Genomic DNA, 57,178 nt, shown 5'->3' with positions numbered 1-57,178 from the left:
TTCTTGCTGGACTCTATGACCCCGTAGACTTCGCTCTTGAGCGGCGGCACCCAGTTGGGGTCGTTGGCGTACAGGCGCCATGGCAAGTCCACGAACGCCTTGCGATCGGCCTTGGAAGTGACGGGGGTTATTACCAGATTCGAGTGAGCCACGGCAGAGCTTTCGCTAAAGGACCGGAGCAGTTCGGCGCTTGTTACGGGATTGTCAATCCGGTGTGCGCCTGATGACATAGCAAGGCGATACTGTCATGCCGCTGCCACGATTTCAGCGCATTTACCATTTAGGAGCGCCTGCATGACTGTGCATGATCCCATCATAGCGGGCGCGGCCGTCAAGCGCGCCTCGATCCCGGATGACGCCGCGATGCTGCGCGCCGCAGCGGAACTGTCGCGCGAATTTGCGGTGGCCAACCCGAGGATTTACTGGCCGGACCTGCTGGCGTCGGCGCTGATCGGCTATGCGGCGCTTGCCGGGGCGATTCTGGCCGACAATGTGGCGTTGGCCCTGTTGTGCGGACTGGTGGCGATGCTGGCGCTTTATCGGGCGGCGAGTTTCATCCATGAGCTGACGCATATCCGCAGGGACGCGCTTCCCGGTTTCCGGCTGGGCTGGAACCTGCTGGTAGGTATTCCGCTGCTGATCCCGTCCTTCATGTATGAGGATGTGCATACGCAGCATCATGCGCGCACCCGCTATGGGACGGCGAACGATCCGGAATATCTGCCGCTGGCGTTGATGAAGCCGTGGTCGCTGCCTTTGTTCATCCTGATCGCGTCGTTGGCGCCAGTGGGCCTGATCCTGCGCTATGGCGTGTTGGCGCCGATCAGCATCTTCGTGCCCCCGTTGCGGCGCAAGGTCGTTGCGGAGTTTTCGGCGCTGTCGATCAACCCCGCCTATCGCCGTCGCGCGCCGGAAGGGGAGTTTCGCCGCCGCTGGCTGTGGCAGGAGGCGGGCGCTTCGCTGTTCGCACTCGCCCTGATCGGCAGCGTGTTTGCCTTCGGATGGAAGCCTTTGCTCGTCTATATGGCCGTGCATTCGGGCATGACCGTCATCAACCAGTTGCGCACGCTGGTCGCGCACCTTTGGGAGAATGAGGGCGATGCGATGACGGTGACGGCGCAATATCTGGATTCGGTGAATGTGCCGCCGCCTTCACCGCTGGCCGCAATCTGGGCGCCGGTGGGCCTGCGCTATCATGCGCTGCACCACCTGTTGCCGAGCGTGCCTTATCATGCGCTGGGCAAGGCGCATGCGCGGTTGATCGCGGCCTTGGGCGAGGATTCGCCTTATCATCGCGGCAATTATGCGGGCATGTGGCCGCTGGTGGGGAAGATTGCGCGGAGTACGATGGTTCGGCGCTGAATTTTTTGGTTCACGCTGAGGCGCTGAGGCGCGGAGGAGTTGCGCTTCGCCGGAGGTTTCCAATTTTCACGACACGTCGGTGAAGCGGGGCGGTCGTCGGTCAGGAATCGCTCTGCGGCTCCGCGTCTTCGCGTGAATATTTTTCGCGCAGAGGCGCAGAGGTCGCAGAGAAGAATTGGAATATAGCCTTCGGCTGCTTCTTTAGTGCTGGCGTGTCCGTACCGAAAATTCTCTGCGACCTCTGCGCGAAACCAATAGCTATTCTTCTGTCCTGAACAGCACGGTCTCGCCTACGAGCAGGAACAGGAAGAAGGGCGCCCATGCCGCGAGGATGGGCGGGTAAGCGCCGAGATTGCCCATGGCGAGCGAGAAATTATCCGCGACGAAATAGGCGAAGCCAAGGGCCATCCCCATCACTGCGCGCACGAACAACTGGCCCGAGCGAGCAAGGCCGAAGGCGGCGACGGACCCCAGGATCGGCATCAGCAGGGCCGAAAGCGGACCGGACAGCTTGTGCCACAGGCTGCCTTCCAGTTCGGCGGTCGGACGTCCGGCATCGCGCAGATCACCAATGGCTGCGCGCAGTTCCGAGAAAGTCAAAGCGTCAGGATCGACCTTTGCCAAGGTAAACTGGTCGGGCCGGATCGCATGGCCAAAGCGGACGGAGCCAACCTGCCGTTCCGTGCCGCGCGCCACGTCGAACTGGCGGGCATCCTCCAGAAGCCAGCTCTTGCTCGCCACGTCATAATGGCCGCGAGGAGCCTGGACGATGGTCGTCAGGCTGTTGTTCACGCGGTTGAAAATTTCGACCTTGCGCAGCTGCACATTATTGCCCCGACCCGCGACGATCGCGGCGGTGACGAGGTTGTTGCCGTCACGGACCCAAGGGTTTGACTTTACGCCGCTGTCGGTGGGAATGGGGCCGTAATCGACCGCCTGCCAAGCGCTGAGCGAAGCGGTTGCGCGGGCTACCACGCGTTCGTTGAAAGCATAGCTGATGATGGCGACGCCGAGTGCGGAGGCGATCAGCGGCGCCAATATCTGGTGCGCGGACAGGCCCGCCGCCTTCATCGACACGATCTCGCTATTCTGGTTCATGCCCGCAAGCATGATGAGCGTGCCCAGAAGAACCGAGAAGGGCAGAAAGCGAGCGATGATCTGCGGTATGCGAAGGCCGACATAATGCCACAGCTGCGCGTCGCCGTTACCGGCATAGGCCAGGATATCGCCTGATTCGCCCAGCAGGTCGAGCGTTTGCAGCACGACGACCAGCAGCGCCAGCACGGCGAAGGTCCGCGTCAGGAACAGGCGCGCCATGTACCAGCTGATCTGGGGCGAGGGGAAGAAGTCGAACTGCATGGGTCAGGCTGCTCCCTGCGCGGTGGCCACCCGCTTTCGCCCGAAGCGAAGCAGTTTCGCGATCTGCTTGCCGAGCTTTGCAAAGGCATATTCGAGGGCACCGATCGGCTGGCCGCCGGGCCGGTGCGCAACGACATGATACATCCACAGGATCAGTCCGGCAGTCAGCAGGAATGGCGTCCAGAGCGCTATGATCGGATCAACCTTCCCCAATGCGCCGACGCCTTGGCCATATTCGTTGATCTTGTGATAGGTCACGATGAAGACGATCGAGAGGAAGACGCCCAGCGCCGACGTCGATCGCTTGGGCGGGATCGCGAAGGCAAGCGCGGCGAGCGGCAGCAGCATCATCATCGCCACCTCCACCAAGCGGAAATGGAAGTTGGAGCGGATTTCGTAGCGCAGCTTTTCGGGCGTTGCTGGATCATTACCCATGACGGCGAGTTCGGGAATGGTCTTTTCCCGGTCCACGCTGCGGCCACGGAAACGCTCTATCTGCGGCAGGTCGATCGGCAGGTCGTGGCTGGAGAAGGAAAGGATGCGCGGCGACTTATATTTGGGCGCGTCGTTGACCAGCACCCCATCGCGCAAACGGAAGATGATCGTGTCGGGATCGTCGGTCGCAAGGAAGCTGCCCTGCGCGGCGGTGACGGCGACGGTCTGGCCATCCTTTCCAATGGCGCGCACGAAGATGCCCTGAAGGTTGCGGCCTTCATCCAGGCTGCGTTCGATGCGCAGGGTCATGCGCTTGCCGAGGCTGGTGAACTCGCCCACCTTGATCGACGCGCCAAGCGCGCCCGAGCGTAGCTCGAAGCGCAGCGCTTCATAGGCATGCCGGGAGAGTGGCTGAACGAAGCCGACGATACCGAAATTGAGGAGCGCGAGCGCGATCGCGTACATATAGGGGACACGCAGCAGGCGGCCGTAGGACAGGCCGACGCCGCGCATGACGTCCAGTTCCGACGACAGGGCCAGTTTTCGGAACGCCAGCAATATGCCGAGCATCAGGCCGATCGGGATGCCAAGTGACAGATATTCCGGCATCATGTTGGCGAGCATGCGCCACACGACGCTGACGGGGCCGCCCTCCGCCGCGACGAAGTCGAACAGGCTGAGCATCTTGTCGAGCACCAGCAGCATCGCGGAAATGACCAGCGTGCCGAGCATCGGCAGCGCAATCAGACGGGCGAGATATCGGTCGGTGGCGGTCAGCATTCTCTATGTGGTCGTCCCATCACCATGATTTGGCCGCAAACCCCGCCCATAGCAGAGTCACGGAAATGAAGTTCGCGGGGGCGAACAGGGGCTCGCCGTCCGGTTTCATCGGGCGGCTATAGCTTCACGGAGTTGGATGGTCATGTTCAAAGTTGCGATGGGCCTTTTGTCGGCTGGGGCGGTGTTTGCCTCTATTCCGGCCTTGGCTCACGGGCAGGAAATCGGGAACGAGCTGGATCGTTGTGGTCCGTCCGCGAAGGGTCCGGCGCTGCTGATCGACGTTCGGGGTTTTGCCGCCGCGACGGGCAAGGTCCGCGTGCAATCCTATCCCGCGACCAAAAGTGCCTGGCTGGCGAAGGGCGCGTGGTTGAATCGGATCGACACGGCGGTTCGTCCCGGCAGCGACGGGATGCGATTCTGCATGCCGGTGCCCGAACCGGGCAGATATGCGATTGCAGTCCGGCACGACCGGGACGGTAATGGCAAGACGAGCATTTCGCGCGATGGCGGTGGTTTTTCCAACAATCCGTCGATCAGCATCTTTAACCTGGGCAAGCCGTCGGTCGAAAAGGCCGCGGTGAAGGTGGGTCCGGGTGTGACGCGGATCACCATTAAACTTCAATATATGTGAGTTCTGATGGTCCGGGTCGCGCTTCTGTCCAATCCCAAGTCGACGGGCAACCGGCAGACGCTTCCGCGCGTGCGCAGTTACTGCGCCAGCAATCCCGACATCTTCCATTATGAGGTGGAGCATGTCGATCAGATCGGCCGCGCGTTGCAGACCATCGCGCGCGTCGATCCGGTGGTCATCGTCATCAATGGTGGCGACGGGACGGTGCAGGCGGCGCTGACGGAACTGTATCAGGGCGAGCATTTCAAGGGCCGCGTGCCGCCGATCGCGGTGCTGCCCAATGGCAAGACCAATTTGATCGCGCTCGACCTTGGCATTCATGGCGATCCGATCAAGGCGCTGGAGCGCATCGTCCAGATCGCCAAGGCGGGCGTGGACGATCATGTCGTGGCGCGTGAGCTGATCGCCCTGTCCGACGGCGGGGCGGAATCGCGGCCGGTGCTGGGCATGTTCCTGGGCGGCGCGGGGCTTGCCGATTACATGCTTTACTGCCGTAACCAGATTTATCCGCTTGGCCTGTCCAATGGGCTTAGCCACTTCCTGACGGTGATAGCGGTGCTGCTGTCGCTGGTCTTCGGGATTCGCGCGCGGTTCCTGCCGCAATCCAGCCATCCCGTGCGCATCTCGCTGATCCGGGAAGGGCAGCTGGCGGGGCGCTTTGCCGTGCTGATCGTCACGACACTCGACCGGCTGCTGCTGGGCGTGCAGGCGGGGGACAGCCGTCGCGGGAACATGAAGCTGATGGCGGTGGACCAGAGCCTGGCCGCGCTTTTGCGGCTGGCCTGGGCGAGCATCACCCGGCGGGTCGGCAAGTCACAGGTGCAGGGCGTGCATCTGGAACAGGGCGATATCATCCGGATCGAGGGCGACCGTAGCAGCGTGATCCTGGATGGTGAGCTGTTCGAGGCTTCGGAAGGCAAGCCGATTGTGCTGCGATCGACGGAGCCGGTGCCTTTCCTGCGGTTGGCTGCTTGAGGGACAAGATCCTGGGGTTGGCTGGGTGTTAGATCCTTGTCCCCCGTTCGCCCTGAGCTTGTCGAAGGGCTTCACTTCTCTTCAAGGAAGTAGAGGGCTTCGACAGGCTCAGCCCGAACGGAATTGAGGGGCCTAAAAGAGGTTGGCGAGAGGTTATCCCTTCCGCTTGAGCGCTTCTGCCAGCGACACGGTCGCGCTGCCTCGCCGGGCTGGCTTGGCCTGGCTGGGGTCTGGTTTCCAGCCGCTTAGATACAGGATTACCATTTCTTCGGCAGTGCGGCCGTCGGGATCGGCGGCGGCGGCGAAATGCTGGCTTGCTTCGATCAGGGCGTCGCGGCGTAGCGCTGGTGGATGGGACGCCAGAACATTGCCCGCGCCCATGCCGCGCAGGTCATGCATCAAACGCAATATGTCGCCATAGCGCACGGTCAGCGTCTCGCTGTCCGCCACTGGCATGGCAAAGCCCGCGCGGCTCAGCAGGTCGCCCGCCGCGCGCACATCGACTTGCGGATGGATATGCTGGGCGGGACGGTCGCCTTCCCCGGCCATCAGTGCCGCGCGCAGGCGGGGCAGGGTCCCCGCGCCGGTGAAGGCCGCGAGCAGCAGGCCATCGGGCCGCAGAATGCGCCGCATGAGGATGAGCGCGCCGGGCAGGTCGTTCACGCTGTCCAGTGTGCCGCACGCGATGATGAGGTCGAAACTGTCGTCGGCGAAGGGGAGTGCATCCTCTTCCGCCTGCACGCCGCCTTGCGCGCTCGCGGCTGCGAAGCCGGGGTCGGTGCATATTACCGTCTTCCCCATCGCCTCGAGCGCGGCGCGGGCGCTGCCGTCCGGGCAGCCGATGACGAGAACTTCCGGCAAGTCCCGCTGCACATCGGCGAGGCGGTCGAGCAGTTCGTCCAGCATCGCGCGGTATAGAAAGTCGTGATCGGCAAAGCGCGGCATCATCCGGTCCCGCCGCCTGGCGCGCAATGTGCGGTTGAAGATGTCGGGCTGGGTCATGGCGGGCCTTGTGCATCGGTGCCGGAGCGGGAACAAGGGCGATCATGCATCTCGCCTCACTTCTCAAGGGCGCTGTTCGCCCGGCGCTCGACTATGCGCTGCCGCCGCGTTGTCCCGGATGTGGCGTCATCGTTGATGCCGACGATGCCTTTTGCCTCACATGCTGGAGCGGGATGCGCTTTCTGGGCGAGCCTTGCTGCGCGCGGTGCGGCGTGCCGTTCGAACATGATCGCGGCGGGGACGCGGCATGCGGTGCCTGCCTTGCCGAGCCGCCGCCATTCGACAGCGCGCGGGCGGTGCTGGCCTATGGCGATGTCGCGCGGACGGTGGCGTTGCGGCTGAAATATGGGCGGCGTATCGGCTTGGCGCGGCTGATCGCGCGGCATATGGCGCGGCGCTTGCCTGCGTTTGATGCGCCGCCGTTGATCGTGCCGGTGCCTTTGCATCGCTGGCGGCTGTGGTGGCGTGGGTTCAATCAGGCGGCGCTGATCGCGGATCATCTTGGTAGAGCTTCGGGGCTGGCCGTGGACAAGCATGCGCTGCTCCGAGTGCGTGCGACGCAGCCGCTGCGGAGCATGCATGCGCGGCAGCGGACCAAGGCTGTCGCGGGCGCCTTTGGTTTGGCGAAAGATCATGGCGTCAAAGGCAGGGCGGTGCTGCTGATCGACGATGTCCATACCAGCGGTGCGACTGCGGCGGCCTGCGCGCGGGTGCTGAAACGCGGCGGGGCGTCCAGCGTTCATCTGTTGTGCTGGGCGCGGGCTTTGCCGGAAGGCGCGGAAGGCACTGATTGACAAAGGCCCGTTCAGCCACAATTTCAGCGCGCAAGGAGTATCGAATGGCGAAGGTCGAAATCTACACGAAGGCATGGTGCGGATATTGCGCGCGGGCAAAGGCGCTGCTGGAGGGAAAAGGCGTGGCCTTTGACGAATATGACATCACCATGGGCGGGCCGAAGCGCAGTGAGATGCTGGATCGCGCCAATGGCGGGACCACGGTGCCGCAGATATTTATCGACGGCAGGCATATTGGCGGCAGCGACGACATGGCGGCGCTGGATCGTCAGGGCAAGCTGAACCCGTTGCTAGGGCTGTAAGCGCCATGCGGGCCGCGATCTTCCAGATGACGAGCGGGATCGACCCCACCGCGAACGCGGCCGCCATCGTCGAGATGGCGAGACGCGCGGCCGAACAGGGCGCGGATATGCTGCTCACCCCGGAAATGGCGGGTTATCTGGATCGGAACCGGGCGCGGGCTGCGGATACCCTGCGCAGCGAGGCGGACGATCCGGTGCTGGATGCGGTTCGCGAAGCGGCGGCTCGGCATGGCCTGTGGGTGCATCTTGGTTCTTTGCCGCTCAAGGAAGAAGGTGGCGATGGCCGTTGGGTCAACCGCAGCTTCATGATCGATGACAAGGGCGGCATTCGGGCGCGCTACGACAAAATCCATCTGTTCGATGTCGATCTCGCGACCGGGGAAAGCTGGCGGGAATCGTCGGTATATCGGCCTGGAGAAGAGGTGGTGGCGGTCGATACGCCCTGGGCAAGGATCGGATTGTCGGTGTGTTACGACATGCGCTTTCCCGACCTTTATCGCGCTCTTACCAATGCGGGCGCCACGATGTTGCTGATGCCTGCCGCCTTTACTGTGCCTACCGGGCAGGCGCACTGGCATGTCCTGCTGCGCGCCCGTGCGATCGAAGCTGGGTGCTTCGTGGTAGCGGCTGCGCAGACCGGCCGCCATGCGGATGGGCGGGAAACCTATGGCCATAGTCTGGTGATCGATCCATGGGGCGAGGCTTTGCTCGACATGGGAGACGAGCCGGGACTAGCCCTTGCCGAGATTGACCTGTCGCGCGTAGAGGAGGTGCGCGGGCGTGTGCCAGCGATTGCCAACCGGCGTAACCTTCCAGCGGACGTGACCATTTCGTGATTGTTTTCGACCTCAAATGCGGCGCCCACGGCCATGTGTTCGAAGCCTGGTTCGGATCGAGCGCGGACTATGAGGATCAATTGGCGCGCGGTCTGCTGGCCTGCCCCATGTGCGGCGACGCGGAGGTGTCGAAGGCGTTGATGGCGCCCGCTGTCGCCGCCAAAGGGAACAGCCGCAGGGCGGAAGCGCCGGCTGCCACCTCGACCGCGCCAGTGGCCATGGCAGGCGACGAAGTTCGAATGCATGAAATGATGCAGGCGCTGGCGCAGGCCCAGTCAAAGGTTCTGGAAGATTCGACCTGGGTCGGCAGGGGTTTTGCCGAACATGCCCGCGCCATGCATTATGGTGAGAAGGAACGGGCCAGCATCCACGGCGAAGTGGCGCCTGATGAAGCCCGCGCCCTGATATCGGAAGGCGTGGAGGTTGCTCCGTTGCTGTTTCCGGTCGTGCCGCCCGAAGCGAAGAATTGACCGCGCCTGCGACGCAGCATAGAGCCGTCACCGGGCACCCGTAGCTCAGCAGGATAGAGCATCAGATTCCTAATCTGAGGGCCATGGGTTCGAATCCCGTCGGGTGCACCACCTTTTGTTTGCGCGATGTCGCCCACCAACCCATCGCGCGGGTTCGAATTTGCTCCGCTCAGCTGCATCACCTTTTTCAAGGCCTTGGGTCACACGTAGCAGCCAGGCAAAAGCCTCAAGCGATCGTCACCACCCGCGCCGAGCCTGTCCGGTCGAGCGGCTTTACCACGACCTTGTCACCCATCCGGTCAAAGGCGATGTCGATCGATGCTTTGCCAATGCGCAGGCCATAAAGTCGTAGTTCGTCCAGGAATCGCGGCAGGGCTGGTTCGCGCAGGGAGATTTCAGGGCCTGCCACATCGAAGCCGATCCCAAGACTTGACTGGATTAGTGACAAAGGAGCGGCGGCTGACCATGCCTGCGGACTGCAGGCGACGGGATAGAAGGTCGGCCCTTGCGCACGTCGGCGGGGAAATCCGCAAAAGAGTTCCGGTAGGCGCATGAGATCCACATAGGTGGCGGCCGCGAAGAGCCCTTCGAATATCTGCGCTGCTTCACGCTTGTAGCCGTAGCGGGAGAAGCCCGCTGCGATGAGGGCATTGTCATGCGGCCAGATTGAGCCGTTATGATAGCTCATCGGATTGTAGCGCGCTTCCGTCGATGCGATGGTGCGAATGCCCCATCCGGAAAAGGAAGCTGGCGCCATCAGCGTGCGCACTACCGATTCCACGCGCTCTTCCCGCGCGAGGCCGGTAAACAGCACATGCCCGGCATTGGAGGAGCGAACGCGGCAAGGCTTTTTTTCTCCATCCAGCGCCAGCACATAGGTGCCAAGTTGCGGGTCAAAGAAGGCCGCATCGAAATGGTCGCGCAAATGGTCGGCGCGTAATCCGTAATCCGCCCCGCGCTGAGCATCGCCGATCGCCCTGTGGATGGCTTCGGCGGCTCTCCAGGCGCCGTAGACATAGGCCTGAACCTCCGCCAGCGCGATGGGACCGCGCGCGATGGAACCATCTTCGTGAAAGATGGAGTCATGGCTGTCCTTCCAGCCCTGATTGGTCAGGCCCTGATCGGTGAGCCGCCCATATTCCACGAAGCCGTCCCCATCACGGTCGCCATGCTGATCAATCCATTCGAGGGCTGCATCCAGATGGGGCAGCAGGCTGGTGATGAAGGCCTGGTCGCCTGTTCTTTCCAGATAGGCCCCAGCCAGCATGATGAACAGCGGCGTTGAATCGATGCTGCCATAGTAATGGCGGAACGGCACTTCGCCCAATTCCGCCATTTCGCCATGGCGGACTTCGTGCAGGATCTTCCCCGGCTCTGCGTCGGCTGCCGGGTCGAACGCGGTAGCCTGATGCTTCGCCAGATAGCCGAGCACACCGCGACTGAGCGCTGGATCATACCAAAGCGTTTCCAGCGCGGTGATGATGGCGTCGCGGCCGAACACGGTGCTGAACCAGGGAATGCCCGCATAGGGATAGGGACCAAATTCAGTGTCCGTGGACAACATGGTGATATCGGCCACGGACCTGCGCGTAACCTCATCGAACAGAGCATTTGATGAACGGACGGTCGCGCCGCGTGCCCTTGCCTGTTTCAGCGACTTCATGGATTCGCGAAGGGCCTTGAGGAACTGGCGGGAGGAGGGTTCCTGCGTCAATTCCACCCGCTCGCATGCAATGCGCATGTACAAGGTGCGCCGTTCGCCGGGCGGAACCATGACCTCGAACATGGCATGGCTTTCGGTGAGTTCTTGAGGCGCCGGATCAAAACAGAGGTGGGTTTCGCGCGTCTTGGCGTCGCGGCCTTCATAGACGAGGAGAACGTCGGCGCTTCCCACGACAGGGGGCTTCATCACCCCCTTGCGCAAGCGCGTCATGCCGCGAATTTCGAACAGATCGGCAAAATCGGCAGCGAAGCTCATCTCCACCTTCACCGTTCGGGCTTCGGTATCGAAATTGCGGATCGTGATCCGTTCGTGGACGGCGGAGTCCCACAGGAACCTTGTGCGGCGCAGGTGGATAAGGTCATGTTCCACCGCAACCCTGCCATCGCCGCCCGAAAAATCGGGATTTGTGAGGTCGCAGGTCAGCATGGCGTTGTCGTCACGAAGCGCGGAACTCAGCAATATGGGCCGGAGTTCATTGATCGTCATATAGAGGTGCGACAGGTGCCGGGTGTCGCGGTGGTAAAGCCCTTCGGGACTCCCCGGTCCGGCAATCGCATCGCCGCTATGGTCGAAGACCGCGAAGCTGTCCCCATGCTTCAACGTTCGCGGACGTCGTTCGTGGAGCGAAGCAGTGGCCGGGATGAAGAACTGGGTCTGCTGCTGGGACAGGGACTTTGCCGGTTCCGTGGCAAAGGCTTCTGGCTGCAACTGGCTCGCCGTCATGCAATTCTCCTTATCCGACGACCTGAAGGTGAAGCTCTGCTTCATCGCCGCGCTCGCGACGAAGCCGTGCGGCATCGGTGCGCGCGCCGGGCAGGCCGTGATAAAGCGAGACATAGTCGGCCGCCATCCGGTCTGCCGTGAAACGTGCGTCAAAGGCGGCGCGTACCCCGCGACGGTCGAGTTCGCCCAGCCGGGAAACGGCTTCGACGGCCTGATCCTCCGTATCGACTATGAAGCCCGACACGCCATGGTCGATAATTTCGGGGACCGATCCGCAGCGGAAGGCGATAACGGGCGTGGCGCATGCCATTGCCTCGATCATCACCAGGCCAAATGGTTCCGGCCAGTCGATCGGGAACAGAAGGGCACTGGCACCGCCGAGAAAGTCGGCCTTCTGCGCTTCGTTGATTTCTCCGACGAAATGAATGTTGGGATGAAGGTTTATGAGCGGCGCGATCTCCGCCTCCCAATATGCTTTATCCACATTGTCGATCTTGGCGGCGATCTTGAGCGGCTTTCCGGAACGGGCGGCTATGCGGATGGCGCGGTCGGGCCGCTTTTCCGGTGATATCCGTCCAAGGAAGGCGAGATAGCCGTCATCGCTATCGATTTTCGGCGGCAGCAGGTCGGCGGGAAGGCCGTGATAGACGGTGCCCGCCCAGTTCACGGGCGGCATAGGCAGCCGTTGGTGGTCGGAAATGGAAACCAGGCTGTGATCAGGGAAGGTTTGATAGAAAGGGCGCAGGTCCGGCAGGTCCAGACGGCCGTGCAACGTCGTGACGCATCGGCCGACAATGTCCTGCACCAGCGGCATGTGAACAAGGTCGATATGGAAATGCAGGGCATCGAACTCATCGGCGCGCTGGCGCACCGCTTCCAGCAGCATCATGTGGTAGGGAATGGCGTCGCGAACATGGGGATTGAGGCGAAGCGCCATGTCGGTGACGGGCACCAGTTCCGCGCGCGTGACGGAATCGCCGCTGGCGAACAATGTCACGTCATGCCCTTGGTCGACCAACGCTTCGGTGAGGTAAGAAACGATGCGCTCGGTCCCGCCGTACAGCTTTGGCGGCACGCTTTCGGCCAAGGGAGCGATTTGAGCGATTTTCATTCAGCAATCCTCATCATTGGCCGACGGGGCGCCGGGGTCGTTGACGAGGGTTAAAAGCCTGAGCGCCGGACGGGTTGCATGCGCTGTTCAAAGCATGAAGGATTTTGGCGCGTAAAAATGCCTTGCCGCGCCGAAGCGTTTCCGCGCGCCCAGCAACAATTTGTCACATTCGGAAAATTTCGGAGACATTTGCCCCGCCTATGCCTTGGAAAGCACTTCCTGCGCCAAGGGGTTTCTTCGCATGCTTTCCATTTTCGCTTCCGCTGCCGTCATGGCCGTCGTCGCTCCGGTCCACAGTGCGGACGTCAATCATGCGTCCACAGCCTATCGTGCGAGCTACGAAACGGTGTCGACGGTTCATGTCCGGCAGGTCGAACCGCGTTTCGCCAATCGTCCGGCTACGCCCGTTTGTCGCTGGCAGGCCGAACTGGGCGTGAACCGGTCGGTGACGGCAGAGGGCAATGCGATTGCCGCAATGGGGAAGGCCATCCATCGCTTCGCCCCGCTATCGGGTAGCTATGCCGGGAACTGTGCAAACGCGCGCGGACAGATTGACGCGGAAATCGGGCGCTACGCACAGGCCCGCGCTGGCGAGGCGCTGGCGGCGGCGCAAGGTGACAGCGCGGTTATCCAGGGTGAGCTCGATGGCCTTCGCAGCCTGTCAGTGAAGGGCGGATGAGTTCACCACTAATCCTGATTGCCGAGGAAAAGCCCGAACAGCGCCAGCAGGTGCGCGAATATCTGGAGCAGAGCGGCTTTCGCGCGCTGCCCGCGGCGTCGGCATCCGACATCTGGAACGCGATCAAGACCGCGCCTGTGGGCGTGCTGGTGCTGGATGCGGCGCTGCGCGGTCCCGATGGCATGGACCTGTGCCGTGACGTGCGGGAACGGAGCGACGTGCCGATCATCCTGGTCGGTGCTGGCGGCAGCGAGGTCGACCGGGTGGTGGGGTTGGAACTGGGCGCCGACGATTATATGTCCAAGCCTTATTCGACCCGTGAACTGGCGGCGCGGCTACGCGCGGTACTGCGCCGCAGCAAAAAGGAGCGGCTGATCGGCCTGCGCGCCAGCACGCTGGCCCGGTTCGACGGGTGGCAGGTCGATTTCGCACGGCGTGAAGTGAAGGACGAGGGCGACCAGCCGATCGACCTTACCGCCGCCGAATTCGCACTGCTCCAGGTCATGCTGGAAAATCCGCAGACGGTCATTCCGCGCGCCAGGCTCATGGAATTGGCCGGGGTTCGCGACGCGCCATCATCCGATCGCAGCATTGACGTGCTGGTTAGCCGGGTCCGGCGGAAGCTGAGCGTTGGTGGCAGAGCCGCGCCGATCGTCACCGTTCGGGGGGCGGGATATATGCTGAGCGCTGCTGTCGAGAGGCAGTGACGACAGAAAATCCAATCAGACACATTATTTAACAAAGCCGCTGCGACGCAGCAAAGGCACGTACCTATCCTTCAAATAGCGCCGATCCGCCCCCTGATCGGCAACCAAAAAGAAGGATAGAAGCCATGAACGAGCTTATCGGTCGCGTCTTCAGTTTCGAAAGCAAGGTCTTTCCGGACAAGAGCACGCTTTACAACCAGCTTGCGAATCACGGGCAGAGCCCCAAGGCGCTGATGATTTCCTGCGCGGATTCCCGCATCGTGCCGGAACATATCATGCAGGCTGATCCAGGCGATCTGTTCGTATGCCGCAACGCGGGCAACATCGTGCCCCCGCATGCCAGCCAGCTGGGCGGCGTCACCGCGACGGTGGAATATGCCGTCATGGTTCTGGGCGTGCGCGACATCATTGTGTGCGGGCACAGCGATTGCGGCGCGATGAAGGCGCTGGCAACGGATGCCGACCTGACGTCGATGCCCAATGTTGCCGCATGGCTGCGTCACTCGCATGCCGCGCAGAAGGTGTGCCGTGAAAATTACCCGTCCGACCTGAGCGACGCGGAAAAGCTGCGCAACATGGCGCTGGAAAATGTCGTGGTGCAGTTGAACCACCTGCGCACCCATCCGTCGGTGGCGGCGGGCGTGGCGCGTGGGGAAATCGCGCTCCACGGCTGGTATGTCGATATTCATGCGGGGCAGGTTCTGGGACTCGATGGGGAAACCGGTCGGTTCGTGCCCATGCGCGAAGGCGATCCGCTTCCTGTCGCACAGGCGCAGGCGCGGCGCCTTGCTGGTGAAACCAGCATCGCCATGGCTGCGGAGTAAGCCTCATGCTGAAGGCTCTTTCCGGCGGCACATTCAGCCGCGACTTCACCGCTTCCATCGTCGTGTTTCTGGTCGCGATGCCCCTCTGCATGGGCATCGCGGTCGCGTCCGGCGTGCCGCCGGAGAAGGGGCTGATCACAGGTATCATCGGCGGCATCGTCGTCGGCCTGCTGGCCGGTTCTCCCTTGCAGGTCAGCGGCCCGGCGGCGGGCCTTGCCGTCATCGTCTTTGAAATCGTGCGCGAGCAGGGCCTGTCCGCATTGGGACCGATCCTGATCCTTGCCGGTGCGATCCAGGTCATTGCCGGATTGATGAGGGTCGGGGGCTGGTTTCGCGCCATTTCGCCCGCCGTCGTTCACGGCATGCTCGCGGGCATCGGCGTGCTGATCGTCGTAGGTCAGTTCCACGTCCTGTTCGACGACAAGCCGCTTTCCAGCGGGCTTGCGAATCTGGTCGCGATGCCGGGCCAGCTTTTCGGGTTGAGCAATCAGGACGCAGCGACCGCCTTTGCCGTGGGTCTTGTCACCATCGGCGGCATGCTGGGTTGGGAAAAGATCCGTCCCGCGTCGATGAAGCTGCTGCCGGGTGCCCTTGTCGGCGTGGTTCTGGCCACGCTGGTGGCATTTCTATTCAGCCTGCCGGTGGCGCGCGTCGTAGTGCCGGAATCGATCGTCGCAGCGGTGACATTGCCGGGCGAGAGTATGTTGCAGCAGCTCATGAACCCGACGATCATCACCACGGCGATCGCGATCGCCTTCATTGCCAGCGCTGAAACATTGCTGTCGGCCGCTGCGGTGGACCGGATGCATGATGGCGTACGAACCAACTATAATCGCGAATTGAGTGCGCAGGGCGTAGGCAATCTGCTGTGCGGCGTTGCGGGCGCACTGCCGATGACCGGCGTTATCGTCCGCAGTTCCGCCAACGTCCAGGCGGGCGCCAAGACCCGCATGTCCGCTGTCCTGCACGGCATCTGGATACTCGGCTTCGTCGCGCTGCTGCCCTGGTTGCTGCGTGAGATTCCGATGGCGGCGCTGGCAGGCATCCTTGTCGTGACCGGCGTTCGATTGGTCAGCCTGGACCATGTGAAGCACCTGCTTCACCGTTATGGCCCGCTGCCCGCCGTGGTGTGGGCGGTTACGCTGATCATGGTGGTCACGACGGACCTGCTAACGGGCGTGCTGGTGGGTATTGGCCTGTCGCTCCTTGAACTTCTGCCCCATGCGCGCCGTCTGCGCCTGGGCCTGGACGAAGACCAGCGGGATGACGCGCATGAATTGACACTGCATGGCACAGCCACATTCCTGACGCTGCCCAAATTGTCGGCAAAGCTGGAGTCGGTTCCCGCCGAACGTCCAGTCATCCTGAACGTCGAGCGGCTGCTCCATATCGACCATACCTGCGCCGAGATGGTGCGGGAATGGATGGATCGCCGCCGTGGCACCGGAGCCAGCGTCGAACTGGCGGGCGCAACCGGACGCCTGCGTAACCTCGCCGCCTGAACCTCACCCCCATCAGGCGTCGTTAGCCGCCGCACCACTTCCAGAGTGCGGCGGCTTTTTCATGTTCGGATGCGATTAGGAAATCAAATAGACATATTTGGAACGCCATCAGCAAATAACCGTGCCTTTGATGGCACGGCCTGAATGTCACCTTCGCACTTGCGGTAAAAGTCCATTCCCCTTCATCCGCGCGCGCCTTAGCCTGCTGTCAATCCGCCGGGATCCGGGGCATTCAGACCTTTGGGCCAGAGCGGACGCAGGATGGAACATTCTTACCGAAAAAGGGGAATGTTCATGAAAATCGCTAAATTGCAGATGGCCAAGTTGCAGATGACATGTGCGGCTCTTGCCCTGTTGTCGAGCGCTCCGGCCTTCGCTCAGGAAGAAGCCGAAGGTCCTGTCACCGTTTCGGGCAGCGTCGCGCTGGTTTCCGACTATCGTTTCCGTGGCGTGTCGCAGAGCGACAAGGGCATGGCCATTCAGGGCGGCATCACTGCCACTCACGAAAGCGGCGCCTATGTCGGCACCTGGGCTTCGAACCTTTCCGGATGGGGTCAGTTCGGCGGCGCCAACATGGAACTGGACCTGTTCGCAGGCTACGCCATCCCGCTGGGCGGCGCGACGCTGGACGTCGGCCTGACCTGGTACATGTACCCGTCGGGCGCGGACAAGACCGACTTCGCTGAGCCTTATGTGAAGCTTTCGAGCCAGCTTGGCCCGGTCAAGGGTCTGCTCGGCGTCGCCTACGCGCCCAAGCAGCAGGCGCTGGGCAACTGGTACAGCACCGCTGCCAGCAACGCGACCGGCATCCCTGATAATCCGGGCGACAAGGAAGACAATCTGTACATCTGGGGTGACGTGAGCGGCGCAGTGCCGGGCACGCCGGTTACGCTGAAGGCGCATCTGGGCTATTCGGACGGCAACCCCGGCCTTGGCCCCAACGGCACCTCGATCGCGCCCACGGGCAAGTATCTCGACTGGCTGGTCGGCGCGGACGTCGCGATCCCCGGCACGCCGCTGACGCTGGGCGTCGCCTATGTCGATACCGACATCAAACGTTCGGAAGAAAATTACATCCGCCCGAACTTCATGGTTCAGGACGGTGACAATTTCGGCAAGTCGATCGCTCGCAGCCAGGTGGTCTTCTCGGTTTCGGCCGCGTTCTGATGGAAATCATGCCGGGCCTTTCACGAGGCCCGGCATGGCATTCTTGCTCGTCATGGGAGCGAAATTGTCTCTGTCATGACAAATTGTTGCTGGACCTGTTGCCAAGGGTTTCTGCGGTAACGTCCGGTTGACCCTGTCGGTGGTCGCCCCTACTTCAGGCGCTATGAGCCGTTTTAGTTGCGCAACATTTCCGGCATGACCGCCCCCACGATCATACTTGTCGAGGACGATCCGCCGCTGCGCACGCTGACCGCGCGCGCTCTTCAGGAACATGGCTATCAGGTGCGGCCTGCCTCTTCGGGGCCTGAGATGTGGGTCGCCTTCGACGCCGGGCCGGTCGATCTGGTCGTGTTGGACGTCATGCTACCGGGCACCAACGGCATAGACTTGTGCCGCCAGATCCGCCGCAAGAGCGACGTGCCGATCATCTTCATCAGCGCGAAGGGCAGCGAGACGGATCGGATCGTGGGCCTGGAGCTGGGCGCGGACGATTATCTGCCCAAGCCGTTTGGCACACGCGAACTGATCGCGCGGATACGGGCTATTCTGCGCCGCGTGGGCGTGGAGCGGGGGCCTGACGAACATCGCGAGAATGAGGCGCGGTTCGACGGCTGGGTGGTCAACTTCCCGCGCCGGGAACTGCGTTCGCCCACTGGCGCGATCGTGGACCTGACGGGGGCGGAGTTCGACCTGCTCGGTTCTTTCCTCAGCCATCCGCAGCGGGTCATTGCGCGGGAGCGGCTGATCGAATTGTCGCGCACGCGCATGGGTGACAGCTCCGACCGCAGCATCGATGTGCTCGTCAGCCGGTTGCGGCGCAAGCTGTCGACGCAAGGCGCGGCGGCGCCGATCACAACGGTGCGCGGCGTGGGTTACATGTTTAACGCGGAAGTCAGCCGGGCTTGAGCTTGCATATGAGCCGGTCGCTGGGTCTGGTCGGACGGTTGCTGGCGATACTGCTGCTGGCGCTCACGCTGGAATTTGCGGTCGGCACGCTGATCTACGAGCGGGCGGGCCATCTTTCCTTACAGGATGACGAGGCGCGGCGGCTGGCCGAGCATCTGGTGATCGCGCGCAAGCTGGTGACGGAGCAGCCGCCGAACGACCGGCATGCGATGGCGATCCAGCTTACCACCGATCGCTATGACATTCACTGGACGCCCGCATCCCCACCGCCGCCGACGTTGGCGCCGGAATTGCAGCGGATGCGGCGCCAGATCATCGCCTGGGAACCAAGCCTGGAACAGTCGAGACTGTGGCTGCGGCTCGCATCGCCCGGGGGGCGGGTGTCGCAGATCAATGGCGGCTTGCAGTTGCCTGATCGCAGCTGGCTCTATTTCGGCATGCGCCATAGTGGGGGGCAGTGGACCTTTACCATCGGACGGATGGGGTTGGCGCTTATCCCGCTGGTGGCGTTGATGTTGGCCGGCGGCATGCTGATCCGGCGGACGCTGGCGCCGCTCAAGGACCTGACCAGGGCGACCGAGCATATTGGCCTCAGCGACGAGGTCGTCGTCGCGGAAAGCGGGACCAGCGATGTGCGGGACCTGATCCGCGCGTTCAATGCGATGCAGACGCGAATCCACCGCCTGATCACTGAGCGTACTGAAACATTGGCTGCGGTTGGACATGATCTGCGTACGCCTCTGGCGCGCTTGCAGCTTCGGCTGGAGGGAATACGCGATGCGGAAGCGCGCGATGCGATGGCCGGTGACCTTGAGGAAATGGGTGCGATGATCGACTCGCTGCTCGCCTTCCTTGGCGGGGAGAAGACTGGTGAGCCGCCTGTGCGGGCGGACGTGGCTGTTACGGCGGCGACGGTGGTCGATAGCTTTCAGGATCAGGGCGCCGAAGTCAGCTATGAGGGGCCGGATCATCTGGAAATGGATGTGCGGCCGCTTCTGCTGCGCCGGGCGGTCATCAATCTGGTCGAGAATGCGCTTCATTATGGCCAGCGCGCCTATGTCAGCGTCGAGCGCCGCGACGGCGATGTGGTGATCCGGGTGGAGGATGATGGTCCGGGCATCCCCGAGGACAAGCTGGAGGAGGTGTTGAAGCCCTTTGCCAGACTGGATGAGGCGCGCAGGCGCAATACGCGGGGTTTGGGTCTGGGCCTCGCGATCGTGGCGAAGGCGGTCGAACAAGAAGGCGGGAGCCTGGTTCTGAAAAACCGGCCCGAAGGCGGGCTGAGCGTGGAAATCCGCCTGCATCTGGCGGCGTGAGCCCGATCCGTTGAAACGGGCTGACGCTTCCGGTTAAAAAGAAGCATTGTGGGGACAAGCAAAACTCGTTTACCGGATCGACTGGTGGCGGTCTATGCCAGCGTCCGTTGAACAAGAGGCGCACATGACCGCAGACGGCGAAAGCGAAGATCAGCTTCTGGAAGGCTATTGGGACCTGGATCGGCTGGTGAGCGATCTTGGGAAGGTTCGCACGGGCTGGCGCGCGGCGCAGCAGCATCATGCCGAATATGGCGCGGAGGGTTTCCCGTCACGGGCCAATCTTGCCAAGATCATGACGTCGCTATGTGGCGCGCTTTTTCCGTTGCGCCTTGGCCCGAGCTTCATTCGCGTTCATAATGAAGACGCCTTTGTCGCGCAGACATTGCAGACGGCGCTCAGCCGACTCTACGGCCAAATCCGCCTTGAGCTTCTCTACATCATGCATGGCAGGCCGCCTGCCGACATTGATGGTGAAGCCGCCCGGATTATCGGCAATTTCGCCCAAAGCCTGCCGGGCTTGCGGGAGTTGCTCGATTCCGATGTGGAAGCAGCGTTCCTGGGCGATCCCGCCGCGCGCAGCGTCGATGAGGTGCTTATCTGCTATCCATCGATGCTGGCGATCATCCATCATCGGCTTGCCCATCGGCTCTATGATCTGGGCGCGCCGCTGGTTGCCCGCATCATCTCCGAGATTGCCCATTCGCGCACGGGTATCGACATTCATCCGGGGGCGGTCATCGGGCGCAGTTTCTTCGTCGATCATGGCACGGGTGTTGTCATCGGCGAGACGGCCATAGTGGGTGACAGGGTGCGGCTGTATCAGGGCGTGACGCTGGGCGCGCGCAGCTTTCCTGCCGATGAGAGGGGCGCCTTGGCCAAGGCGATCCCCCGGCACCCGATCATCGAGGATGATGTGGTGATTTACGCGGGCGCCACCATTTTGGGCCGCATCATCATCGGCAGCCGGTCAGTGATCGGCGGCAATGTCTGGCTGACCGACAGTGTACCGGCGAACAGCAATGTGCGTCAGGCGAAGGCGCAATATGAGGTGACCAGCCGGGTCGAAGTGTCCGCGCCGCACCGCGTTCACTCCCTGATGGATGCGGAACGGGACGGATTCGCGGAGAATATCTAACCTCAGTTTGCCGCGCAGCTGTCGGGCGCGCCCGCGAGCAGGTCGAGGCACCTGCCGTCTATCTCATCATGGGGCACGGGCAGATGGATGAGGGCGGCCAGCGTCGGCATGATGTCCACCGTTTCGACACCGAGCGGCTGTTCGAAATGCCGTATGCCCTTGCGCCAGAAGAGGATCGGGACGCGACGGCCTGTATCCCACGGTGAACCATGGGTAGCCACAATGCCATGTGAAGGATCAGCGATAGGCGTCACGCGTGGTTTCAGCAGCAGGACTAGGTCGCCCGAGCGTTCGGGATCGAAGCTGGCGCGGACTAACTGAAGCAGGCTCCAACTTTCCGGCGGACCTGAAGGAGACGGCGCGGCGGCGATCTGCGCCTTGGTAAAGACGGTTTCCACCTGTGGGTGGGCGCGTAACAGGGCGAGTGTGGTGGCTTCCACCTTGGCCCGCTGGGGGCGGGTAAGATTGCGGTCGAAATAAAGGTCGCCTGACGGGCCGTCGCCTTGGATCAGCCCCTTGCCACCTATGCCGGTGCGGGCGGCCACGGCTTTTGAAAGCGCGCTGGGCATGAGCGCCGGATCGACGCGCTGTTCCATCGGCATCGCATTTTGTTGATGGCGCTCCGGCAGATCGTGGCCGCCATGATCTGCGGTGAGCATCACGACATAATCGATGCCCTGCTTGTCGAGCCGGTCGAAGAAGGCGCCGAGTTCGCGATCCAGCCGATCGATCTGAATGCAGCTTTCGGTGCCTTCTGTTCCATCGGCGTGGCCGATAACGTCGGTCGCCGAAAGGCCGATGGAAATGAGGTCGGTTTGAGCCTGTTTGCCAAGGTCCATGCTTTCGATGGCGGCAGCAGCGAACGCCAGGGTCATGGCATCCTGCTCAGGCGACGCACGGAATGCGCCGAATTGACCGGGGGGCCTTGCGAAGTGGCCGGTGCCGACAACCCGCGAGCCAGCACTTACGGGAAAATCCTTTGCGGTGCATTGCGGGGGCAGGTCAAAACCGGGATTGGGCTGGGCGAGCCGTTGTGCGAAAACCTCGTTCACCCGTGCGACCAGCGGGGGCGTCGGCGTGCCGGGATAGCTGACATAGCCCTTTGGGCTGAGCCACCAGACTTGATCCGTCTTTGCGCCGCCCATCATGATGGCCGCGCGATCCTTTCCGGCGATGGCGACATTGCGAACGGCGGGATTGATTGCCTTCATGCGTTCGCCGAGTGTGGGCACGCGCAGATGGACATGGGAGGGGACATATTTGGAACTGCTGCTATTCGGCTGTTTCTCATCCTCTGCACAGTAGATCGTCTTATCGGGCCGGGCAGCGTTCTGGTCGATCCAGCTATTGGCGATGATACCGGTGCGTGACGGGCGGCTGCCGGTCAGGATGGTGCTGTGGCCGGGGCAGGTTTCGGTTGCGGCGTGGCTTTGATATCCGCGCGGGAACACGGCGCCTTCGCTGAGGCGCTTGAGGCCGCCGCTATAATAGGGGCGATATTCGCTGAACAGATCGGCCGAAAATTGATCGACCGAGATGGCAACGATCAGCCGTGGCGGGGCATCAGGGGCAGCGGTAGTGGCTGCGGGCTGGGCCAGCGCGGGCAGGGGCACCAGCAACAGCAGGGTATGAAGCGTCTTTCTGAACATCTTTTCCGATCCCTTCTGTGCCTTGACGGCGCAACCCTGCCGACCTAGCCCGCTGTGATCCACGCGAACAGAGGCCCGATGCGGATTTTCCATGTCCTCCTGATGACGCTGGCGCTGTTTATCGCGCCTGTTGCCAGCGCCCAGGGCGCATTCGGATCGGGTGCGCCGCATATCGCCGCGCAGTTGGTCGCCGAAAGCGACGCGCCTGCTCCGGGCCGGACCAGCAGCATCGCCTTCGCGATGACGCCAGAGGCTGGCTGGCATGGCTATTGGCAGAATCCGGGTGATGCGGGGCTGGGCATGACCGTGAAATGGGTACTGCCCAAGGGCGTGAGCATTGGGGCTTTGCGCTATCCGGTGCCCGAGACGTTGCTCATCTCTGGCCTGATGAACCATGTTTATGAGGGGCCTTACGCGATCCTCGCGCCTGTGAATATTGCGCCTGAGGTGGCGAAGGGCACGCGTCTGCCGATCCGTGGGAAAGCGGAATGGCTTGCCTGCACGGACAAGATTTGCGTGCCTGAGAGCGCTGATATCGCGCTCGACCTGGTCGCGGGCGACGGCGCGGTGGCGCCCGCGATGCAGGCCCGGTTCGATGGTTGGCGGGCGCATCTGCCCCGGCCGCTCGGGAGTGAGGCGCGTTACGCCCTTGCCGATGGCAAGCTGCGGATGTCGATCCCTTTTCCGGGGGAAGCTGCGGCGTCTGACGTGCATCTTTTTCCGCTGGATGAGGGCGTCGTTCGCTATGCCGCGCCTCAGTCGGTCCATCGTCAGGGGGACCGGCTGCTGATCGAAACCGAGGCCGGGCAGGGGTTCAAGGGAGATGCGGTGCAGGCGGTGCTGCGCACCGGGGATCATGTTGGCTTTCTGGTGAAGGCTCGCCCGGGCGTGGTTGCGGGGGTAAATTCAGACCTGCTGCGCACGGCGTTGATCGCGCTTGGCGGGGCGATATTGGGCGGGTTGTTGCTCAACATCATGCCGTGCGTGTTTCCGATCCTGGGGCTGAAGGCGCTCAAGCTGGCGCGCGCTGGGGGTGATGAGGCAACGGTGCGGCGGGAGTCGCTTGCCTATGGCGCGGGCGTGATCCTCACCTGTCTGGCGCTGGGCGGGCTGTTGCTGGCGATCCGGGCAGCGGGCGTGGCCGTGGGCTGGGCGTTTCAGTTGCAGGACCCGCACGTCATCTTGCTGCTGCTGCTGCTGGTGACGGCGGTCGCCTTCAACCTTGCGGGCTTGTTTGAACTGAGCGCCTTTGGTGGTGGGGAGAAGCTTGCGGGGAAGGGGGGCGTTGCGGGATCATTCTGGACCGGCGCTTTGGTTGCTTTCGTAGCCACGCCTTGCACCGGGCCGTTCATGGGGGTGGCGATGGGGGCGGCGCTGGTACTGCCGGTTGCGGCTGCGCTCGCGGTTTTTGCGGGGCTGGGCCTGGGTCTTGCGCTGCCTTTCCTGTTGCTCGCCTATATACCGGCGCTTCGGGAGCGTTTGCCACGGCCGGGGGCGTGGATGGAGACTTTCCAGCGAATATTGTCGATCCCGATGTTCCTGACGGCGCTAGGGCTGGGCTGGCTGCTCGGGCAGCAGCGCGGCGTGCCGGGGATGACGATTGGTCTGGGTGCGGCGTTACTGCTGGCGCTGCTGCTGTGGTGGCTGGGGGAGCGTCAGCATCGTGGCAAGCGGGGCGGGCTGATCGTCATGCTGAGTGCTGCGCTGCTGCTCGGCGCCGGGATGGTGATGCTGCCTGCGCGTATGGCTGGTGCTGCGCAGGTTCAGGATGGAGTTGTGGCCTTTGACGAGGGGCGGCTTGCCGGGCTGCGTGCCGCCGGAAAGCCGGTATTCCTTTATTTCACCGCCGACTGGTGCCTGACCTGCAAGGCCAATGAGGCTGCGGCGATCGACCGGGCCGAAACGCAAGAGGCCTTTGCCAAGGCTGGCGTGACGGTGATGGTCGGTGACTGGACGAGTGCGGACCCGGCGATCACACGCTTTCTCGAAGCGCAGGGGCGATCGGGCGTGCCGCTCTACCTGTGGTATGCTCCGGGGAAGTCCGCCGAGGTGCTGCCGCAGTTGCTGACGGTGTCCACGCTGACGGCGCTGGTGCGCTGATGGCGAAGCTGCGCGCGGATCAGTTGCTCGTCGATCGCGGTTTGGCCGAGAGCAGGGCGCGCGCGCAGGCGCTCATCCTCGCGGGCCTTGTCTTCCTGGGCGACAGGAAGATCGAGAAGGCGGGTCAGCAGGTTACGGAGGATGCCGCGCTGGAGGTGAAGGGCCGCGATCATCCCTGGGTGTCGCGTGGCGGCATAAAGCTGGCCCACGGCATTGATCATTTCGCGCTGGATGTGACTGGCATGGTCGCGATCGACGTTGGAAGCTCGACCGGCGGATTTACCGATGTGCTGCTGACCAACGGCGCGGCGCGGGTTTATGCGGTGGACAGCGGGACGAACCAGCTTGCCTGGAAGCTGCGATCCGACCCGCGCGTGGTCGTGCACGAGCAAACAAGCGCGCGCATATTGACCGCCGAACATGTGCCGGAGCCGGTCGATATCATCGTGTGCGACGCGAGCTTCATATCGCTGGCGAAGGTGCTGGACCGGCCGCTAAGCTTTGCCCGGCCGGGCGCGCATCTCATCGCCCTTATCAAGCCGCAGTTCGAGGCTGGTCGGGAAGAGGTCGGAAAGGGCGGCGTCGTGCGCGATCCCGCCATTCATGCTCGCGTCTGCGAGGAAGTCAGTCAGTGGCTGACGGCGAAGGGATGGACGCTGCTGGGCGTGACGCCAAGCCCCATCACCGGCCCCCAGGGGAATGTCGAGTTTCTGATCGGCGCGCGGCTGGAGGGCAAGGCGCGGCTTGCTCATAGTCCGACAGGCGTTTGATTTTGTGACAGATGCCGGTCTTCAGCCTCTATTCGCGGTTGCGGGATGAAGTGTTTCACCGCAAACCGTTCACTGGCGGCTTGACAAGGCCCGGAAGGATTCGCCCGAAACCGCCGAGTGAGGATTAGTGGAGCTGCGCCGACGATGAATGAAATCGCGTCCCCCGGTCAGTTGCGTTTGGCCTATTTGCGCTGGGCGCTGGTCACCGTTCCGGCGATCCTGTTCTTGGGCTTCCTGTCGGGCAAGCTGGCCAATAGCGGCTATGGCAACCGCTGGTTCGACGCGCTGGTGAAGCCGGACTTCATGCCGCCCGGCTGGGCTTTTGGCGTTGCGTGGACGATCCTTTACATCCTGATGGGTCTTGCTCTTGCCATCGTCATTCATGCGCGGGGCGCGCGGGGCAGGGGGGTGGCCATCATCCTGTTCCTGATCCAGCTGGCGCTCAACCTGGTCTGGTCGCCGCTTTTCTTCCGGGCGCATCAGGTCGATAATGCGCTTGCGCTGATCATCGTCCTTTTCGTCGCCGTGGCTGTGACGGCATGGCTGTTCTGGCGCATCAGGCGGGTCGCTGGACTGCTGCTGCTGCCTTATCTGGCATGGCTGGGCTTTGCATCGGCGCTGAATTATGAGATCGGGCGCCTTAACCCGGATGCTGAGACCCTTGTCGCGCCCGCGCTCAAGACCCAGATATGACATCATCGTGGCGCACATTCGCGCCAGCAAACTAGGACATTCAGACCATGCAGAGCGAAAACCGCTTTTTCGACGATCTTGCCAAGCTGGTGAACGGCGCTGCGGGAACAGTCGCTGGCATGAGCCGGGAGTTTGAAACCAACGCCCGGGAAAAGGCCAAGCAGTGGATCGGCGGCATGGATTTCGTCAGCCGCGACGAATTCGATGCCCTGAAGGCGCTGGCGGCGGCGGCCCGTGAAGAAGTCGAATTGCTCAAGGCCCGGATCGACGCGCTGGAAGGCCGGTCGGGTGAGCCGGTGACAAAGACTGTCCGCTCGCCAAAGTCCAAGGCAGACGACGCGGAATAAGCAGCCTTTGCCGCCTGTCCGTTGGTTTTCTGCAACGATCGGCTATTTTGATGCGTTTCCCTCAGTCGGTGGTTTCCTTGCCGCCGGGAAATGCTCTATGGCCAGCCAATGATGGACAGCGACGAATTTGAAAATGGTGGCCAGGAGGCCGCGCCGATCGATATGCTGGCCGCCTATTTCGAAGCGAATGGGTGGAGTTTCGATCAGGTCGGCGAGGATGAGATCGTCGCCAGCACGCAGGGTAGCTGGGCGCAATATGAGCTGCGCGGCATCTGGCGCGACGAAGATCAGGTGCTGCAACTGCTCGCCTTGCCCGACATTCGCGTGACGGAAGAGAAACGGGCAACGATTTACGAAACGCTGGGCCTGATTAACGAGCAGCTTTGGCTCGGCCATTTCGAGCTTTGGTCTTCCAGTGGCATCGTGTTGTTCCGGCACGGCGCTTTGCTGGGCGCGGGAGGTGTGTTGACGCTGGATCAGGCGCAGATACTGGTCGAAACCGCGATCGACGAATGCGAGCGCTTCTACCCGGTGTTCCAGTTCGTCCTATGGGGCGGCAAGAGCCCCACGGAAGCCATTTCCGCCAGCCTGATCGAGACGCGCGGCGAAGCCTGAGGATTGTTCATGACACAAGCTTGGCCCGCGCACCTGTTCATGGTCGGCTGCGGCAATATGGCTGGGCAAATGCTCGCCCGATGGTTGGCATGCGGTCTTGATCCGGCGAGCGTCACCGTGTTGCGCCCGAGCGGCCGTGCCGTCGTGGACGGGGTGCGGGTGGTGACAGACTATCCGGCATCGCTGCCCGCGAACGCGACGGTGCTGTTGGGCATGAAGCCCTATCAGCTTGACGATGTAGCAGCGTCGCTTGCGCCACTTTGCGTGGCTGATACGCGCATCGTCTCGATATTGGCCGGGACGCCGGTTGTGGACCTGCGACAGCGTTTACCGCTGGTCCAGGACATAATCCGGGCGATGCCTAACCTGCCTGTCGCCTTGGGGCTGGGCGTCACCGGACTGTACGCCGACGACAAGGTGTCCCACTCAGCCCGCAGCGAAGTGGGCGCGCTCATTACGCCATTAGGTACGGCCGAGTGGATCGACGACGAAGGCCAGTTCAACGCGCTGACCGCCCTGTCGGGCTGTGGACCCGCTTTTTTGTTCCGCTTCATCGATGCGTTCGCGCGTGCCGGGGAGACGATCGGACTTTCGGCCGATCAGGCCGCGCGGATGGCGCTTGCTACTGTCCAGGGGTCCGCCAGTCTCGCCGCGCAGGCAAATGAAAGTCCGGCGATATTGGCCGACCGCGTGGCTAGCCCCGGCGGGATGACGCGCGAAGGGTTGAACGTCCTCGACGCGGACGACCGGCTGCTGAAGCTCCTTACCGACACCTTGGTTGCCGCCCGCGACCGTGGCGAGGAAATCGCCCGCGCGCGCTGATCGGCGGTTCCGATCCGATGGCGGCGCGTTTAGACTGAATATACGTGCCTAAGTTGGGAGTTTGCCATGCTGGCTGTGAATATGCCGATCCTGGTTCTCACCACGGGCGGGACGATCGACAAAATCTATTTCGATGCCTTGTCGGATTATAAGGTCGGCGAAAGCGTCGTCGCGAAACTGTTGCAAATAGGCGGGGTGAAGCGCCCCTTTCGCATAGAAGAGGTGACGCGCAAGGATAGTCTGGAGCTGGACGACACCGACCGGGCGCTGATCCGCGAGCGGGTTCTCTCAGCGGCGGAAAGCCATATTGTCATCACCCATGGCACGGATACCATGACGGACACGGCCAAGGCGCTTGAGGATGTAACGGGCAAGACGATCGTCCTGGTCGGCGCTCTAGCCCCGGCGCGCTTCGGCGAGAGCGACGCCAGCTTCAACCTCGGCATGGCATTCGCGACGGCCCAGATTGCCGATCCTGGTATCTACATCAGCATGAGCGGATCGGTGTTTCGGGCGGATCAGGTCGTCAAGGATCGCGCGAAAGGCGCGTTCGTTCCGCGATAGGCGTCGGCATCCGCATCGCTTTGCGATGTCTTCTGCCAGTCCGGTGTTGGTTCCGTGGTTCGAGCAGCGGCGGCAGAGCCTTTGGTTTTTAACGCGGAGGATTGCTGCGGACGCTTGCCGCATCAGGCGTGACTGGCGCTGTAATGAAGCCGTTGTTTTGCCTTTATATTTAACATCATCTCCGCGTGAATATCATTCGCGCAGAGCCCGCAGAGCCCGCAGAGCCCGCAGAGCCCGCAGAGCCCGCAAAGGCTCAGAGCGCGCGCGGGAATGCACATTTTCTCTGCGCCTTCTGCGGCCTCTGCGCGAGAAATAGACGTCGTCGCGCCGACTGAGGGTGATGCAGGAACCGCCTCCGCCATTGCGCATTATTCGTGCGGGTGGCGTAACGGTGAGGAGGACATTCATGGCCGATTATCAGGAGCGTCCAGCGACAACGACTACGATAGTTGAACGGCGCGGCGGTGGCGGCACGGCAATAGCGGTGCTGCTGCTGGTAGTGGTGGTGGCGATTGCCGCCTTTTTCCTGATTAGCAGCCAGACGCGCAAGGACAGCGCGGTCGAGAGCGCTGCCACGCAGGTCGGCCAAGCCGCGAGCGATGTGGGAAGTGCCGCCAAGGATGCAGCCGACAGCGCGAAGGGTGAATAAGCAGGAACGGCTTTCGCAAAAGCCGTCGCCCGGACGTGACAGGCATAAAAAAGGGCGCTCCCGATCGGAGCGCCCTTTCTAAATCCATTCACCTGCCGTTGTCGGCTCGGTTGAATTCAGATCAGCCTTCCACCTTGGCATATTTCGGTGCGGCTTCATTCAGAATGCGCAGGATTTTCTTGAGAGCGCTGGGCTCATCCGTTTCTTCCATTGCGGCGAGTTCGCGAGCGAGACGGCTGGACGCGGCTTCGAAAATCTGCCGTTCGGAATAGCTCTGCTCAGGCTGATCGTCGGCGCGGAACAGGTCGCGGGTCACTTCTGCGATCGACACCAGGTCGCCCGAATTGATCTTCGCTTCATATTCCTGCGCGCGGCGCGACCACATGGTGCGCTTGACCTTCGGCTTGCCCTTCAGCGTTTCGATGGCCTCTTCCAGGGTTTTGTTCGACGACAGCTTGCGCATGCCGACGCCTTCGGCCTTGTTGGTCGGGACGCGGAGCGTCATGCGCTCCTTTTCGAACCGGAGCACGTAAAGCTCCAATTCCATGCCCGCGATCTGCTCCTTTTGCAGCTCGACCACCCGGCCAACACCGTGCTTGGGGTAAACAACATAATCACCAACGTCAAAGGACAGCGCCTTGGCAGCCATTTGAAACCTTTCTAATTCTACCGGAGACGGATATCGCCGCGTCACAGATGCGCAGAGTAGCACAAGCCGAGGATTAAACGGCGCCACCGTCAGGACATGAGCAAATACTCCAGGACGGAATGCGACCGTTTCCGCCTCTTGACCCTTATTTAGCAGATTCGTAACAAAATTGCCACCCCCAGACGCAAAATCCGGGAGTGAGCCTCATGCCGAAACGCTAGGGGTAGTTCGTCAGAGACGATCTGGCATCAATATGATGATTGGAAACGATGGACCTTCAGCGTCTGGACACGCCGTCCCGCTCGCCGAAGCGTCCGATCAGCTGCCAGAGCCGGGCTCGGGCGAGAAGAACTTCTCCAGCTTGTTCTCGACGCCCTTCATTTCATCAGCGTCGGCAGGGGCGTCGCCCTTAACGGTGATGTTGGGCCATTCAGCCGAGAATTTGGTGTTGAGTTCCAGCCACTTTTCCAAACCATTTTCCGTATCGGGCAGAATGGCTTCGGCAGGGCATTCAGGTTCGCACACGCCGCAATCGATGCATTCGTTGGGATTGATGACCAGCATGTTCTCGCCCTCGTAGAAACAATCGACGGGGCAGACCTCGACGCAATCCATATATTTGCAGCGGATGCAGTTGTCGGTCACGACATAGGTCATGGATCAGCACTCTATAGGGGTTCGACAGCGGCGGCCCTGCTATGCCCGGCGCGCGCGAAGGTCAATGAGGATATTTTTGTCTCCCTAATCGCCCAGCTTCAGTTCCTCATAACAGGTCTGAGCTTCTGGCGCCGGTCCCCTGCGTCCCGGAAGCTCCACGACACGGACCACGCGCACCCCGCTGGGGTGGGGAAATGTGATGAGATCGCCCGCGCGCACGGGCGAATGGGCGCGCTCGATGCGGCGGCCATTCAGGCGGATATGACCCTCTTCGGCCAATTTCTGCGCCACCGACCGGCTTTTGGCTAGCCGGGCGAACCACAGGAATTTGTCGATGCGCAGGCTCGGTCCATGATTGCCGAGGGGCGCGGCTTCAGCCATTGCGGCCAAGAAGCTCCGCCAGGCCCGCAAAGGCATTGTTGCTCGCTGGCGCCGCCGCGCCAGTCGAAGCGGGGCGGGAAGGCGCGCCACGCGCAGGTGCGCTACGCCGGTTAGGGCCACGGCCGTGCTGCTGATCCGGCCGCGCCTTCTGTCGGCCACGAAATGTCCAGTTGGCGCCGCCTTCGGCAGCTGCCTCGACGGGGCGGAACCCAGCCAGGCGCATCAATTGCAGGAAAGCGGGTTCGTTAAGGCCTAGCGAGACGATCTGCGGGCTTTGGGCGGTGAAGGCCTCGCCCTTCGCGATCGCTTCATGGGCGGCGCGGGCCATGCGTTCCGCCATGTCGATTCGCAGCATCTGATCGTCGAAGCCGCGGAAGCCAGCGATGCGGGCACCCATCTGGTCCGCCTTTTCACCCGTCGGGATAAGCGTCAGGCCGGGCAGGGGCAAAGGAAGGCATGGTTTGGCGATGCGTGCCGCCAGCAGCGCCGCGCGCCATCGCGCCGCTCCGGGTTTCAGAAGGCCCGGATGATAGATGTCGAGCACCCCGATATCGATGCCCGCACGACGCAGAAGGTGACGCTGGTCCTTGTCGAGGTGGTTAAGCGCCGAATCGAGATCGATCCTTGTCATCACGCCGCCAGCATCGGCCAGTTGGGCGAACACCGCCCGCACCACCGCAGGAACCGCCGGATCGGCCGCGCTGGCCGCCATCTTCACGAGGGGCAGGAGATGCTTTTCCTTTTGCGCCTCCACCCAGCTTGTGAGGCGCGCGAGCACCTGCTTCTGCACATCCTGGCCAAGCGCCAGAAGGCCGCGATCAAGCCGGATTTCCGGCGCCAGCAGCGACGGGCCGACAAGCAGAGCCGCCACGGCATTGCCCTGCCAACCGATACCCGGCGCCTGTCCCGGCTCGTCCATCAGCACGAAATCAGTGTCGGGCGCGCCCAGCAATTCGTCAGCCTTCACTCGTAATATCCTTCCAAGACGGCGTTCCGCCGCCGCCAGCAGCATCTTTCTGTCCTGATGCCGCGTAGCCGGATCGACCGAGAAACGAAATCCGTCAAGTCGCCCGATCGTCTCACCATCGACGCAGACCGTCCCGTCCTGCTCCACATCGACAGGCAGATTGCTGGCGTCCTGCCCCATGTCGCGCAACAGTACAGCGGTGCGGCGATCGACAAAACGCTGCGTCAGCGCGCTATGCAGGGCGTCGGAAAGCCTTTCCTCCAGAGCGCGCGTCCGCTCTGCCATCTCCGCCGGATGCGCCAGCCAGTCAGGGCGGTGGGCGATATAGGACCAGGTGCGCGCGGCCGCGATCCGCCCCGACAGCGTATCGATGTCGCCCTGCAACGAATCGAGCCGCGCGAGTTGCTGGGCGAACCAGTCGCGCGGAATGTGGCCCTGATCCTCGGACAGGAACCGCCAGATACGGCCCACGGTGCGCGCATGATGTTCCGCGCCCAGCTTCTGAAAATCGGGAAGGCCACATGCGGCCCACAACCTTTCGACGGCCTTCTTCCCCTTAACCCGGTCGATGACCAGCGGGTCGTCGGACAGCCGCCGCAGCACCGCCAGGTCCACCGCTTCGGGCGCCGCGCGCAATTCGTCACGGTCGGGCCGCGTCTCCAGCTCCATGATGAGTCGGCCGATGCTGTCCATGCGTGGCTGCCCTTCGCGCCAGAAGAGCTGCTCGACGGGAGGGAAGCGATGCGCTTCGATCGCCTCTATCTCTTCGGGCGTGAAGGCCGCGTCACCTTCTTCATGGCCAAGGCTGCCGAAGGTCCCGTCCTTATGATGCCGCCCGGCTCGACCCGCGATCTGGGCCATTTCCGATACGGTCAGCCGCCGCGTCCGCCGCCCGTCGAACTTGCGCAACGAAGCGAAGGCGACATGCGCCACGTCGAGATTAAGTCCCATGCCGATCGCATCGGTCGCGACCAGATAATCGACCTCGCCGTTCAGGAACATCTGCACCTGAGCATTGCGGGTGCGGGGCGACAGCGCCCCCATCACGACGGCAGCGCCGCCACGAAAACGCCGCAGCATTTCCGCCACGGCATAGACTTCCTCGGCCGAGAAAGCGACGACGGCCGATCGCTTCGGCAGCCGCGACAGCTTCTTCGCCCCGCCATAGGACAGCGTGGAAAAGCGCGGGCGGCTGACAATCTCCACATCCGGCACCAGTGCTCTCACCACCCGGCCGATGCTGGCGGACCCCAGGATCATCGTTTCTTCCCGGCCACGCGCCCGCAGCAGTCGGTCGGTAAAGATGTGCCCACGCTCAGGATCGGAGCCCAGTTGCGCCTCGTCCAATGCAACAAAGGCGTAGTCGCCCTCCAAGGGCATCGATTCGGCCGTGCAGAGATAGTAAAGCGCACCCGGAGGGACGATCTTCTCTTCCCCCGTGATCAGCGCGACCTGACCCGGACCTTTGATGGCGACAACCCGATCGTACACTTCGCGCGCCAGCAATCGGAGCGGAAAGCCCATCATCCCGCTGGAATGACCGCACATGCGCTCGACAGCCAAATGCGTCTTGCCGGTATTGGTAGGACCCAGCACGGCTGTGACGGGCGATCGGGCGAATGGAGCCATGATCCTCTCTATGTCGGGGATGAGGGCGGCGAGAGCAAGGGGAAGGGCGCGATTCTCCTTTGAGCTATGCAGCTTGCGTTGTTCAACGGCTGAAGGGCACGTTTCGTCGCGTGAACAAGGTTAAAAAATCCGTCTTTATTTGACTTTAACCCTATGCGTTCACAACAATGCCCATGAACGCGCGGCGGGGGTCGGGCGAAATTTCAGCCCTTGGGGGGGCTTTTTCAAGTGTTTCACGGTAGCCAGTTCAGTCCTCAGCAGGGGGGCGCATCCGCTTCTCTTTGGGTGACTGACGCCATCGGCAAGGGGCCGTTTACGACCGCCGATGCGCGTGACTGGCGCACCCGCCTGCGGGACTGGGCTGATGAGGTCGAACTGGTCCCCGATCTTGGCCAGCGAGTGGGCAGCCGTACATGGTTTCGCGGGCTTGCTACCTGCTTTGGGCTTTGCGCATCGGCGCTTTACCTCTCTCCTGGTTTTCAACCTCTGCCCGGCGAACCGGAGCCGCTGCTCGCTCAGCCGCAGTTCGAGGAAGTGCGCAGCCAGATGATCACGCCGCTCGCCATGGGCGCGGACAGCGGACGGCGCATGGGGCCGACCGATGCCGTCCAGCCTCTGCGCGAAACGCCCGAACGTCCGCAGATCGAATTGCGCGCGCAGATAGGTGGAAGTGATTCGCTTGGCCGGGCCTTGGCGAGGGCAGGGGTCAGCAATGCGGACGCCGCTCAGGTCATGGCGCTCGCCAGCGGTGACATAGCCAAGGGCCTGAAGCCGGGCACGCCGCTCGGCATCGTGCTTGGCCGCCGGGCCAGCCGCGACATGCCCCGGCCGCTCGACCATCTCGCCTTCCGCGCCCGGCTCGACCTCGCGCTGGAGATCAATCGCGTGGGCGGGCAGCTGCAAGTGAAGCGCACGCCTATCCATGTCGATGACACGCCATTGCGCATTCAGGGCGTGATCGGCGACAGCATCTATCAATCCGCGCGCGCGGCTGGCGCACCGCCCAAGGCGATCCAGAGCTTCCTGCGTGTCATTGCGCAGCAAGTCGATCTGGGGTCGATCCACAGCGGAGATCGTTACGACATCATCACCGAATATCGCCGGGCGGCAACCGGGGATGTCGAAGTAGGCGACCTGTTGTTCGCTGGCCTGCACCGCGCCAGCGGCCGGGGCATCGACATGCTCAAATGGACTACCGATGGCCGCAGCCAATGGTTCGAGGCATCCGGCGTCGGGGAACGGCGCGGCGTGCTGTCCGCGCCGGTGCAGGGCCGCATGTCCTCTGGCTTTGGCATGCGCCGCCATCCAATTCTCGGTTACACCCGCATGCATGCGGGGATCGACTTTGCCGCCGCCTATGGCTCGCCCATCTATGCGGCGACCGATGGCGTGGTGTCCTATTCGGGACGGCATGGCGGTCATGGCAATTATGTCCGGCTAGAGCATGGCAACGGCCTTGCCACGGGCTATGCCCATATGAGCCGCATCGCCGCACGCTATGGACAGCGCGTCCGTCAGGGGCAGGTGATCGGCTATGTCGGTTCAAGCGGCCTTTCGACTGGCCCGCATCTCCATTACGAACTGTACCGCAGCGGCCGAACGGTGAACCCGCTTTCTGTCAAATTCACCACGACGGCTCAGCTTGCCGGGGGAGAATTGGCGGCTTTCCGGAACCGGCTGAGGCAGTTGAAGAGCTTGCGCGTCGGCGTGCCGGTGACCATCGCGCAGAACAAGCCACAGGCTGCGGCGCCCACCCTGTAGAGCATTTAGCCGCTTCCCGTAATTGGGCCGCTTCGCTAACCCGCCTCCATGACCAAAATCACCGCCCTGCTGCTTGCCGGATCGCGCCCCGGTTCCGATCCTCTGGCGCAGGCAGCCGGGGTCGCGGTCAAGCCTCTCGCGCCGGTAGGGGGCGAGCCGATGATCAATTACCCCGCGCGGGCGCTGCTTGCGCATCCATCGGTCGGACAAGTCGTCATTCTCACCCAGACGCCGGAGCTATATCGCGCCGATCCCGCCACAGCCTGGCTCGGCGAAGACCCGCGCGTCCGCTTCGAACAGAGCGGAAGTGGCATAGCGTCCACATTGCTGGGCCTCCTGGAACGGCCAGACCTCCCTTTTCCGTTGCTCGTCACCACGGCGGATCATGTTCTGCTCGACGCCGCCATGCTCGACCAATTTGTGGCCGAGGCAGAAGGGGCCGACATTGCGGTGGCGATGGTCGAACGATCGACCTTGCTTGCCCGCTATCCCTCGTCGCGGCGGACCTGGCTAAAATTCAGGGACGGCTGGTGGTCCGGCGCCAACCTCTTCTGGTTCGGCAGTGTGAAGGCGCGCGCCGTCATCGCCCTCTGGAAAGAGGTGGAGCAGGACCGCAAAAAGGGTTGGAAGATATTGGCCGCATTCGGGCCGATCGCCTTGCTCGGTGCCGTACTGCGCCTCTCAACACTGCGCGGCGGCATAGCGCGCATCGGCCGCCGCTTTGGCCTCGTCGCCCGACTGGTGCCCATGCGCAAGGCGGAAGCCTGCATCGACGCGGATAAGGTTGAGGATGTCGTGCTGATCGAACAGATATTGAACGGCGACGCGTAAAGCTTCGCTCTGCAAATCTGCACCACATCGAACACCGTTCGCCCTGAGCCTGTCGAAGGGCTCTACTTTTTCAGAGAGGAAGGACAAGGCTTCGACGAGCTCAGCCCGAACGGGTCGAGCGATCCAGATGAACCACTGTCTGCTCTAACCACTAAAACTCGCTTCATGCTTTTGCTGCTTTGATGGGTAGCAAATGGCGGAACGAGGCGCTAAGGGCCTCTGGCGCGCGCTCCCATATAATTATCGGCGCGGACGGAGGACATCTTAAACCATGGCCGAATTCACCCTGCCCAAGAACAGCAAGATTTCCGGTAAGGGCGTGACCCACAAGGCTCCCGACGGCGCAAGCAACGTCAAGAGCTTCAAGGTCTATCGCTACGATCCCGACTCGGGTCAGAATCCGCGCTATGACACGTTCGAGATTGACCTCGACAATTGCGGTCCGATGGTTCTCGACGCGCTGCTGAAGATCAAGAATGAATATGATCCGACGCTGACCTTCCGCCGTTCGTGCCGCGAAGGCATTTGCGGTTCCTGTTCGATGAACATGAACGGCACGAACGGCCTCGCCTGCACCACCTCGATCGAGGAGTGCGCGGGCAAGGAAGTGCGCATCACGCCGCTGCCGCACATGGATGTGATCAAGGATCTCGTCCCCGATTTCACGCATTTCTATGCGCAGTACAATTCGATCAAGCCGTGGCTGCAAACCGTCAGTCCCGCGCCCAGCGGCAAGGAGCGGCTCCAGTCGCCCGCAGACCGTGAAAAGCTGGATGGGCTCTATGAGTGCATCCTGTGCGCCTGCTGCTCGACCAGCTGCCCAAGCTACTGGTGGAACTCCGACAAGTTCCTTGGTCCCGCCATCCTGCTTCAGGCCTATCGCTGGCTGGCTGACAGCCGTGACGAATATACTGGCGAGCGTCTCGATGAGCTGGAAGATCCCTTCCGCCTCTATCGCTGCCACACCATCATGAACTGCGCGAATGTCTGCCCCAAGGGTCTCAGCCCTGCCAAGGCCATCGCGGAGACCAAGAAAATGATGGTCGAACGGCAGCTTTAATCCAGTGAGCAATGATGCTGGCCCTGTAAGCCTGGTGCTGGAAGGCCCTTGGGCTGACTGGCTGCGCTGGAATGATCCGGTTCCGGAGACATTCCTCGGCACATCGGTCGGCCCCAGCTATTCGCAAGGTGACGGTGATCGCCGTGCCACTGTGATGCTGGAAACTCGCCAGTCGCACGCCAATCGGAATGGCGCGCTGCATGGCGGCTTTCTCGCGGCCTTTGCCGACCATGCCTATTTTGCGGCGCTGGCCGCCATGGGGCGTCCAGAGCAGGCGGCTGCCGTCACTGTTGATCTTTCCATGCAATATTGTGGCTCCGGTAAAGTCGGCCAGCCGCTGCGCGCCGATGTTGAGGTGTTGCAGGAAACCGGGCGCTTATTCTTCATGCGGCTGACCCTGCATCAGGATGACGGGCTGGTCGCTTCCTCGACAGCCACCGTGCGTAAGGTGCCGGTCCCCAAATGAGCAGCGTTATCGAGCGTTATCGCGCGCTCGTCGCGGCCGGGGAATTGCGTCCTGATCCGGATCAGCAGGCCGCCGCAACACGGCTGAACGCGCTTCAGCAGGAATTGGAAGCGGCTCCCCCTCGCGGATCGACCTTGTGGAAATTGCTGCGAAAGGCGCCTGAGCCGCCACGCGGTCTCTACATGTGGGGTGGCGTCGGCCGGGGCAAGTCGATGCTGATGGACCTGTTCTTTGACACCGTGCAGGTCAAGCGCAAGAAGCGCGCCCATTTCCACGAATTCATGCTCGACGTGCATGCACGGCTTGCCGAGGTTCGCAAGGCGGAAAAGGGCGATCCCATCCCTCCGGTCGTGGACTCGCTCGCCGAAGAGGCGCGGCTGCTCTGCTTTGACGAGATGGTCGTGAATAATATGGCGGACGCGGCGATCATGTCGCGCTTGTTCACTGGTCTACTGGACAAGCGCGTAACAGTCGTCACGACCTCCAACAGAGCGCCGGATGAACTTTATAAGGACGGCCTCAATCGTCAGCTTTTCCTGCCGTTCATCGACCTCATCAAGGATCGGCTGGACGTCCTGACCCTCGATGGACCGATCGACTACCGGCTGGACCGTTTGGGCGACGCGCAGCTTTGGCATTCGCCCAACGGGCCAGCGGCGACCAAGGCGCTTTCCGAGGCGTTCTTCCGCCTTACCGACTATCCGGTGGAGGATCGGGCAAAGGTTCCTGTGGAGGACTTAAAGGTGCAGGGTGGGCGCACCTTGCATGTGCCAAAGAGCCTGAAGGGCGTGGCGGTTTTTTCCTTCAAGCGCCTGTGCGCTGAGGCGCGCGGCGCGCCGGATTATTTGGCGATTGCGCGGCACTTTCATACTGTCATCCTCGTCGGCATCCCGGTGCTGGGGCCTGAGAACCGCAACGAAGCCGCCCGCTTTGTGACGCTGATCGACGCCTTGTACGAATATAAGGTCAAGCTGCTCGCATCGGCCGATGCGGAGCCCGCCCAGCTTTATCCTCGCGGCGATGGCGCGTTCGAATTCGAACGCACGGTTTCGCGCCTGATGGAAATGCAGTCGGACGACTATCTCGCCCTCGGGCACGGCCCCAAATAGCGTTTCGGCGCGGCGGCGCCCTCATTCAACACATTGTAAATGGCCCGGAGGCCTCCTTGTGAAAGGAAGCGTCCGGCAGGTGGCCGCTGCGGGACAAGTCAGCGCCAGGGTAGAAGCGCGTAACGAACAGGGGCGAAAAGGCTATTAATGCAACTGCGAATGAATTGCAAAGATAAATCTCCCGAACCCCGTTTAGTTGGTTGAATCATTAATGAGATCGGCTTAAGCGGGCGGGCAATCCCAATTTCCGTGCTTGGAGGATGATTGCATATGGCCCGTAAGAAGATCGCGCTGATCGGCGCTGGCAATATCGGTGGTACGCTTGCGCATCTCGCCGCTCTCAAGGGCCTGGGCGACATCGTCCTCTTCGACGTGGTCGAAGGCGTTCCTCAGGGCAAGGCGCTTGACCTGTCGCAGTGCGGCCCGGTCGAAGGTTTCGACTCGAAGATCATCGGCACGAACGACTATGCCGACATCAAGGACGCCGACGTCATCATCGTTACCGCCGGTGTCGCCCGCAAGCCGGGCATGAGCCGCGACGATCTTCTGGGCATCAACCTCAAGGTCATGAAGTCGGTGGGCGAGGGCATCAAGAACAACGCCCCCAACGCATTCGTCATCTGCATCACCAACCCGCTCGACGCGATGGTGTGGGCGCTGCGCGAATTCTCCGGCCTGCCGCACAACAAGGTCGTCGGCATGGCGGGCGTTCTCGACTCCGCACGCTTCAGCCACTTCCTGGCCGAAGAATTCCAGGTGTCGGTGAAGGACGTGACCAGCTTCGTTCTCGGCGGCCATGGCGACACGATGGTTCCGGTCGTCGAATATTCGACCGTCGCCGGCATCCCCATCCCCGACCTCATCAAGCAGGGTCGTTCCACCAAGGAGCGCATCGACGCCATCGTTCAGCGCACCCGCTCGGGCGGTGGTGAGATCGTCGGCCTGCTCAAGACTGGTTCCGCTTTCTACGCGCCCGCCACCAGCGGCATCGCCATGGCTGAAGCCTATCTGTTCGATCAGAAGCGCCTGCTGCCCTGCGCGGCGAACCTGACCGGCCAGTATGGCGTCGACAACCTCTATGTCGGCGTGCCCGTGATCATCGGCAAGGATGGTGTCGAGCAGGTGATCGAGATCGAGTTGGACGACGAGGCCAAGGCGAACCTTCAGGTGTCGGTGGACGCGGTCAAGGAACTGCTGGAAGCCTGCAAGGGCATCGACCCTTCGCTCGCCTGAACTGACAAGCTGCACCGACATGCCCCAGGTGAGTGAGCAGCCTGGGGTGTGCCGCCTTCACCTGAAGTGCCACCTCCACAGAATGTAAAGGGACTGACATGTCCATTCTGGTGAACAAGAACACCAAGGTCATTACGCAGGGTATGACCGGCGCTACCGGCACCTTCCACACCGAGCAGGCGCTGGCCTATGGCACGCAAATGGTCGGCGGCGTTACGCCGGGCAAGGGTGGCACGACCCATATCGGCCTTCCCATGTTCGACACGGTTGCCGAAGCCAAGTCGAAGACTGGCGCCGATGCTTCGGTCATTTATGTGCCGCCGCCGTTCGCAGCCGATTCGATCCTGGAAGCGATCGATGCGGAAATCCCGCTGATCGTCTGCATCACGGAAGGTATTCCGGTGCTGGACATGGTCCGCGTGAAGCGTGCCCTGTCGGGTTCGAAGTCGCGTCTGATCGGTCCGAACTGCCCCGGCGTCCTGACCCCCAATGAATGCAAGATCGGCATCATGCCCGGTTCGATCTTCTCCAAGGGTTCGGTCGGCGTCGTATCGCGTTCCGGCACGCTGACCTATGAAGCCGTGTTCCAGACCACCAATGCGGGCTTGGGCCAGACCACGGCAGTCGGCATCGGTGGCGATCCGGTCAACGGCACCAACTTCATCGATGTGCTGGAGCTGTTCCTGGCCGACGACGCGACCGAATCGATCATCATGATCGGCGAAATCGGCGGCGACGCGGAAGAGCAAGCCGCTCAGTTCCTGATCGACGAAGCCAAGAAGGGGCGCAAGAAGCCGATGGCTGGCTTCATCGCGGGCCGTACGGCACCTCCGGGCCGCCGCATGGGCCATGCCGGTGCGATCGTGTCGGGCGGCAAGGGCGACGCGGAAAGCAAGATCGCGGCGATGGAAGCGGCTGGCATCAAGGTCGCGGCCAGCCCGTCCGAGCTGGGCTCGACGCTCGTCGAAGTGCTCAAGCGCTAAATCAAAGCAGGCAAGGCGGCCGGGCTGCACCCCGGCCGCTTGTTACCCCGCTCCGCGACTGCACGCGGTCGGCATGGGACGCATGAGATGGGTTACGAAAACCAGGATTTTGAGACTGAGCGCGGACCTAGCTGGGTCCGTTCCAACTGGCCGCTGACGGACACCGATGATCTGACGGGCGCTCTCGACCCGACGCAGATGCAGGTGGCGGTGAAGGCTGCCGCCAAGGCTTCTGGCAAGGCGGTTTCGGATGCTGACGCGGCTGGCGCTGCCGATGACGCCATCCGGGCGCAGCTGCTGATCCGTACCTATCGCGTGCGCGGGCATCTGGCGGCCAATCTCGATCCTCTGGGGCTTACCCAGCGTGACCTCCCGGCTGACCTGACGCCGGAATATCATGGCCTGACCGATCTTGATAAGAAGATCTATCTGGGCGGCACGCTCGGCCTGCAATATGCGACCGTCAGCGAGATCGTGGCGATCCTGCGCGCGAATTATTGCGGCAATGTCGGCCTGGAATATATGCACATCGCCGACGTGGAAGAGCGTCGCTTCCTTCAGGACCGGCTGGAAGGCAAGGACAAGGAAATCCACTTCACGCCCGAGGGCAAGAAGGCGATCCTGTCCAAGGTGATCCAGGGCGAGCAGTACGAAAAATTCCTCGGCCGCAAATATGTCGGCACCAAGCGCTTCGGTCTGGATGGTGGCGAGTCCATGATCCCCGCGCTCGAAGCCATCATCAAACATGGCGGTGCGCTGGGCGTGCGCGAGATCGTTTACGGCATGGCCCATCGCGGCCGCCTGAACGTCCTCGCCAATGTGATGGCCAAGGGCTTTCGCGTCATCTTCCACGAATTTTCGGGCGGCACCGCCAACCCCGAGGATGTCGGCGGTTCGGGTGACGTGAAATATCATCTCGGCACCTCCACCGACCGCGAATTTGACGGCATCAAGGTGCATATGTCGCTGGTGCCCAACCCTTCGCACCTCGAAACCGTAGATCCAGTGGTTCTGGGGAAGGTCCGCGCGCAGCAGACCTTCCGCGATGACCTGGAAAAGCATGAGCAGGTGCTGCCTGTGCTGATCCACGGCGACGCGGCCTTCGCTGGGCAGGGCATTGTCTGGGAATGTCTCGGCTTTTCCGGCGTGTCGGGCTATAATACTGGCGGCTGCATCCATTTCATCGTTAACAACCAGATCGGCTTCACGACGAGCCCGCAATTCTCGCGCGGTTCGCCCTATCCGAGCGACGTGGCAAAGGGCGTTCAGGCGCCGATCCTGCACGTCAATGGCGACGATCCTGAGGCGGTGACCTTTGCGTGCAAGCTGGCGATCGAATATCGTCAGACCTTCCATCGCGACATCGTGATCGACATGTGGTGCTATCGCCGCTTCGGCCACAATGAGGGTGATGAACCTAGCTTTACGCAGCCGCAGATGTACGCGAAGATTCGCCAGCATCCTCCGGTCAGCGATGTGTATTCGGCGCGGCTGAAGGCGGAAGGCGTGGTTGACGATGATTTCGTCAACAAGGTGACGGGCGACTTCGTCAATCATCTGGAAGAAGAGTTTGAGGCGGCCAAGAGCTACAAGGCCAATAAGGCCGACTGGTTCGCCGGTCGCTGGTCGGGCTTGCACAAGCCTGCCGACGCGGAAACGTCGCGTCAGAATGTCGAAAGCGCGATCAGTCAGAAGCTGTTCGACAGCCTGGGCAAGACGCTAAGCACGGTTCCGGAAGGTCTGAACGTCCACAAGACGCTCAAACGCGTGATCGACGCCAAGGCGGAAATGTTCAAGTCGGGCCAGAATTTCGACTGGGCCACTGGTGAGGCGCTCGCTTTCGGATCGCTCCTATCGGAAGGCTATGGCGTCCGCTTGTCGGGTCAGGATTCAGGACGCGGCACGTTTAGTCAGCGTCACGCGGTCTGGGTCGATCAGGATAGCGAGCGGAAATATATCCCGCTTTCGACCGTGCCGCATGGCCGGTTCGAGGTGCTGGATTCGCCGCTTTCCGAATATGGCGTGCTTGGCTTTGAATATGGCTTTGCGCTGGCGGATCCGAAGAGCCTCGTGCTGTGGGAAGCGCAGTTCGGCGACTTTGCCAACGGCGCTCAGATCGTGTTCGACCAGTATATCGCCTCGTCCGAGACGAAGTGGCTGCGTTCGAACGGTCTCGTTTGCCTGCTGCCTCACGGCTATGAGGGGCAGGGGCCAGAGCATAGCTCGGCGCGTCTGGAACGCTTCCTTCAGCTATGTGCGGAAGGAAATATTCAGGTCGCCAACATCACGACGCCGGCCAATTATTTCCATGTCCTGCGTCGTCAGATGCTGCGCTCCTTCCGTAAGCCGCTTATCGTCATGGCGCCCAAGTCGCTGCTGCGACACAAGCTGGCGGTGAGCAAGGCCGAGGACTTCCTGGGCGAGACGCACTTCAAGCGCATCTTGTCCGATCCCAATGGCGCGGCAGATGCCGACACCCGGCGTCTGGTCCTGTGTTCCGGCAAGGTCTTCTACGACCTGCTCGAGGCGCGCGACGCGGCGGGTGACAAGGATGTTCAGATCGTTCGTATCGAGCAGATCTATCCTTTCGCCACCGAAGCGTTGGCCACGCGCATCAAGCGCATGACCAACCTGGAAGAGGTGGTCTGGTGCCAGGAAGAGCCGCGCAACAATGGCGCATGGTTCTTCGTCGAACCTTATGTCGAGGAAGCGCTGGGCCTTGCTGGCAAAGCGCCGATGCGTGCGCGATACGCGGGCCGCAAGGCTGCTGCTTCGCCTGCGACGGGCCTCGCCAAGCGCCATGTCGCCGAACAAGGCGCCCTTGTAGCCGATGCGCTGGGTCACAGCGTTCGTGAAGAAATCCGCCGCCAGAAGAAAGGCTGACACAGCTCATGGCAACTGAAGTCAAAGTCCCTACGCTGGGCGAATCCGTTACCGAAGCGACCGTTGGCCAGTGGCTGAAGAAGCCCGGCGAGGCGGTGAAGGCCGATGAGCCGATCGTCAGCCTGGAAACCGACAAGGTGGCGGTGGACGTGCCCGCACCGGTCGCGGGAACCCTGGGCGACATCATCGCCAAGGAAGGCGACACGGTGAATGTCGGCGCACTGCTGGCGATGATCAACGAGGGCGCCGCTGCTGCTGCTGCGCCTGCGTCCACACCGGCTCCCGCCCCGGCTGCAAAAGCAGAGGCTGCAACGCCAGCTCCGGTAGCTTCGTCACCGGCTGATGAGGAGGAGGGCGGCAACCTGACGCTGTCTCCTGCCGTTCGCCGCCTTGTTCTGGAGCATGGGCTGGACCCGAGCAAGATCAAGGGCACCGGCAAGGATGGCCGCCTGACGAAGGATGATGTGATGGCTGCCGTGGCTGCGGGCACGGCCAAGGCAACGGCGTCGGCACCGGCTGTTGCGCCTGTTGCCGAGGCGCCTGCTGCTGGCCCGAGCCGACGTCAGGAGCGCGTCAAGATGACGCGTCTCCGCCAGACGGTCGCCAAACGCCTGAAGGAAGCGCAGAATAACGCGGCGCTGCTCACTACCTATAATGACGTCGACATGACAAATGTCATCGAAGCGCGCGCGAAATATAAGGACCTGTTCGAGAAGAAGCATGGCGTCCGCCTGGGCTTCATGGGCTTCTTCACCAAGGCCGTCTGTATGGCGCTGCGCGACATTCCGGGCGTCAACGCGCAGATCGAAGGCGATGAGATCGTCTATAACGACTTTGCCGATATTTCGGTGGCCGTGTCGGCCCCGAACGGTCTGGTCGTGCCGGTGATCCGCAACGCTGAAAGCCTTAGCGTCGCCGAAATCGAAAAGACGATTGGCGGCTTTGGCAAGAAGGCCAAGGAAGGCACGCTGACCATGGAAGATATGAAGGGCGGAACCTTCACCATCTCCAATGGCGGCGTCTTTGGTTCGCTCCTGTCGAGCCCCATCATCAATCCGCCGCAGTCGGCTGTTCTGGGCCTGCACCGCATCGAGGACCGTCCGGTCGTCCGGGACGGCCAGATCGTCATCCGTCCGATGATGTATCTGGCGCTCAGCTACGACCATCGCCTGATCGATGGCCGTGAAGCGGTGACCTTCTTGGTCGCTGTCAAAAACGCGATCGAGGATCCGACCCGTCTGCTGATCGACCTCTAAAGATCAGCCTTTCATTCCGTTCGGGCTGAGCCTGTCGAAGCCCTGTCCTTTCTAGGGGACGAAAGAAAAAGTAATGCCCTTTGACAGGTTGGGACGAGACAAGCGGCTCGGAACAAGGGCGAACGGAGATTGAGATGGCTGACTTCGATTATGACGTCCTGGTGATCGGCGCGGGTCCGGGGGGCTATGTCGCGGCCATCCGCGCGGCTCAATTGGGTCTCAAGACTGCGTGCGCCGAGAGCCGTGAGACACTGGGCGGCACCTGTTTGAATGTCGGCTGCATTCCATCGAAGGCGCTGCTGCACGCGTCGGAGCTTTATGAGGAGGCCGCAGGCGGCGCGCTCGCAAAGCTGGGCGTTAAGATCGACAAGATGAGCCTTGATCTGGATACCATGCAAGGCCAGCGCAAGGATGCCGTGAAGGGCCTGACGGGCGGCATCGAATTCCTGTTCAAAAAGAACAAGGTCGACTGGTTGAAGGGGCGCGCGAGCTTTACCGGCGCGAATACGGTCGATGTCGCGGGCAAGGCCGTGACCGCGAAGAACATCATCATCGCGACAGGTTCCTCCGTGACGCCGCTGCCGGGCGTCGAAGTGGACAACGACAAGGGCCTGATCGTCGATTCAACCGGCGCTCTGGAACTGGACAAGGTTCCGGATCACCTCGTCGTCATCGGCGGGGGCGTCATCGGGTTGGAACTGGGTTCGGTCTGGCGCCGTCTGGGCTCGAAGGTGACGGTGGTCGAATTTCTTGACCAGATCCTGCCGGGCATGGATGGCGAGGTTCGCAAGGAAGCGAACAAGATGTTCAAGAAGCAGGGCTTTGAATATAAGCTCGGCACCAAGGTCACGGGCGCCAAGGCGCATAAGAAGGGTGTCAGCCTGACGGTTGAGCCTGCCGCAGGCGGGGCTTCGGAGACGATCGAGGCCGATGTTGTGCTGGTGTCGATCGGCCGCCGTCCCAATACCGACGGGCTGGGTCTGGACAAGATCGGCCTTGAGCTGAATGCGCGCGGGCAGATCGAAACCGATCATGACTTTGCGACCAAGGTCCCCGGTGTTTGGGCCATCGGCGATGTGATCCCCGGCCCGATGCTGGCGCACAAGGCTGAGGACGAGGGCATCGCCGTTGCGGAGAATATCGCCGGGCTGACCGGGATCGTGAACCATGCGGTGATCCCGTCGGTGGTCTATACCAAGCCTGAGATTGCAGGCGTCGGCCTTACCGAGGAAGCCGCCAAGGAGCGCGGCGCGGTCAAGGTCGGCAAGTTCCCGATGATGGCGAACAGCCGCGCCAAGACCAATCACGAGCCTGATGGCTTTGTGAAGGTGATCGCCGATGCGGAAACCGACCGGGTTCTGGGCGTGTGGATCATCGCGACTGTGGCCGGCACGATGATCGCGCAGGCGGCACAGGCGATGGAATTCGGCGCATCGAGCGAGGATATCGCCTATACCTGCCACGCGCACCCGACGCATAGCGAAGCGATCAAGGAAGCCGCAATGGCTGTCATGGGCAAGCCGATCCATATGTGATCGGCGCCTTTGGCGAAGTTGAAAGGGCCGCCGCTGTGCGGCCCTTCTGCTTTTCAGGCGCGGGCGATGCGTGGCGTGGACGCCGCCGCTATGGTTGGCGAGGATAGCGCGCGCCGGATGCAGACGCGGTTCCGGCCACGCGCCTTTGCGTCATAGAGCGCCTCGTCCGCGCGAGCGATGGTGTCGTGGATTGACGTGTCGCTACGTTGAGTGGTCGATAGGCCAAAGCTGGCTGTCAGTGGACGGTTGAGCCGCAGTTGTGTTGCCATCGTTGCGGTGAAGCCTTCGCGCAGCTTGTTCGCGATCTCCGCCGCATGTGCTGCATTGATGCCCGGTAGGAACAGGACGAATTCCTCTCCACCGAAGCGGGCCACAACCGCGCACTCCGGAGCGATTTTGGTCAAAAGGCGAGACAGCATCTTGATCACCTGGTCGCCGGATGCGTGACCATATTCGTCGTTGATGGTCTTGAAATGGTCGATGTCACAGACAATGAGACTTCCTGCGGGCAGCCCATCCGATTGCCTACGCTGTATGGCATCATCGAATCCTCGACGATTGAAGAGGCCGGATAGCGGATCGACCATGGCCTCCCGCTGATAGCGACTCAGTATGTCGATCACCTGCGTCGCAAGAGCAGCGAACGCGAGAAACAAGCCGAATATGCATGCAAGCGCTTGCATCAAAAAGGCATAGTCGCTGGTGAGGAAGTCGCCATTCTCCGACAGCGTGAGCGGGACAGTGGTGCCGCGAACGAAATTATCCAATGCGACGAGCGATGCAGCGGCGAACAACGTCCGATCGGCCCCCGTACGCAAGTGGTTCTTCGCCGCGACAAGCGGAAGTCCGATCAGGAGAAAGCAGCCAAAGTCGGAGGCGACCAGCTCGAGCGGCAGATTGTCCATCGCATAGGCGAGGATGCACAGCAGGATCGAGCCGCCCCAGATCATCAGCCGTGCCGTCAGAAGCCAGGATGGTCGCCAACGTTGCAACAGGGCCTGACCGAAAAGCAGGAACCCGGTGGCAAACAGCAGATCGGCAATAATGCTCCAGACAGGGTCTGGCATCGCGGCAAAACCGACGGGTGCCGCAAATCCCGCGGCGACGCAGAAGAAGGCCGCGCTCCACCAAGCAGCGGCCCGCACATGCCAATTACAGATGATCAGGAACGCGATGCCAAAGCTGGCCATCATGATCGGCAGGAAGAAAGCGAAATTTTCTCCCATGCTGACTGCCTTTACCTGTTGTTACCCGGAGGATCGGCAGGCACGAAGCCGCCGTTGGGGCGGCGGTATAAGCCTTTGTTTAAAAAATACTTCCAAAATCGACGAGATGTTCATCCGCTATGGATCAAAGGACCGACGATCAGCCTGGCCAACCTTCGAGAAGCGGCGTCAGTTCATCGAAATGATCTATGACCGCGTCTGCTTCCAATTGTTCGACGGGGCCGTCGAGGAAGCCGAAGCTGACCGCTACGCTTGGTATACCCGCGTTGCGAGCGCCCGCGATGTCGTTGATCGTGTCGCCCAGGAATATCGTGCGGCCGCCGCCAGCGCGCGCGATCATCTCGTGGATCGGCGCTGGGTCCGGCTTTGCTACGCCAAGCGTGTCGCCGCCGATGACGCTGACGAAACGTTCGGAAAGGCCGATCTGATGGAGCAGGGGAATGGTGAATCGTTCAGCCTTGTTCGTGCAGATCGCGAGTTTCACGCCTGCCCTGTCCAATGCCTCCATGGCGCCCATGAGGCCGGGATAGGGAACCGAATGGATGGCGAGATTCTGCTCATAATAATCGAGCAATGTCGGCAGCATCCGAGCCAGCAGGGCGTCATCATAGCCGCCCGATGCGGTTAGCGCCCGTTCCAGCATGACTTTCGCGCCCTTGCCCACGAACGGGCGGATGGCATCGACGGGAAAAGGCGGGCGGCCATCCGTCGCGATCGCATAATTGACTGCCGCAGCGAGGTCGCCGCTCGTGTCGAGCAAGGTGCCGTCGAGGTCGAAACCCACTATATCGAAGGGAATGCTGGTCATGCGCGGCTCATGCGGCCTCTCCGGTGGCAAAGGCAAGGCAAACGTGGCAGAGAGCGATCAGATTCATAACCTTCCTGCCAAAGAGGACGCGTTCCGCCGTGACCGCCACCCGCCCACTCGCCGTCATCATCCTTGCCGCCGGGCAGGGCACGCGCATGAAGTCAGCCAAGCACAAGGTGCTTCATCCGGTCGCGGGGCGGCCAATGTTGCTGCACCTGCTGGCCAGTGTCGCGGAGCTTCAGCCCGAGCGGCAGGTCGTCGTGGTCGGCGCGGGCCGCGAGCAAGTGGAAGCCGCTGTCGCCGGAACAGGTGCGGTGATCGCCGTGCAGCAGCAGCAGTTGGGAACTGGCCACGCGGTTGCCCAGGCGCATGACGCCCTTGCCGGTTTCGCGGGTGACATATTGATCCTCTATGGGGATGTGCCGCTTGTGCGGGCGGAGACCATGCGGGCGATGCTGGACCGCCTCAACCTGGGTGATGACCTGCGCGCGGTGGTGCTGGGCTTCAGACCGGAGGATGCGGGCGCCTATGGGCGGATCATCACCAGTGGGCAGGGCATCATCGACAAGATGGTCGAATATAAGGATGCCGACGCGGCCGAACGAGCCGTGACGCTGTGCAACTCCGGACTTATGGCTGTGCGATCGACCGACCTTTTTGTCCTGCTCGACAAGATCGGCAACGACAATGCGGCAGGCGAATATTATCTGCCCGACATCATCATGCTGCCCGGCGCTCAAAGTGCCGTCATCGAAACCGAGGCTTGGGAAGTGGCTGGCGTGAACAGCCGTGCGGAGCAGGCGGTGATCGAGGCTGCCTGGCAGGACCGGCGGCGTAGCGAGGCGATGCGCGATGGCGTGACGCTGGTGGCGCCGGAAACCGTATTCTTCGCGCATGATACTGAACTGGGCCGCGATGTCATGGTCGAGCCCAATGTCGTATTCGGGCCGGGTGTGACGGTGGCTGATGATGTGACCATCCGCGCCTTCTCGCACATTGAGGGCGCAACCATCTCCAAGGGTGCTGAGATCGGCCCCTATGCGCGACTGCGTCCCGGAGCCCAAATTGGCGCAAAGGCGAAGGTCGGCAATTTCGTCGAAATCAAAAAGGCGGAGCTGGGCGAAGGCGCGAAGGTCAATCACCTGTCCTATATTGGCGATGCGACGATCGGGGCAGGCGCCAATGTCGGCGCGGGTACGATCACCTGCAACTATGACGGCTTTTTAAAATATAAGACGGAAGTCGGCGCGGGCGCGTTCATCGGCTCCAACAGCGCGCTGGTCGCTCCGGTCAAGATCGGGGCAGGCGCGATCGTCGGCGCAGGGAGCGTGGTGACTAAGGAGGTGGAGGCGGACGCTCTTTGCCTCGTCCGGCCCGCGCAGGAGGGCAAGCCCGGATGGGCGGCGCGCTTCCGCGCTGGAATGCAGGCGCGCAAAGCGGCCAAGTGAAGTCCCCGTCCGGTTGTGGAGTGTGCCTTTGGGCGCTGCTGATGCTGGGCCTGATCGCGGCGGCCTCTTGCATCTGGCTTATCGCTAATGCGCGGGCCACGCCCGTGGTGCGCCGGATAGACATTGCGCTGCCATTTCCGGAAGGCGCGCCGCGGCGGCCGGTGACGGTCGCACTGATGACCGATACCCATCTGTCGGGACCGGATAACAGCCCCGAAAGAATGGCGCGGATCGTGCGCCAGGTGAACGGCCTGAAGCCCGATCTTATCCTGCTGGGCGGGGACTATATCGGCGATCATAAGGGCGGTGCGGTTTATGATCCGCAAGCGAGTATCGCGTCTTTTTCCGCTCTTCGTGCGCCGATGGGTGTGGTGGCGGTACTCGGCAATCACGACGCGCGGCGTTACGCGAAGATCAGTCGCACCCAATGGCGCGCCCTTTTTCGGCGGATCGGGATCACCCTTCTGACCGATCAGACCGTGCGCCGGGGGCCGCTGGTGATCGGCGGGTTGCGCGACATTTACACCGACCGCCCGGATGTCCCTGCCGTGTTACACAAGATGGAGGATATGGGCGGCGCGCAGATAGTGCTTTCCCACGGGCCAGACGTTTTCCCCTCCCTGCCCGACAGGCCGTTGCTGGCGATGGTCGGGCACACGCATTGTGGTCAGGTGGCGCTGCCCTTTGCTGGGATTGTCTATGTGCCGTCCCGCTTCGGCACCCGCTATGCTTGTGGCGTCTATCGTGACGATGCGAAATCCATGGTCGTATCGGCGGGGATCGGCACCAGTGGGCTGCCGATCAGGCTGCTTTCACCGCCAGATGTCTGGTTGGTTACAATTCGTCCAGAATGACTGTCTACCCTGTCGCTGTTCCGTCGATCATGGCATAGGTGGGCGCGAAACGGGTTGGTCGTTTGTTTGCATAGCTTTGAGGCTCAGGATTCATGTGCGGTATCATCGGGATCATCGGTAAGGACGATGTGGCGGAGCGTTTGGTCGATGGGCTGAGGCGCCTGGAATATCGCGGCTATGACAGCGCGGGTGTCGCGACCGTTTATGAGGGCGCGATCGAACGGCGGCGGGCCGAGGGGAAGCTCGCCAATCTCGTGAAGGAATTGGCGGATAATCCGCTGCCGGGGACGACCGGGATCGCGCATACCCGCTGGGCGACGCATGGGGCGCCGACGACGAGCAACGCGCATCCGCATGCGACCAATGAAGTGGCGCTGGTGCACAATGGGATCATCGAGAATTTCAAGCCACTGCGGGAAGAACTGACCAGCCGTGGACGTCGTTTCGATAGCGAAACGGATACGGAGGTTGTTGCGCATCTGGTGAGCGAGCTGGTGGAGCAGGGCGCTTCGCCGAAGGACGCGGTGGAGCAAGTGCTGCCCCGCCTGCATGGTGCATTTGCGCTGGCTATCTTGTTCCGCAGCCATCCCGGCATGCTGATCGGCGCGCGGCTGGGGTCGCCGCTGGTCGTGGGCTATGGCGAGGGTGAGACCTATCTGGGCTCCGACGCGCTGGCGCTGGCGCCTTTGACCCAGCGCATCGCCTATCTGGAAGAGGGTGACTGGGTCGTCATCACCGCAGAGGGTGCGGAGATTTTTGACAAGGACAACAATCCTGTTGAGCGGCCGATCACTATTTCAGGGGTGACCGGCGAGCTGATCTCCAAGGGTAATCATCGCCACTATATGCTCAAGGAGATTTACGAGCAGCCGGTCGTCGTCGCCCAGACGCTGAAGTCATACCTTCAGCGGATGGAGGACCGGGTGTCGCTGCCTATTCCGGATTTTGACCTGGGGGCGATCCGCCGCGTCACCATCGTCGCGTGCGGCACCAGCTATTATGCCGGAATGGTCGCCAAATATTGGGTCGAGCAATTTGCCCGCGTCCCCGTCGATATCGATGTGGCAAGCGAGTTCCGCTACCGCGCGCCGGTGATGGAGGATGGCGGGTTGATGATCGTCATCAGCCAGTCGGGCGAAACCGCTGATACGCTGGCCGCGTTGCGCCATGCCCGTAGCGAGGGGCAGAAAATCGCGGCGGTCGTCAATGTGCCCACCAGCACGATGGCGCGTGAGGCGGACCTGCTGCTACCCACCCATGCCGGGCCGGAAATTGGCGTCGCGTCGACCAAGGCCTTTACCTGCCAGCTGGCGGTGCTGGCGGCGTTCGCGGCGAACCTGGCGCGGGCCAAGGGGCGGCTGGATGCCAAGGCGGAGAAGGAGTTGGTCCGTCACCTCGCCGAAGCGCCCGCCGCTCTCAACGGCGCGCTGGCTTATGACGAGTCGATCGAAGGCATGGCGCACCTGATCGCTGGCGCGCGGGACGTGCTTTATCTGGGCCGGGGGCCGGACTATCCGCTGGCGCTGGAAGGGGCGCTGAAGCTCAAGGAAATCAGCTATATCCACGCCGAAGGCTATGCCGCCGGCGAGATGAAGCATGGGCCAATCGCGCTGATCGATGACAAGGTGCCGGTGATCGTTCTGGCGCCGAGCGGGCCGCTGTTTGAAAAGACCGTCAGCAACATGCAGGAAGTGCAGGCGCGCGGCGGCAAGGTGGTGCTGATTTCCGACTATGACGGCGTGAAGGCGGCGGGCGAAGGCTGCATCGCTACGATCACCATGCCCAAGGTCCATCCGCTGATCGCACCGATGGTCTATGCGGTGCCGGTGCAGTTGCTGGCCTATCATGTGGCGGTGGTGAAGGGGACCGATGTCGATCAGCCGCGCAATCTGGCCAAATCCGTCACCGTCGAGTGAAGGGAAAGCGGTCGCGGATGTGGTGGTTGAAAAAGCCGCCCTTCGAGGTCGCTTTGGTCATCTCCGCAGCCAGATTTTCCGGCACATCGAAATAGCTGTAACGCTTTCCGCTGACGAACTGGACGTCCAGCCGGTGTTCGGCCGTGTCATAGTGGAAATGGCGGATGGCTGTTGATGGCACGGCTTATGTAATGATCAATGGCTGAAGATGTTTCCATGTTCGAGAGGGGTGGGTTCGATCCCGGTGCAGCCGGCCTTCCTCTGTCATCCCAGCGAGAAGCTGGGATCTCGTGAGGCTAGGTCGAGCGCTATCGACCGAGATGCCAGCGTGCGCTGGCATGACGAAATGAGGAGGGCAGGCTTTCGATCATTTGTTGCCGCTCCGTGGTCAATTTCCCGTTCCAACGAGCCTACGTTCCGTTAAGGGATAACCCATGTCGATGGATTGGAAACCTCTGGGCGTAAGACCCCAAGGCGTAGAATGGCCTTTGGGCGATTCAAAGAATGGCCGCATTTTTCCTCTTGGGCGCAGAATCGGCGAAGTTCACTTCCACGCCCCTCTTATTCCAAGCCAATTCATGGCTTTGACGTTTATGAGATCGATGTTCACGGCCGAACTGCCAGCTTCGCCGCAGGGGACGCGTCTCCGGGGGCATAAGATTTCTACATTCCAGATAATTTCCAAGCCGTGCGCCAGTTTATTCGTATCCCACTGACTGGCAAACATATCGCTGCCGTCCATAGCCGGTTGGCTGCCGTTGCAGGCGCCATCATACTCGGTCTGGCGGCTATTGTTTTTGCTCGGATGGGTGAGGTTTCTCAGAATATTTTTCTGCAAGTGGTGACGATCTCGCGCTATGCGCCTCTCATCGTCACGCCCTTGGTCTTCGCCGCAGTCGCCTATGCCACGCTGCGCTTCTTTCCTGCTGCTCGCGGGTCTGGCATCCCGCAGGTGATGGCCGCCAGTCATAGCCCAGACCTGCATGCAGGGGGGGACTTGTTGTCGCTGAAGACGGCTGGAGCCAAGTTATGCGGCACGATCAGCATGCTACTCGTCGGTGGATCGGCAGGACGCGAAGGTCCAACCGTACAAATCAGTGCGGCACTCATGGTCGCGGTTCATCGCTGGCTTCGGGTGCCCGTCTCGAGCGGCATCATTATCGCGGGGGGAGCGGCAGGCGTGGCGGCAGCTTTCAACACCCCGCTTGCCGGGGTTGCGTTTGCGATCGAGGAGCTGGCATCTGCGTTTGAGCAGAAAGTGGCCCTTATGGTGATGGCCGCAGTGATGATCTCGGGATTAGTGAGCCTCGGTCTGGCGGGAGACTATGTGTATTTCGGGGCGATGAACGGAAATCTGCCGCTCCTAGCTATGCTTCTCATTGCACCGACGGCGGGAGCGCTTGGAGGCTTTTTCGGCGGTATTTTCTCCCGCATTCTTATCGCGGCTACATGGCCGCGCCACCCAGTGCTGATCCGTATTCGGTCTCGCCCCGTCATGTTCGCGTCGGGATGTGGGTTAGTCGTCGCCATCACGGGCTACGTCACGAATGGCCTTACATGGGGCACCGGCTATGAAACCACCAAACTTCTTCTCGTTGGCCACAGTTCGACCATGAGCTTTGGCCCGGCGAAGTTTATCTCCACCCTTGCTACAGCGCTTAGTAGTGCTCCTGGCGGCATATTTGCCCCGTCGCTGTCGGTCGGAGCTGGTCTTGGTCAGTTGATTTCTTCCGTCTTCCCCAACAGCCCTTCAGGCGCCGTGGTACTGCTTGGTATGGTTGGATATTTTACGGGTGTTGTTCGGGCGCCGATGACTGCTGTGATCATCATGATGGAGATGACGGCCGACCGGACTATGATTTTACCCTTGTTCGCGACGGCGTTAATCGCGGATGCCGTCAGCACCATGATTTGTCGCCAAAAACTTTATCACGCTTTGTCGGGGCAGTTCCGCTCCACTTCACACGAGGCGAAGCGGGCTTAGATAATGTCCATATTCCCTAGGCGCCTTCCGCAAGCAAACCGTCCGCAAAACTATCCCTTCAAGACATTCCCTTGCGTGAGGTAGGGAGCGAAAAGGTAGCCAAACTTCGCTTCTCTCACCCACCACCAGGCGCATTATGGCCGCCAGCGGGGACCGGGCCGCCGCTGGGTGCGTGGGCATGATCCGGGCTGCTGTCCCAATCGATATGATAAAGGTCGAACCGGCGATCGCGCAGGTTGCGCACCGTGCCTTCTGCTCGCGCCCAGCTGAGGTCGGCGAGGTTGACGTCGGCCATGGTCAGCGTTTCGACATTCTCGGTGGACTCCGCTGCGATGCCGTCCCGGGCAAAGGGTAGGTCGCAGGGGGTCAGGATGGCGCTTTGCGCATATTGGATGTCCATATTGTCGACGTTGGGCAGATTGCCGACATTGCCGGACATGACGACATAGCATTGGTTTTCGATCGCCCGCGCCTGCGCGCAGTAGCGCACGCGCATATAGCCGAGGCGCGAGTCGGTGCAGAAGGGAACGAAGATGATGCGCGCGCCCTGATCCACCAAGCGGCGGGCGAGTTCGGGAAATTCGCTGTCATAGCAGATGAGGACGCCGATCGGGCCGCAATCGGTCTGGATCACGTCCAGCGAATCGCCACCCTTGATGTTCCACCAGAAGGCTTCGTTGGGGGTCGGGTGGATCTTTTCCTGCGTGTGGACCGATCCGTCTCGCAGGGCGACATAGGCGATGTTCTGGATGTCGCCATCGTCGGCGCGGGTTGGATGGGAGCCGCCTATGATGTTGATATTATATTCCAGCGCCATGCGCGTCAGTTCCTTCGTCAGACGCGGTGTGTAGCCGGTGAGCTTGTCGATCGCTTCCAGTGGAGACAGTTTCCTGGTTTCGAAGGAGAGCAGGGGGAGGGTGAACAGTTCCGGGAAGACGATGAAGTCGGAACGATAATCTGCTGCAACATCAACGAAATATTCGATGTTGCGAATAAATTCATCGAAGTCGGCGACGGCGCGGGCCTGAAGCTGGCAGGTGGCGAGGCGAACGCTCTCGACGCCGCGCGGCACCCGCATTTCCGGCGCTTCGTCGGGATCGACATAAGGGTTTCGCCACACCAGATGCGCGGCGTGGCCGTCGGATTGCTTGTCTTCGGGCAGATAGTTTTCGAGGACGCCGAGCGGTTCGAACTGGTTCTTGAGCTGGAAGCTGATGACCTGGTCGCGCAGCCTGCCCTGGACCACCTTATCCAGATAGTCGGCAGGGCCATCGACCCGGCGTTTCGCGCGAGCATAGCCCGGCATGCGGCCAGCTATGACGATGCCGTGCAGGTCCAGCTCTTCGGCCAGTTCCTTGCGCTCGTCATAGAGCCGCTGGCCGATGCGCAGCCCGCGCAGCTTTGGATCGACCGCCATTTCATAGCCGTAGAGCCATTCACCAGCCGCGCTGTGCCGAGTGCCGAAGCCGTTGGCGGTGATTTCTTCCCAATCATGGAAGGAAAAGGCCATAGACCGGCTGACGCGCATGGTCGCGCAATAGCCGACGATCTTATTGTCATAGAGGGCGACGAAGCAGCCGTTCGGGAAATTGTTGATCTGGCCGCGCAGGGTGGCGAGCGAATAGTTGGCCATGCCGGGATAGACGCGTGCGATCAGCCTTTGGATGCCGCGAACGTCGGCAGGCACCGCGGTGCGGACCTCCAGCCGTTTGCGTGTTGCTGTCGTCATCGCCGATCTCCCGCCAAGGAAAAGGCGGCGCCGTTGGACGGCACCGCCTTATTCCGTTTCCGTACTGAATGCCTAAAAGGCTGGATCAGTTCCACTGGCCCATGGCGGTTTCGAGGTTCGCGCGGATCGCCTCGAAGAACTGCTCGGTGGTCATCCATGCCTGATCCGGACCGATCAGCAAGGCAAGATCCTTGGTCATCGCGCCGCTTTCCACGGTTTCGATGCAGACCCGTTCCAGCGTTTCGGCGAACTTCGTGACTTCCGGGGTGTCGTCGAACTTGCCGCGATAGGCCAGGCCCTGCGTCCAGGCGAAGATCGACGCGATCGGGTTGGTCGATGTCTGCTTGCCCTGCTGGTGTTGGCGATAGTGGCGGGTGACGGTGCCGTGCGCGGCTTCCGCTTCGACGGTCTTGCCATCGGGCGACAGCAGGACGGAGGTCATGAGGCCCAGCGAGCCGAAGCCCTGCGCGACGGTGTCGGACTGGACGTCGCCGTCATAGTTCTTGCAGGCCCAGACGAACTTGCCGCTCCACTTCAGGGCGGAGGCAACCATGTCGTCAATCAGGCGATGCTCATAGACGATGCCCTTCGCGTTGAACTGATCGGCGAATTCCTTGTCGAACACTTCCTGGAACAGGTCCTTGAAGCGGCCGTCATAGGCCTTGAGGATGGTGTTCTTGGTCGACAGATACAGCGGCCATCCGCGATCGAGCGCATAATTCATGCTGGCGCGAGCGAAGTCGCGGATCGAATCGTCGAGATTGTACATGCCCATGGCGACGCCCGGGCTGGGGAAGTTGAAGACGTCCTTCTCGATCTTCTCGCCGTTCGCGCCGTCCCATACCATGCGCAGCTTGCCGGGGCC

General features: G+C 62.0%; 53 protein-coding genes and 1 tRNA gene (2 of these 54 only partly in view). 38 read left to right on the top strand and 16 right to left on the bottom strand.

All coding sequences use genetic code 11. The features are described 5' to 3' along the window. Positions 1–152 carry the start of an N-acetyltransferase gene (locus tag IZV00_RS07690; protein WP_196224122.1) on the bottom strand. The gene continues 1,009 nt to the left of window position 1, outside the view, so the window shows 152 of its 1,161 coding nt (coding positions 1–152); it begins with the start codon at positions 150–152; its stop codon lies off the left edge, out of view. Positions 153–294: 142 nt separating this feature from the next. On the opposite strand from IZV00_RS07690, the gene IZV00_RS07685 reads away from it, so the two are divergent. Further along, a complete protein-coding gene (locus IZV00_RS07685) occupies positions 295–1,362 on the top strand; it encodes a fatty acid desaturase family protein (RefSeq protein WP_196224121.1) in 1,068 nt (355 codons plus the stop codon). Between the two features lie 258 nt (positions 1,363–1,620). Here IZV00_RS07685 and lptG read toward each other — a convergent pair whose 3' ends face one another. Together lptG and lptF are read right to left on the bottom strand one after the other, a co-directional pair. Beyond that, positions 1,621–2,721, bottom strand: a complete 1,101-nt coding sequence (gene lptG, locus IZV00_RS07680; RefSeq protein ID WP_196224120.1) for an LPS export ABC transporter permease LptG — start codon at positions 2,719–2,721, stop codon at positions 1,621–1,623. A gap of 3 nt (positions 2,722–2,724) precedes the next feature. Further along, positions 2,725–3,936: an LPS export ABC transporter permease LptF gene (gene lptF / locus IZV00_RS07675; protein WP_196224119.1), complete on the bottom strand. Its 1,212-nt coding sequence runs from the start codon at positions 3,934–3,936 to the stop codon at positions 2,725–2,727. 136 nt (positions 3,937–4,072) lie between these two features. Between lptF and IZV00_RS07670 the strand changes: the two genes are divergently transcribed. Next, entirely contained in the window at positions 4,073–4,567 is a 495-nt protein-coding gene (locus IZV00_RS07670; protein WP_196224118.1) for a DUF2141 domain-containing protein, read from the top strand. Between the two features lie 6 nt (positions 4,568–4,573). Then, a complete protein-coding gene (locus IZV00_RS07665; RefSeq protein WP_196224117.1) occupies positions 4,574–5,542 on the top strand; it encodes an acylglycerol kinase family protein in 969 nt (322 codons plus the stop codon). Positions 5,543–5,695: 153 nt separating this feature from the next. Here the strand turns inward: IZV00_RS07665 and IZV00_RS07660 are convergent, their stop codons facing one another. Next, positions 5,696–6,544, bottom strand: coding sequence for a class I SAM-dependent methyltransferase (locus tag IZV00_RS07660; RefSeq protein ID WP_196224116.1), 849 nt, complete (start codon positions 6,542–6,544; stop codon positions 5,696–5,698). A gap of 44 nt (positions 6,545–6,588) precedes the next feature. Between IZV00_RS07660 and IZV00_RS07655 the strand changes: the two genes are divergently transcribed. The 5 genes from IZV00_RS07655 (at position 6,589) to IZV00_RS07635 (ending at position 9,057) form a co-directional block, all read left to right on the top strand. Further along, the gene (locus IZV00_RS07655) at positions 6,589–7,338 is read left to right on the top strand and encodes a ComF family protein (RefSeq protein WP_196224115.1); all 750 of its coding nucleotides are present in this window, start codon (positions 6,589–6,591) and stop codon (positions 7,336–7,338) included. A gap of 44 nt (positions 7,339–7,382) precedes the next feature. Then, entirely contained in the window at positions 7,383–7,640 is a 258-nt protein-coding gene (grxC, locus tag IZV00_RS07650; RefSeq protein WP_196224114.1) for a glutaredoxin 3, read from the top strand. 5 nt (positions 7,641–7,645) lie between these two features. Beyond that, on the top strand, positions 7,646–8,476 hold the full coding sequence (locus IZV00_RS07645) for a carbon-nitrogen hydrolase family protein (RefSeq protein ID WP_196224113.1): 831 nt from the start codon (positions 7,646–7,648) through the stop codon (positions 8,474–8,476). Continuing rightward, complete coding sequence (locus IZV00_RS07640; RefSeq protein ID WP_196224112.1) at positions 8,473–8,946, top strand: DUF1178 family protein; 474 nt, start codon at positions 8,473–8,475, stop codon at positions 8,944–8,946. Before IZV00_RS07645 ends, IZV00_RS07640 begins: the two co-directional genes overlap by 4 nt. 34 nt (positions 8,947–8,980) lie before the next feature. Next, positions 8,981–9,057: transfer RNA gene (locus IZV00_RS07635), tRNA-Arg, on the top strand. Between the two features lie 115 nt (positions 9,058–9,172). On the opposite strand, the gene IZV00_RS07630 is transcribed toward IZV00_RS07635, so the two are convergent. Both IZV00_RS07630 and IZV00_RS07625 read right to left on the bottom strand, forming a co-directional pair. Further along, positions 9,173–11,392 carry an amylo-alpha-1,6-glucosidase gene (locus tag IZV00_RS07630; protein WP_196226560.1) on the bottom strand — a complete coding sequence of 740 codons (2,220 nt, stop codon included), beginning with the start codon at positions 11,390–11,392 and terminating at the stop codon, positions 9,173–9,175. A gap of 10 nt (positions 11,393–11,402) precedes the next feature. After that, positions 11,403–12,503: a glycosyltransferase family 4 protein gene (locus IZV00_RS07625; protein ID WP_196224111.1), complete on the bottom strand. Its 1,101-nt coding sequence runs from the start codon at positions 12,501–12,503 to the stop codon at positions 11,403–11,405. Positions 12,504–12,744: 241 nt separating this feature from the next. Between IZV00_RS07625 and IZV00_RS07620 the strand changes: the two genes are divergently transcribed. The 8 genes from IZV00_RS07620 to epsC all read left to right on the top strand — a co-directional run bounded on the left by IZV00_RS07620 (position 12,745) and on the right by epsC (position 20,739). Continuing rightward, complete coding sequence (locus IZV00_RS07620) at positions 12,745–13,182, top strand: hypothetical protein (RefSeq protein WP_196224110.1); 438 nt, start codon at positions 12,745–12,747, stop codon at positions 13,180–13,182. After that, entirely contained in the window at positions 13,179–13,889 is a 711-nt protein-coding gene (locus IZV00_RS07615; protein WP_196224109.1) for a response regulator transcription factor, read from the top strand. The genes IZV00_RS07620 and IZV00_RS07615 overlap by 4 nt, the downstream gene beginning before the upstream one ends. Before the next feature lie 125 nt (positions 13,890–14,014). Then, entirely contained in the window at positions 14,015–14,713 is a 699-nt protein-coding gene (locus IZV00_RS07610; RefSeq protein WP_196224108.1) for a carbonic anhydrase, read from the top strand. 5 nt (positions 14,714–14,718) lie between these two features. Then, positions 14,719–16,215 (top strand): SulP family inorganic anion transporter, encoded by a 1,497-nt coding sequence (locus tag IZV00_RS07605; protein ID WP_196224107.1) that lies wholly within the window; start codon positions 14,719–14,721, stop codon positions 16,213–16,215. Between the two features lie 294 nt (positions 16,216–16,509). Next, complete coding sequence (locus tag IZV00_RS07600) at positions 16,510–17,382, top strand: TorF family putative porin (protein ID WP_443020036.1); 873 nt, start codon at positions 16,510–16,512, stop codon at positions 17,380–17,382. A 195-nt stretch (positions 17,383–17,577) separates the two neighbouring features. Beyond that, entirely contained in the window at positions 17,578–18,288 is a 711-nt protein-coding gene (locus IZV00_RS07595; protein WP_196224106.1) for a response regulator, read from the top strand. An 8-nt stretch (positions 18,289–18,296) separates the two neighbouring features. Further along, positions 18,297–19,604 (top strand): ATP-binding protein, encoded by a 1,308-nt coding sequence (locus IZV00_RS07590; protein ID WP_196224105.1) that lies wholly within the window; start codon positions 18,297–18,299, stop codon positions 19,602–19,604. 124 nt (positions 19,605–19,728) lie between these two features. Continuing rightward, entirely contained in the window at positions 19,729–20,739 is a 1,011-nt protein-coding gene (gene epsC, locus IZV00_RS07585; RefSeq protein ID WP_196224104.1) for a serine O-acetyltransferase EpsC, read from the top strand. A 2-nt stretch (positions 20,740–20,741) separates the two neighbouring features. Here the strand turns inward: epsC and IZV00_RS07580 are convergent, their stop codons facing one another. Further along, on the bottom strand, positions 20,742–22,388 hold the full coding sequence (locus IZV00_RS07580) for an alkaline phosphatase family protein (RefSeq protein WP_196224103.1): 1,647 nt from the start codon (positions 22,386–22,388) through the stop codon (positions 20,742–20,744). A 78-nt stretch (positions 22,389–22,466) separates the two neighbouring features. Between IZV00_RS07580 and IZV00_RS07575 the strand changes: the two genes are divergently transcribed. The 8 genes from IZV00_RS07575 (at position 22,467) to IZV00_RS07540 (ending at position 28,948) form a co-directional block, all read left to right on the top strand. Beyond that, on the top strand, positions 22,467–24,488 hold the full coding sequence (locus tag IZV00_RS07575) for a protein-disulfide reductase DsbD family protein (RefSeq protein ID WP_196224102.1): 2,022 nt from the start codon (positions 22,467–22,469) through the stop codon (positions 24,486–24,488). After that, complete coding sequence (locus IZV00_RS07570; protein WP_196224101.1) at positions 24,488–25,258, top strand: TlyA family RNA methyltransferase; 771 nt, start codon at positions 24,488–24,490, stop codon at positions 25,256–25,258. Before IZV00_RS07575 ends, IZV00_RS07570 begins: the two co-directional genes overlap by 1 nt. Before the next feature lie 144 nt (positions 25,259–25,402). Continuing rightward, complete coding sequence (locus tag IZV00_RS07565) at positions 25,403–25,951, top strand: TspO/MBR family protein (protein ID WP_196224100.1); 549 nt, start codon at positions 25,403–25,405, stop codon at positions 25,949–25,951. A gap of 47 nt (positions 25,952–25,998) precedes the next feature. Continuing rightward, positions 25,999–26,298: an accessory factor UbiK family protein gene (locus IZV00_RS07560; RefSeq protein WP_196224099.1), complete on the top strand. Its 300-nt coding sequence runs from the start codon at positions 25,999–26,001 to the stop codon at positions 26,296–26,298. Positions 26,299–26,406: 108 nt separating this feature from the next. Then, positions 26,407–26,913: a YbjN domain-containing protein gene (locus IZV00_RS07555; protein ID WP_196224098.1), complete on the top strand. Its 507-nt coding sequence runs from the start codon at positions 26,407–26,409 to the stop codon at positions 26,911–26,913. Positions 26,914–26,922: 9 nt separating this feature from the next. Further along, a complete protein-coding gene (locus IZV00_RS07550; protein WP_196224097.1) occupies positions 26,923–27,735 on the top strand; it encodes a pyrroline-5-carboxylate reductase family protein in 813 nt (270 codons plus the stop codon). Positions 27,736–27,801: 66 nt separating this feature from the next. Next, the gene (locus IZV00_RS07545) at positions 27,802–28,299 is read left to right on the top strand and encodes an asparaginase domain-containing protein (RefSeq protein WP_196224096.1); all 498 of its coding nucleotides are present in this window, start codon (positions 27,802–27,804) and stop codon (positions 28,297–28,299) included. Between the two features lie 406 nt (positions 28,300–28,705). After that, the gene (locus IZV00_RS07540; RefSeq protein ID WP_196224095.1) at positions 28,706–28,948 is read left to right on the top strand and encodes a hypothetical protein; all 243 of its coding nucleotides are present in this window, start codon (positions 28,706–28,708) and stop codon (positions 28,946–28,948) included. A gap of 121 nt (positions 28,949–29,069) precedes the next feature. Here IZV00_RS07540 and IZV00_RS07535 read toward each other — a convergent pair whose 3' ends face one another. The 4 genes from IZV00_RS07535 to IZV00_RS07520 all read right to left on the bottom strand — a co-directional run bounded on the left by IZV00_RS07535 (position 29,070) and on the right by IZV00_RS07520 (position 33,231). Next, positions 29,070–29,597 carry a CarD family transcriptional regulator gene (locus IZV00_RS07535; protein WP_097091261.1) on the bottom strand — a complete coding sequence of 176 codons (528 nt, stop codon included), beginning with the start codon at positions 29,595–29,597 and terminating at the stop codon, positions 29,070–29,072. Between the two features lie 318 nt (positions 29,598–29,915). Next, complete coding sequence (fdxA, locus tag IZV00_RS07530; RefSeq protein WP_196224094.1) at positions 29,916–30,254, bottom strand: ferredoxin FdxA; 339 nt, start codon at positions 30,252–30,254, stop codon at positions 29,916–29,918. An 84-nt stretch (positions 30,255–30,338) separates the two neighbouring features. Then, positions 30,339–30,635, bottom strand: a complete 297-nt coding sequence (locus IZV00_RS07525; protein WP_196224093.1) for an RNA-binding S4 domain-containing protein — start codon at positions 30,633–30,635, stop codon at positions 30,339–30,341. Further along, positions 30,628–33,231: a helicase-related protein gene (locus IZV00_RS07520; RefSeq protein WP_196224092.1), complete on the bottom strand. Its 2,604-nt coding sequence runs from the start codon at positions 33,229–33,231 to the stop codon at positions 30,628–30,630. Before IZV00_RS07520 ends, IZV00_RS07525 begins: the two co-directional genes overlap by 8 nt. A 228-nt stretch (positions 33,232–33,459) precedes the next feature. Between IZV00_RS07520 and IZV00_RS07515 the strand changes: the two genes are divergently transcribed. From IZV00_RS07515 to lpdA, 10 genes are all read left to right on the top strand, one after another. Next, positions 33,460–34,992, top strand: a complete 1,533-nt coding sequence (locus IZV00_RS07515) for a M23 family metallopeptidase (RefSeq protein ID WP_196224091.1) — start codon at positions 33,460–33,462, stop codon at positions 34,990–34,992. A gap of 48 nt (positions 34,993–35,040) precedes the next feature. After that, a complete protein-coding gene (locus IZV00_RS07510) occupies positions 35,041–35,823 on the top strand; it encodes a nucleotidyltransferase family protein (protein WP_196224090.1) in 783 nt (260 codons plus the stop codon). Between the two features lie 271 nt (positions 35,824–36,094). Beyond that, positions 36,095–36,883: a succinate dehydrogenase iron-sulfur subunit gene (locus IZV00_RS07505; RefSeq protein WP_196224089.1), complete on the top strand. Its 789-nt coding sequence runs from the start codon at positions 36,095–36,097 to the stop codon at positions 36,881–36,883. A 4-nt stretch (positions 36,884–36,887) separates the two neighbouring features. Then, positions 36,888–37,349: a PaaI family thioesterase gene (locus IZV00_RS07500; protein ID WP_230463133.1), complete on the top strand. Its 462-nt coding sequence runs from the start codon at positions 36,888–36,890 to the stop codon at positions 37,347–37,349. Continuing rightward, entirely contained in the window at positions 37,346–38,458 is a 1,113-nt protein-coding gene (gene zapE / locus IZV00_RS07495) for a cell division protein ZapE (RefSeq protein ID WP_196224088.1), read from the top strand. Before IZV00_RS07500 ends, zapE begins: the two co-directional genes overlap by 4 nt. Before the next feature lie 270 nt (positions 38,459–38,728). Beyond that, the gene (mdh, locus tag IZV00_RS07490) at positions 38,729–39,691 is read left to right on the top strand and encodes a malate dehydrogenase (RefSeq protein WP_196224087.1); all 963 of its coding nucleotides are present in this window, start codon (positions 38,729–38,731) and stop codon (positions 39,689–39,691) included. A gap of 98 nt (positions 39,692–39,789) precedes the next feature. Next, positions 39,790–40,674 (top strand): succinate--CoA ligase subunit alpha, encoded by an 885-nt coding sequence (gene sucD, locus IZV00_RS07485; protein ID WP_196224086.1) that lies wholly within the window; start codon positions 39,790–39,792, stop codon positions 40,672–40,674. 87 nt (positions 40,675–40,761) lie between these two features. Beyond that, positions 40,762–43,557 carry a 2-oxoglutarate dehydrogenase E1 component gene (locus IZV00_RS07480; protein ID WP_196224085.1) on the top strand — a complete coding sequence of 932 codons (2,796 nt, stop codon included), beginning with the start codon at positions 40,762–40,764 and terminating at the stop codon, positions 43,555–43,557. Positions 43,558–43,565: 8 nt separating this feature from the next. Continuing rightward, entirely contained in the window at positions 43,566–44,813 is a 1,248-nt protein-coding gene (gene odhB / locus IZV00_RS07475) for a 2-oxoglutarate dehydrogenase complex dihydrolipoyllysine-residue succinyltransferase (protein ID WP_196224084.1), read from the top strand. Between the two features lie 134 nt (positions 44,814–44,947). Next, on the top strand, positions 44,948–46,348 hold the full coding sequence (gene lpdA / locus IZV00_RS07470; RefSeq protein WP_196224083.1) for a dihydrolipoyl dehydrogenase: 1,401 nt from the start codon (positions 44,948–44,950) through the stop codon (positions 46,346–46,348). A gap of 53 nt (positions 46,349–46,401) precedes the next feature. On the opposite strand, the gene IZV00_RS07465 is transcribed toward lpdA, so the two are convergent. Next, a complete protein-coding gene (locus tag IZV00_RS07465) occupies positions 46,402–47,574 on the bottom strand; it encodes a GGDEF domain-containing protein (protein ID WP_196224082.1) in 1,173 nt (390 codons plus the stop codon). Positions 47,575–47,713: 139 nt separating this feature from the next. Continuing rightward, the gene (locus IZV00_RS07460) at positions 47,714–48,382 is read right to left on the bottom strand and encodes an HAD family hydrolase (RefSeq protein ID WP_196224081.1); all 669 of its coding nucleotides are present in this window, start codon (positions 48,380–48,382) and stop codon (positions 47,714–47,716) included. Positions 48,383–48,537: 155 nt separating this feature from the next. Here IZV00_RS07460 and glmU point away from each other — a divergent pair, with 155 nt between their 5' ends. From glmU to glmS, 3 genes are all read left to right on the top strand, one after another. Then, positions 48,538–49,830, top strand: coding sequence for a bifunctional UDP-N-acetylglucosamine diphosphorylase/glucosamine-1-phosphate N-acetyltransferase GlmU (glmU, locus tag IZV00_RS07455; RefSeq protein ID WP_443020075.1), 1,293 nt, complete (start codon positions 48,538–48,540; stop codon positions 49,828–49,830). Between the two features lie 41 nt (positions 49,831–49,871). Then, positions 49,872–50,684 carry a metallophosphoesterase gene (locus IZV00_RS07450; protein WP_230463351.1) on the top strand — a complete coding sequence of 271 codons (813 nt, stop codon included), beginning with the start codon at positions 49,872–49,874 and terminating at the stop codon, positions 50,682–50,684. Between the two features lie 92 nt (positions 50,685–50,776). After that, positions 50,777–52,600: a glutamine--fructose-6-phosphate transaminase (isomerizing) gene (gene glmS / locus IZV00_RS07445; RefSeq protein ID WP_196224078.1), complete on the top strand. Its 1,824-nt coding sequence runs from the start codon at positions 50,777–50,779 to the stop codon at positions 52,598–52,600. Here glmS and IZV00_RS07440 read toward each other — a convergent pair. After that, positions 52,587–52,781, bottom strand: a complete 195-nt coding sequence (locus IZV00_RS07440) for a KTSC domain-containing protein (protein WP_196224077.1) — start codon at positions 52,779–52,781, stop codon at positions 52,587–52,589. The genes glmS and IZV00_RS07440 overlap by 14 nt on opposite strands. Positions 52,782–53,288: 507 nt before the next feature. Here IZV00_RS07440 and IZV00_RS07435 point away from each other — a divergent pair. Beyond that, a complete protein-coding gene (locus tag IZV00_RS07435; protein WP_230463132.1) occupies positions 53,289–54,584 on the top strand; it encodes a chloride channel protein in 1,296 nt (431 codons plus the stop codon). A 115-nt stretch (positions 54,585–54,699) separates the two neighbouring features. On the opposite strand, the gene IZV00_RS07430 is transcribed toward IZV00_RS07435, so the two are convergent. Both IZV00_RS07430 and IZV00_RS07425 read right to left on the bottom strand, forming a co-directional pair. Next, positions 54,700–56,313 (bottom strand): carbon-nitrogen hydrolase family protein, encoded by a 1,614-nt coding sequence (locus tag IZV00_RS07430; protein ID WP_196224076.1) that lies wholly within the window; start codon positions 56,311–56,313, stop codon positions 54,700–54,702. Between the two features lie 85 nt (positions 56,314–56,398). Continuing rightward, positions 56,399–57,178 carry the 3' portion of an NADP-dependent isocitrate dehydrogenase gene (locus IZV00_RS07425; protein WP_196224075.1) on the bottom strand. It continues 441 nt past the right edge of the window, so 780 of the gene's 1,221 nt are visible here — the last part of the coding sequence; the start codon falls outside the window, past its right edge — the gene reads right to left on this strand; its stop codon occupies positions 56,399–56,401.

It is taken from the genome of Sphingobium sp. Cam5-1, assembly GCF_015693305.1.
GTDB lineage: Bacteria > Pseudomonadota > Alphaproteobacteria > Sphingomonadales > Sphingomonadaceae > Sphingobium.
The sequence above is the reverse complement of the archived record's forward strand: the minus strand, read 5'-3'. Positions and strand labels throughout refer to the sequence as shown.

Coding starts and splice junctions, on each gene's coding strand:
- IZV00_RS07460 (WP_196224081.1), bottom strand. CDS start 48,382: ATGACCAGCATTCCCTTCGATATAGTGGGTTTCGACCTCGACGGCACC.
- zapE (WP_196224088.1), top strand. CDS start 37,346: ATGAGCAGCGTTATCGAGCGTTATCGCGCGCTCGTCGCGGCCGGGGAA.
- IZV00_RS07645 (WP_196224113.1), top strand. CDS start 7,646: ATGCGGGCCGCGATCTTCCAGATGACGAGCGGGATCGACCCCACCGCG.
- IZV00_RS07580 (WP_196224103.1), bottom strand. CDS start 22,388: ATGTTCAGAAAGACGCTTCATACCCTGCTGTTGCTGGTGCCCCTGCCC.
- fdxA (WP_196224094.1), bottom strand. CDS start 30,254: ATGACCTATGTCGTGACCGACAACTGCATCCGCTGCAAATATATGGAT.
- IZV00_RS07550 (WP_196224097.1), top strand. CDS start 26,923: ATGACACAAGCTTGGCCCGCGCACCTGTTCATGGTCGGCTGCGGCAAT.
- IZV00_RS07605 (WP_196224107.1), top strand. CDS start 14,719: ATGCTGAAGGCTCTTTCCGGCGGCACATTCAGCCGCGACTTCACCGCT.
- IZV00_RS07660 (WP_196224116.1), bottom strand. CDS start 6,544: ATGACCCAGCCCGACATCTTCAACCGCACATTGCGCGCCAGGCGGCGG.
- IZV00_RS07595 (WP_196224106.1), top strand. CDS start 17,578: ATGACCGCCCCCACGATCATACTTGTCGAGGACGATCCGCCGCTGCGC.
- IZV00_RS07535 (WP_097091261.1), bottom strand. CDS start 29,597: ATGGCTGCCAAGGCGCTGTCCTTTGACGTTGGTGATTATGTTGTTTAC.
- IZV00_RS07520 (WP_196224092.1), bottom strand. CDS start 33,231: ATGGCTCCATTCGCCCGATCGCCCGTCACAGCCGTGCTGGGTCCTACC.
- IZV00_RS07510 (WP_196224090.1), top strand. CDS start 35,041: ATGACCAAAATCACCGCCCTGCTGCTTGCCGGATCGCGCCCCGGTTCC.
- IZV00_RS07670 (WP_196224118.1), top strand. CDS start 4,073: ATGGTCATGTTCAAAGTTGCGATGGGCCTTTTGTCGGCTGGGGCGGTG.
- IZV00_RS07565 (WP_196224100.1), top strand. CDS start 25,403: ATGAATGAAATCGCGTCCCCCGGTCAGTTGCGTTTGGCCTATTTGCGC.
- IZV00_RS07685 (WP_196224121.1), top strand. CDS start 295: ATGACTGTGCATGATCCCATCATAGCGGGCGCGGCCGTCAAGCGCGCC.
- IZV00_RS07610 (WP_196224108.1), top strand. CDS start 14,015: ATGAACGAGCTTATCGGTCGCGTCTTCAGTTTCGAAAGCAAGGTCTTT.
- IZV00_RS07590 (WP_196224105.1), top strand. CDS start 18,297: ATGAGCCGGTCGCTGGGTCTGGTCGGACGGTTGCTGGCGATACTGCTG.
- IZV00_RS07450 (WP_230463351.1), top strand. CDS start 49,872: ATGCTGGGCCTGATCGCGGCGGCCTCTTGCATCTGGCTTATCGCTAAT.
- IZV00_RS07525 (WP_196224093.1), bottom strand. CDS start 30,635: ATGGCTGAAGCCGCGCCCCTCGGCAATCATGGACCGAGCCTGCGCATC.
- odhB (WP_196224084.1), top strand. CDS start 43,566: ATGGCAACTGAAGTCAAAGTCCCTACGCTGGGCGAATCCGTTACCGAA.
- IZV00_RS07430 (WP_196224076.1), bottom strand. CDS start 56,313: ATGACGACAGCAACACGCAAACGGCTGGAGGTCCGCACCGCGGTGCCT.
- sucD (WP_196224086.1), top strand. CDS start 39,790: ATGTCCATTCTGGTGAACAAGAACACCAAGGTCATTACGCAGGGTATG.
- mdh (WP_196224087.1), top strand. CDS start 38,729: ATGGCCCGTAAGAAGATCGCGCTGATCGGCGCTGGCAATATCGGTGGT.
- IZV00_RS07620 (WP_196224110.1), top strand. CDS start 12,745: ATGCTTTCCATTTTCGCTTCCGCTGCCGTCATGGCCGTCGTCGCTCCG.
- IZV00_RS07465 (WP_196224082.1), bottom strand. CDS start 47,574: ATGGGAGAAAATTTCGCTTTCTTCCTGCCGATCATGATGGCCAGCTTT.
- IZV00_RS07570 (WP_196224101.1), top strand. CDS start 24,488: ATGGCGAAGCTGCGCGCGGATCAGTTGCTCGTCGATCGCGGTTTGGCC.
- IZV00_RS07665 (WP_196224117.1), top strand. CDS start 4,574: ATGGTCCGGGTCGCGCTTCTGTCCAATCCCAAGTCGACGGGCAACCGG.
- lptG (WP_196224120.1), bottom strand. CDS start 2,721: ATGCAGTTCGACTTCTTCCCCTCGCCCCAGATCAGCTGGTACATGGCG.
- epsC (WP_196224104.1), top strand. CDS start 19,729: ATGACCGCAGACGGCGAAAGCGAAGATCAGCTTCTGGAAGGCTATTGG.
- IZV00_RS07545 (WP_196224096.1), top strand. CDS start 27,802: ATGCTGGCTGTGAATATGCCGATCCTGGTTCTCACCACGGGCGGGACG.
- IZV00_RS07615 (WP_196224109.1), top strand. CDS start 13,179: ATGAGTTCACCACTAATCCTGATTGCCGAGGAAAAGCCCGAACAGCGC.
- IZV00_RS07630 (WP_196226560.1), bottom strand. CDS start 11,392: ATGACGGCGAGCCAGTTGCAGCCAGAAGCCTTTGCCACGGAACCGGCA.
- lpdA (WP_196224083.1), top strand. CDS start 44,948: ATGGCTGACTTCGATTATGACGTCCTGGTGATCGGCGCGGGTCCGGGG.
- IZV00_RS07600 (WP_443020036.1), top strand. CDS start 16,510: ATGAAAATCGCTAAATTGCAGATGGCCAAGTTGCAGATGACATGTGCG.
- glmS (WP_196224078.1), top strand. CDS start 50,777: ATGTGCGGTATCATCGGGATCATCGGTAAGGACGATGTGGCGGAGCGT.
- IZV00_RS07555 (WP_196224098.1), top strand. CDS start 26,407: ATGATGGACAGCGACGAATTTGAAAATGGTGGCCAGGAGGCCGCGCCG.
- IZV00_RS07505 (WP_196224089.1), top strand. CDS start 36,095: ATGGCCGAATTCACCCTGCCCAAGAACAGCAAGATTTCCGGTAAGGGC.
- IZV00_RS07625 (WP_196224111.1), bottom strand. CDS start 12,503: ATGAAAATCGCTCAAATCGCTCCCTTGGCCGAAAGCGTGCCGCCAAAG.
- lptF (WP_196224119.1), bottom strand. CDS start 3,936: ATGCTGACCGCCACCGACCGATATCTCGCCCGTCTGATTGCGCTGCCG.
- IZV00_RS07655 (WP_196224115.1), top strand. CDS start 6,589: ATGCATCTCGCCTCACTTCTCAAGGGCGCTGTTCGCCCGGCGCTCGAC.
- IZV00_RS07540 (WP_196224095.1), top strand. CDS start 28,706: ATGGCCGATTATCAGGAGCGTCCAGCGACAACGACTACGATAGTTGAA.
- grxC (WP_196224114.1), top strand. CDS start 7,383: ATGGCGAAGGTCGAAATCTACACGAAGGCATGGTGCGGATATTGCGCG.
- IZV00_RS07575 (WP_196224102.1), top strand. CDS start 22,467: ATGCGGATTTTCCATGTCCTCCTGATGACGCTGGCGCTGTTTATCGCG.
- IZV00_RS07560 (WP_196224099.1), top strand. CDS start 25,999: ATGCAGAGCGAAAACCGCTTTTTCGACGATCTTGCCAAGCTGGTGAAC.
- glmU (WP_443020075.1), top strand. CDS start 48,538: ATGAAGTCAGCCAAGCACAAGGTGCTTCATCCGGTCGCGGGGCGGCCA.
- IZV00_RS07480 (WP_196224085.1), top strand. CDS start 40,762: ATGGGTTACGAAAACCAGGATTTTGAGACTGAGCGCGGACCTAGCTGG.